This window comes from Nocardioides sp. 1609 (genome assembly GCF_004522105.1).
Lineage (GTDB): Bacteria > Actinomycetota > Actinomycetes > Propionibacteriales > Nocardioidaceae > Nocardioides.
This window is the reverse complement of record NZ_SPUJ01000001.1, coordinates 1,035,027-1,090,524: the sequence shown is the minus strand read 5'-3', so window position 1 is coordinate 1,090,524 and position 55,498 is coordinate 1,035,027. Positions and strand designations below refer to the sequence as shown.

The window sequence follows — 55,498 nt, the reverse complement described above, 5'->3', positions numbered from 1 at the left end:
CAGCGCGTGGCGCAGGGTGAGACGGCCGGCGGAGAAGGTGAACAGCCCGTTGACCACGAAGCTGAACGTCATCCCGGCGCTCGTCGAGACGAAGTTGGCCAGCACGATGCCGAGCCGGTCGTGCAGCAGCAGGAACAGCCCGAGGTCGAGCGCGGTGTTGACGACGCCGACGCCGGCGAACCGGACGAGGGTCGGCGAGAGGGCGGGCTTCAGGAGGCACCGGGCCGGGAGCCGCGGGCGGTCAGGGCCAGGGAGTACAGCGGGCGGTCCTGGGCCTCGGTGTAGACGCGGCCCAGGTAGGTGCCGATGACGCCCATCATGATCAGCTGCAGCCCGCTGAGCAGGAACATGCCGACACCGAGGAACGCCCAGCCGGGCACCGACTCCTCCGGCACGAGGATCCGGACCCCGGCCACGTAGATGGCCAGCAGCACCGAGAACGCCGAGATCGCGAACCCGAGCCGGGAGATCCAGCGCAGCGGCGCCGTCGAGAAGCCGACCAGGCCGCTCGCGGCGAACCGGATCATCTTGCGCAGCGGGTAGCCGGTCTCGCCGGCGTAGCGCGGGTCGCGGTCGAAGAGCAGCGCCTCCTGCCGGAATCCCACGTGCGCCACGATGCCGCGCAGGAAGCGGTCCTGCTCGCGGTAGCGCGAGACCTCGGCGACGACCTTGCGGTCCATCAGCCGGAAGTCGCCGACGTTGCGCGGGATCTCGATGTCGGCCATCCGGTCGAGCACCCAGTAGAAGCCGTACGCCGTCGCCCGCTTGAACGGCGAGTCCTGGCGGCTGCGGCGCTGCGCGAAGACCACGTCGACGCCGCCCTCCCACAGCCCGAGCATCTCGATGCTGACCGCCGGCGGGTCCTGCAGGTCGGTGTCCATGATGATCACCGCGTCGGCGTCCGCGCAGGCGTCGATGCCGGCGGTCACCGCCACCTGGTGGCCGAAGTTCCGCGAGAGGCTCAGGACGGCGACCCGGTCGTCGGCGGCGCGCAGCTCGAGCAGCCGGTCGAGGGAGTCGTCGCGGCTGCCGTCGTCGACGTAGACGAACTCGAAGTCGAGGTCGGCGCGCGCGGTCGTCGCCTCGACGAGCGCGGCGTGGAAGACCGCGACGTTCTCGGACTCGTTGAACACCGGCAGGACGTAGGCGACGCGACGGCGACCGGCGTCGGCACCCGGGGCGGCGGGCTGCTCGTCGGGCTCGGGCAGGGGCATCGTGGTCGGTCCTTCGTCGGAGCTGGCTCGGATCCTCTGTCTACCGGGCCGAACGCCACGAACACTGTGCCTGAACCAGGTGCCCGCCATGAAATCCGCCTCCCGCCACGCCGACCCGTCAGTGATCGGCGACGGGTCGGCGACGGGTCCGCGCCGACCCGGCACCTCGAGGTGGGGGATCGGCGTGGCGGAGGTGGAGAATGGGGCCATGGCCCGCTTCGTCGACATCCACCCGGACAACCCGCAGCCGCGGCTGGTGCAGCAGGTGGTGGACGCGCTGCTCGACGACCAGCTGATCGCCTACCCGACCGACTCGGGGTACGCGCTCGGGTCGCGGATCGGCAACCGCGCCGGGCGCGACCGGATCCTCCGGATCCGGGGCCTCGACGACCGGCACCACTTCACGCTCGTGTGCAAGGACTTCTCGCAGCTCGGTCAGCTGGTGCACGTCGACAACGCGGCGTTCCGGGCGATCCGGTCGGCGACACCGGGTCCGTACACGTTCATCCTGCCCGCGATGCCCGAGGTGCCCAAGCGGCTGCTGCACCCGAAGAAGAAGACCGTGGGGGTGCGGATCCCCGACCACCGCTTCGTGCAGCAGCTGCTGGAGGCGTTGGGGGAGCCGCTGCTGAGCAGCTCCCTGATCCTGCCGGGTGAGACCGAGCCGCGCACCATGGGCTGGGAGATCAAGGAGGACCTCGACCACGAGGTCGACGTCGTCGTGGAGGCCGGTGAGACCCCGGCGGAGTCGACGACCGTGGTCGACTGGTCGAGCGGTGAGCCCGAGGTGATCAGGCGGGGAGCCGGGGACCCGGACCGCTTCGCCTGAGCGGGACCTCGGCGACCTCACGGGCGTCGGGGGCGTCGGCACCGAGCTCGCCACGGGCTGCGGCGACCCGCTGCCGGACGACGAGGACGACGAGCGCCAGCCCGTAGCCGAGGGCCAGTGCCACGGCGTGGTGCGACAACCCGGAGATGACGGCCTGGACGACGCCGTCGTCGGCGCGGGCGATCGCCTCGGAGCGCGACATCGCGAGCAGCAGGAACGTCGACAGCATCAGCAACGGCGGCAGCACGCCGACGGTGAAGAAGTCCGGCAGCCGGACCGCGAGGGCGAGCCCGACGCACAGGGCGACGAAGCCGATGTCGAAGAGCAGTCCGACCTCGGCGGTGAGCAACAGGTCGACGGCGGCCGCGGTGAGGGCGAGCGCGACCCCGAGCGCGGCCATCTCGCGGCCGGGCTCGTGACCTTCCTCCCACACCGTGCGGGACCCGGGCAGGTTCACAGCTCCAAACTACGGCGCGGCGGGTCGTCCTCGGTGTCGGCGCGCCGGGCGGGGCGCACCGCTCTGAGCGGGACGGCGCGGGGCGTGGGCAGCTCATCGGAGGTCACGCCGAGGTCCTCGAAGCGGCGCGCCTGCACCAGGACGCGCGCGTCGAGGGAGCCGACGGCGCTGTTGTAGTGCTCGACGGCGCCGTTGAGGGAGCGCCCCACCCGGTCGAGGTGTGCGCCGAACGTGCCCAGCCGACCGTGCAGCTCGCGCCCGAGCCGGTGGATCTCCCCGGCCTGCGTGGTGAGTGCCTCGTGGGTCCAGCCGTGCGCGACCGTGCGCAGCAGGGCGATCAGCGTGGTCGGCGTGGCGAGCACGACGCCGCGCCCGGCGGCGTGCTCGAGGAGCGAGCCGTCCTCCTCCAGCGCCGCGGACAGGAACGACTCCGCCGGCACGAAGAGCACGACGAACTCCGGGGACTCCGGCAACGATCGCCAGTAGCCCTTCGAGCCGAGCTGGTCGACGTGGGTGCGCAGCTGGCGCGCGTGCCGGGCCAGGTGGTGCGCGCGGACGTCGTCGTCGTCGGACCCGGTGGCGTCGAGGAAGGCATCGAGCGGGACCTTGGAGTCGACGACGACCGACCGGCCACCGGCCAGGTGCACCACGAGGTCGGGACGCCGGGCGCCGTCGTCGAGGCGCACCTGCTCGGAGAAGTCGCACCGGTCGACCATGCCGGCGAGCTCGACGGCGCGACGCAGGTGCAGCTCGCCCCACTGCCCCCGCACCTGCGGCTTGCGCAGCGCCGTGGACAGCGTCTGGGTCTCGCGGCGCAGCGAGTCGGTGGAGGAGCGCATGTCGTTGACCTGCTGGTGCAGCTGGCTCTGCCACGAGATCCGGTTGTGCTCGAGGTCGCGCATCTGGTCGTGCAGCCGCTCGAGACTCTCGCGGACGACGGCCTGCTGGTCGAGCGCCGCGTCGAGCCGGCGCTCCGCAGCGGCGTCGACCGGCGCCGCGGCAGGGTCCGGTCGCGGGCGCAGGAGGCCGGCGGCGTACCCCAGCGCGCCACCAGCCACCAGACCGAGCAGCAGGCCGAGGGCGAGGGTGACGGCGGTCCCGGTGTCCATGGCGCCAGTGTTGCCGCGACCACCGACAGGTCGGCCCCCACGCGTGCAATTGCCGACGCTGGCTCAGTTCTCGCGGTGAGAAGTGAGCCAGCGTCGGCAATTGCGTGGATCGGGCAGCCCCGCAGGCCGACCGGCCGCGGACCGGCCGGCTACTCGGGGCTCCTCCCGACCGGCATCCGCAGCCCCAGCGAGGAGACCGAGGCCAGCGCGGCCTCGGCGGGCGCGGGCGGGGCGAAGTAGGTGCCCTGGGCCAGGGTGATGCCGAGCGCCTGGGCGGCGGCGGCCTCGGCGGCGGTCTCGATCCCCTCGGCGACGGCGACCTGGTCGAGCTCGCCGATCATCCGCCCGACGTTGCCGAGCACCGTGCGTCCGCCGCTCCCCCCGGTGTCGGCGATGAGTGCGCGGTCGATCTTGACCCACTCCCACTCCCAGCTGGTGAGCAGCCCGAGGGCGGAGTACCCGGCGCCGAAGTCGTCGACGGCGAGACCGATGCCGCCGGCGGCCAGCTCGGCCGCCATCGCGCGCTGCGACGGCGTCCAGCGGGTGACGTGCCGCTCGGAGATCTCCAGCACGAGGTGGACGTCGAGGCCGGCCATCCGACCGGGCAGCGAGCGGAGCAGGCGGCTGTCCTCGTGGAGCTGCTCGAACTCGATGTTGACGCCGAGCGTCAGCGGCCGTCCGGCCCGCGCGGCGATCGAGCGCATCGTCTCGATCCCGTGGTCGAGGACGACGGCGGTCAGCTCGTCGAGCATGCGGAGCTGGGCGGCGGCGCCGATCAGCATCATCGGCGAGACCGGCCCGAACTCGAGCTGGCGGGCGCGCACCAGCGCCTCGTAGCCGACGATCTCCTCGGCGACCAGGTCGACGACGGGCTGGTAGGCGACCTCGACCCGCCCCTGGTCGATCATGTCGCGGAGCACGGTGCGGTCGTCGTACCACCGGGGCGGGAGCGTCGCCGGGGTGCGCGCCCGCTTGCGCTGGCGCATCTGCCGCTCGGCGCGGCGCAGCAGCGCGTCGGGGTCGTCGGTGCCCGACAGCGACAGCGCCTCGCCGATGCTCACCTCGACCTGCAGGACGGCGTCGCCGACGAGGATCGGCCCGCGCAACGTCTCGTGGAGGTCGGCGACCAGGCGCTCGAGGTCGGCGGCGTCCTGGAGGTGCCGGACGACGGCGGCGAACTCGTCGCCCCCCATCCGTGCGGCGAAGGACCCGGGCGGCAGGACCTCGCTGCGCAGCCGGGCACCGACCTCCTGCAGCACCACGTCGGCGTCGAGGTGCCCGAGGGTCTCGTTGAGCCCCTTCATGCCGTCGATGTCGAGGAACAGCACGGCCAGCGTCTCGTCGGTGCGCGAGCTCATCGTCTGGTCGAGCAGCTCGCGGAAGTGGCCCTGCTGCCACAGCCCGGTGAGCTCGTCGGTCAGCGCCTGCCGGCGCAGCCGGGCGTCGCGGCGGGCGGCGTTCCGCGACGCGGTCGCCATCGTGACCAGCGCGTGGAGCAGCCGACGGTCGAGCTCGGAGAACGGGACGCCGTCGGGCGGCCGTCGGGCGACGAGGAAGTGCTGCTCGCCGAGGTCCAGGCTGATGTCGGGGGGCGGCGTGGCGAAGCCCTGGACCCGGACGTCGCCCGGCACCGCCCGTCGCGACCAGCCGAGGAGCCACTCCTCGATCCGCTCCTCCGGCCACGGCATCTCGGTGGCCGCCTCCGCGAGGACGTCGATGAGGACGCGATCGTCCCCGCTCATGCCCGCACCATGGGGAGGAGCGTAGAGATGCCCGGGCGTCTCCGGGGGAGATCGCGGGATTGCTGCCCGACGGGCGAGACGACCCGGGGCACTCCGCGTCTCGCGCCGGCGCAGCCGTCGGCGCGCGGCGCCGGCGGCTGGAAGGATCACCGGGTGAGGAACCACCTGGCCGCACTGCCGTCCGACCGCGTGCACCTGTGGCTGATGCTGCTGCTGACCTTCGGCACGGGTGTCGTCGACGCCGTGGGCTACCTCGGCCTCGACCGGGTGTTCACCGGGAACATGACCGGCAACGTCGTCATCCTCGGCATGGCGCTGGTCGGGGCCGACGACCTCCCGGTGCTCGGTCCGCTGCTCGCGCTGGGTGGGTTCATGGCCGGCGCGGCCCTCGGTGGCCGGGTGCTGAGGCGCGCCGCCGGCGCGTGGACCGGCCTGACGACGGCGCTGTTCGCGACGGTGGCCGTGCTGGTCCTCGCCCTCGCGGTGGTCCTGTTCGCGGTGGGTGACCACCCCGGCCGCTGGGTCGAGATCACGGTGACCACGGTGCTCGGCGCCGCGATGGGCGTGCAGGCCGCGACCGCCCGCTTCATCGCCGTCAAGGACGTCACCACCGTCGTCGTCACCTCGACCATCACCGGCCTGGCCGCCGACTCCACGCTCGGCTCCGGCAAGGGTGGTGGCTCCGGACGCCGCCTGCTCGCCGTCGTGCTCATCCTCGCCGGCGCCGCCGCGGGCGCCGCCCTCCTGCGGTGGCACCTGGGTGCCGGCCTGGTGCTGTCGGGCGTGGTCGTCGCGGTGGCGACCGTCGTGGGCGCGGTGCACGCGCGGGTCGCGACGGGGCCGGCTCAGGCGTAGGCGGTGCTGCGGCGCTTGACCGGTGGTGGGGCGAGCTCGCCGCGCTTGCTGGTCCGCAGCCCCGCCCGCACCAGTCCCTCGACGACGGTCACGGCCGCGGCGACGCCGTCGACGACGGGGACGCCGAGCTCGTCGGCGAGCCAGGAGCACAGGTCGGCCATCCCCGCGCAGCCGAGCACCAGGACGTCGGAGCCGTCGTCGACCAGCGCCGAGTGGCAGGCGGCCAGGATCGTGGCGCGCGCCGCGGGGTCCCTCTCGAGCTCGACGACGGGGATCTCGCAGGCGTGGATGCCGGCGCACAGGGAGGCGACGCCGTAGGCGTGGGCGATGTCCTGCGCGTGCCCGATCGTGCGCGCGAGCGTGGTGACCACGCTGAACGAGCGCCCGAGGTAGCCGGCGCTGCGCATCGCGGCCTCGGCGATGCCGACCACGGGCCCCCGGGCCAGCTCGCGCGCGGCGAGCAGGCCGGGGTCGCCGAAGCAGGCGATCACGTAGCCGTCGTACCCCTCGACCTCACCGGCCGCGATCTCGGCCAGGAGGCCGGGCGTCGCGAGGGCCTCGTCGTAGTGGCTCTCGATCGACTCCGGGCCCGTCACCGGGTTGACCGCGTCGACCGTGACGCCCGGGCCGGCGACGGCCCGGGCGCACTGCTCGACCAGCGTGGTCATCGACGCCGTGGTGTTCGGGTTGACCACCTTGATCCGGATCGGCCGGCCGGGACGGCCCGGTGTCGACGGGGTCCGCATCGGTTCAGCGGGCCCCGGCCTCGGCCTCGACGGACTCCGGTGCGACCAGCCCCTGGGCCCGGGCGAGCAGGAAGTAGAGCCCGAGACCGAGGCCGCAGCCGAGGAACCAGCTGTAGTCCGGGAGCCAGGTGACGACGCCCGCGAGCTTGGGGACCACGACCGAGAGCACGGAGACGACGCCGGCAGCGAGGACGGCCTTGACCGCGGCCGGGTTGTAGCCCTTGGTGTAGTAGTAGGCGCCGTCCTCGTCGAGGGTGTAGAGGTCGTCGACAACGATGACCTGCTTGCGCACCAGGTAGTAGTCGGCGATCAGGATCCCGAACAGCGGCCCGATGAGGGCGCCCAGGATGCCGAGGGTCCAGAAGATGGCGTCCGGGTCGGAGTACCAGTTCCACGGGGTCAGCAGCACCGATCCGACGGCGGCGATCATGCCGCCCATCCGCCACGAGATCCTCTGCGGCGAGACGTTCGAGAAGTCGAACGCCGGGCTGATGAAGTTCGCGACGATGTTGATCCCGATGGTGGCGATCACGAAGGTCAGGCCGCCGAGCAGCACCGCGGTGTAGGTGTCGATCGCCTCGACGGTGTGCACCGGGTCGGTGATCAGCTGGCCGAAGACCGGCACCGTGGCGCTCGCGGTGAGCACGACGAGCAGCGAGAAGACGATGAAGTTGACCGGGAGGCCCCAGAAGTTGCCCTTCTTGACCGCGTCGAACGACCTGCCGTAGCGGGCGAAGTCACCGAAGTTGAGCATCGGGCCGGAGAAGTAGGAGACGACGAGCGCGATCGCGCCGAGCATCGCGGTGACCTGCTCGGTGCCGCTGAGGCGCTGGTCGGAGAGCCGGAACGAGATGTCCCAGTCGGCGCGCACCAGCATGTAGCCGCACAGCACGATCATGGCGACGTAGACGGCGGGTCCGCAGAAGTCGATGAACCTGCGGATCGCCTCCATCCCACGCCAGAACACCAGCGCCTGCGCGACCCAGAGGATCGTGAAGGAGACGTAGCCGAGCAGGCTGAGGCCGAGGAAGCTGTAGTCGCCGGTCGCGTAGTCGGTCAGCCCGGGGAACAGCTTGAGGATCACGATGGTGAGCGAGCCGGCAGCCAGGAACGTCTGCACGCCGTACCAGGCGACGGCGATGAGGCCGCGGATGATGGCCGGGATGTTGGCGCCGAGCACGCCGAACGACGCCCGGCTGACCACGGGGTAGGGGACCGCGGCGACCTGGCTGGGCTTGGCCACCAGGTTGCAGAAGAACTGCACGATGACGATGCCGACGATGAGGGCGACGAAGACCTGCCAGCTCGTCAGGCCGAGCGCGAACAGCGTCCCGGCGGTGACGTAGCCGCCGACGCTGTGCACGTCGGACATCCAGAACGCGAAGATGTTGTAGGTGCTCCACGACTGGTCCTCGAGCGGGTCGAGGTCCTCGTTCGACAGCCGCGGGTCGTAGTCCGGCTTCGTGACGCCGCGTCCCGGCGGGTAGCCGGCGGCCTCGACGACGTCCGGCTCGTGGCCGGGCTCGATGGTGGTCATGGGTTCTCCCTGGGTCGGGTGCGGCGTTCCTCCGAGCCGCGCCGCGGTAGCCAGGACGCTAGGAAGACGGTGTTTCGGTGCCGTCGTCCTCGCATGAACCCGACGTCACGGGAGAGATATAGCCGGCGCCGACCGGAACAGGGCCGGGTCGTCGCGCAGCCGGGCGATCTCGGCCTTGAGGTGGGCGTAGTGCGCGTCGGACTCGGCGACGAGGGTCTCGGGGTCGCCGGCCACGAAGGCCCCGAGCATCCGGTCGTGCTCGTGGTGGAAGGCCGCGCGGCCGTGGTCGTCGACGCGCGCCATCGGACGGGCGGGCTCGGTCATGTTCCAGGCGGCGGTGTACATGTGCGTCAGTCGGGCCATCCCGGCCGGCTCGATGAGCGCGAGGTGGAAGAGCCGGGAGGCCCGGTGGTAGGCCCGCTCGTCACCGCTGGCGACGGCGTCAGCCATCGCCTCGTGGGTGCGGCGGACGACGTCGTGGTCGGCCGGGGTCGCCCGGGGTGCGGCCGCGCGCAGCGCGGAGGACTCGAGGGCCTGCCGGACGTCGTACAGCTCGCTGAACTCGGCGAAGGTCAGCTGCGCGACGCTGTAGCCGACCCGGGGCACGTGGTCGACCAGGCCCTCGCCGATGAGCACCTTGAGGGCCTCGCGCACCGGGATCTGGCTGCACCCGAAGAACTGCGCGACCGCGTCGATCGGGATGAGGGTGCCGGGCGGCTCGTCGCCGGCGAGGATCGCGCGCCGCATGTCGTCGACGACGTGCGGCGCCCCGCCGTCGGTGACGCTGTTGACCAGGTGCGCCGTGAACGGCGAGCGGCGCCGCGACCCCTGCACGTCGACCCGGCCCGCTCAGGCCCCGCCGGCGGCGATGACCCGCTGCTGCTCGGAGCCGGCGGCGGCGTTGGCGACGCCGGCGCGGGAGCCGGCGAGCTTGGCGGCGATGTGCTCGCCGACGGTGATGGGAGGGTACGGCGACCCGTCGCCGACGCACGGGGGCATGGTCTCGATCACCGCGTCGACGTTGCCGTCGTGGAAGAACGCCGCGCTGCGCCGGCGCTGGACGGAGCCGTCGACGATCGGCGGCTTGACGCGGTGCAGGGTGGACATCCACCGGTCGTTGGTCCAGCGCGCCATCAGGTCGCCGAGGTTGATGAGCAGCGCCCCGTCGGCCGGCATCACGTCGTGCCAGGCGCCGTCGCGGTCGAGCACCTGCAGGCCGCGCACCCGGTCGGCCCAGAGGACCGTGACGATGCCGTAGTCGGTGTGCTCGCCCATGCCGGTGAGGTCGCCGTCGAGGTCGATCTCGCCCGGCGGCAGGGCGTAGTTGTTCATCCGCAGCACGTCGAGGCTGTGGTCGGTGAAGGCCGCGAAGAAGTCGGCGGGCAGGCCGAGGGCATCGGCGAACATCCGCGTCATCGTGCGCGCCACCCGCGCGGCCTCGTCGAAGTACGCCGTCACCGCGGCCGGGAACGCGGGCGCCTCCGCGGGCCAGACGTTCTCGGCGTAGTCGGGCAGCGGCAGGTCGAGGCCGGGGTGGTCGGAACGGGCGGCGCCGACGTTGAAGGCCTCGAAGAAGTCGTGCATCCGGTTGGACGGCGCCAGCCCGAGGCTGAGGCTGAGCGACTCGGTCTTCGGCGGGGCGTAGCCGCGGTTGACCTCGGGCGGGGTCCGGTAGGTCTTCTTGACCTCCAGCGGCAGGTCGAAGAAGCCGTTCATCGCCTCGGCGAAGGCGTCGGTGACCTCGGCCGGGATGCCGTGCCCGACGATCTGCACGAAGCCGACGGTGCGGGCGGCATCGTCGAACGCCGCGGCGGCGGCCGCGCGCTGATCGGGCGTGCCGTCGCCGACGTACGGCGCGAGGTCGACGGCAGGGACGGTGAAGGTCATGACGGGTCCTCCGAGGTGGGCGAGGGGGTGGCGGGGACCTGCGGGACCAGGGCGTCGACCCGGGCGAGCAGGGCGGTCTTGTCGGAGGCGTCGAGCCAGGTGGCCTCGACGCCGTTGCGGGTGAGCGCCGCGAGCTGGTCGCGCCCGTAGCCGAGCGCGTGGGCGAGCACCCGGTAGTCGTGGGTCGGGTCGGTGCCGAACATCGGCGGGTCGTCGGAGTCGATCGTGACGAGCAGGCCGGCGTCGACCATCTCGCGGATCCGGTGGTGGGACCCGTCGCCGCTGCCGGAGTAGCGGCCGATGTCGGAGCTGACCGGCGTGCAGGTGAAGGGCACCCGCTCCTCGACGCACCGCGCGGTGATCTCGGGGGAGTCGACCACGTGGTAGCCGTGGTCGACGCGGTCGCAGCCCAGGTCGTCGAGCAGCACCTCGACGTGGTGCGGCGGACCGGACTCCGAGTGCGCCGTACGACGCAGCCCGGCGCGACCGGCCAGCCGGAACGCCTCCACGAACAGCCCGGGCGGGCCCTTGACCTCCTCGTAGTCGAGCCCGACGCCGAGCACCTCGTCGTAGCGGTGCTCGACGACCTGCTCGACCAGCTCGACCGCCGCGGCGCCGCTCTGCTCGCGGCAGATCCCGATCACCAGCCCGGACTCGATGCCGGTGTCGGTGCGGGCGTCGGCCATCCCGGCGCGCACGCCCTCGACCACCCGGCGGTACGAGATGCCGGGGTGGCCGGGCGGGCTCAGGTGGATCTCGCGGTAGAGGACGCCGTGCGCCGCGCCGCCGTCGGTCAGCGACTCGTAGGTGACCCGGTGGAAGTCGTCGGGGTCGCGGATCACCGAGCCGACGACGTCGAGCACCCGGAGGAACTCGCCGAGGTCCTCGTAGCTCGCGTGGTCGTAGAGGTCGTCGGCGCCGCGCTCGAGCGGGACGCCGTGCTTGGCGGCGAGGTCGACGACGGTGGCCGCCGCCACGCTGCCGATCAGGTGGCAGTGCAGGCTGATCTTCGGCAACGCGGCGACGAGGGCGTCGATCGCCGGGTCGTGGGGGACCGGGGTCGAGTACGTCGTGCCGGTCGCGTCGGCGCTCATCCGGCGGCCGCCCGCAGCACCCGGTCCCGCTCGCTGCCGGCGGCGGGGACGACGAACGGGGCGGACGGCGTGCTGGGTGGGGTGGTCATGGGAGCTCCTCGGGACGGTGGGTGACCTCGACGACCGTCGGAGGTGTCCGTGTCCCGGCGCCGGCCGGCGCCCTCGTTCCCGTCCGAGCTGGGACGGTGGGTCGACGGTAGCGATCCGGTGTTACGTGGCGGTTTCGAGCTATCGGTCGCGGCGAGGTCACGGGAAGGTCACGGGAGGGTCACGACCGGGCCGGCTTGCCGAACCGGTTCAGGACGGCGGCCTCGACGAGCTGGGCGAGGAGGTAGAGCAGGAGCGAGACCAGGGTGATGACGACCACGAGCGCCCAGACGCGGTTGATCTGGGAGCGGCTGGCGGCCGAGACGACCGCGTAGCCGATGCCGCGACCGGTGGCGAGCCACTCGGCGAGCAGGGCCCCGGTCATGGCGCCCGGGACGGCGATGCGGACCGACGCGAAGAGCGCGGGCAGCGCGGTGGGGAAGGCCACCTTGCGCAGCACCGTCGTGGGCGAGCCGCCGTAGACGGTGACCAGGTCGCGCATCTGCGGGCTCACCGACCGCAGCCCGACGGTGATGTTCACCAGCGCCGGGAAGAGCACGACGATCGCGCTCATGATCGCGACGATCGCGTAGCCGCGGCCGACGACCAGGATCAGGATCGGGGCGAGGGCGATGAGCGGCACGGTCTGGAGGACGAGCGCCACCGGCATGACGGTGCTCTCCATCACCCGGTAGCGCACCACGACCGCGGCCAGCAGGACGGCGGCGGCCATGCCGCTGACGAAGCCGATCGCCGCGTCGCCGAGCGTCTCGAGGAGCAGGGTCCTGATCTCGCTGCGCAGCTCCGCGGAGTCCTCGTCGCCGAAGAGCGTGGTCCAGACGTCGGTGGGCCCCTTGCCGACGTAGTCGGAGACGTCGAAGAGGCGCAGCGCGAGGATCCACAGCAGCGTCACCAGCACGAGCACCAGGGCCATGGTCGCGATCGGACGCAGGATGGCGCGCAGCAGCGCGCCCCGGGAGCCGGGTGCGGCCCCGCCGGCCGCGGGAGCGGTGATCATGGTGGTCACGTCGTCGCTCCCTGGGACCAGGGGGTGACGACCCGGGCGATGCCGCCGAGGACGGCGTAGAAGAAGCCGGCGACGAGCGCGCAGCCGAGGCCGATCGCCCACGCCTGGGCGACGTCGATGTTCTGCTGGGCAATCTTCAGGGTGACCGCGACGCCCTGCTGGGTGCCGCCGACGTACTCGCCGAGGATCGCGCCGAGGAACGCCGCGGGCGCGCCGATCTGGAGCGCGGCCAGGATCTGCGGCACCGCCGAGACGAGCTGGACGCGACGCAGCTGCTGCCAGCGGCCACCGCCGAAGACGGTGACGACGTCGAGGCTGGCGCGGTCGGAGGAGCGCAGGCCGAGCACGGTGCCGACGACGGTGGTGAAGAAGACCGACAGCGCGGCGAGCGCGGTCGCGGTGCCGGACCGCTGCCCCTCCTCGGGGTTGCCGATGACGATGAAGAGCACGGGGGCCAGCGCGACCAGCGGGATGCAGTAGCTGATGACGGCGATCTGCATGATCACCGGTTCCAGCACCGGCAGCAGCAGCACCAGCGAGGCGAGCACGACGGCAGCCACGGTGCCGTAGGCGAAGCCGAGCGCCGCCTCCTGCAGGGTCATGCCGAAGTGGTGGGAGTAGAAGTCCCACCCGGACTCGCCGATGCGCCGTACGACGCCGACGGGGGTCGGGATCCGCAGGTCGGTGACCGTCGCGACCAGCCACCAGAAGAGGGTCAGGCCGACCAGGCCCGCGCCGCTCGCGACCAGCGAGCGGCGCGACTCACTCGTCGGCATCGGGGCCCACCGCGGCGCCGGCGTCGCCGAAGAGCAGCTCGGAGGCCTGGTCGTGCAGCGCGTGGAACTCCGGGGTCCGCATCATGTCGGGGGTGCGCGGGCGGGGCAGGTCGACCTCGATGACCTCCTTGACCCGACCTGGCCGCGGGCTCATCACCGCGACGCGGTCGGACAGGAAGATCGCCTCCGAGATGCCGTGGGTGACCATCAGCGTGGTCGCGGGCTTCTCGGTCCAGATGCGCAGCAGCTCGACGTTCAACCGCTGCCGGGTCATGTCGTCGAGCGCGCCGAACGGCTCGTCGAGCAGCAGCACGGACGGCTTGACCACCAGCGACCGCGCGATCGAGACGCGCTGGCGCATCCCGCCCGAGAGCTGGGCGGGCTTGGCCTTCTCGAACCCCTCGAGGCCCACGAGCCGGATCAGCTCGGTCACGAGCGCCTCGTCGGGCTTCACGCCCGACACCTCGAACGGCAGCCGGATGTTGGAGGCGACGGTGCGCCACGGGAGCAGCGCGGCGTCCTGGAAGGCGATGCCGAGCTCGTGGTCGCGGCGCAGCTCGCGCGGCGTCCTGCCGTCGACGAGCGCCTCGCCCGAGGTCGGCTGCTCGAGGCCGGCCAGGATCCGCAGGATCGTCGACTTGCCGCAGCCCGACGGACCGAGCAGGGACAGGAAGCTGCCCTTGTCGGTGAACAGCGTGGCGTCGTCGAGGGCGGTCACGCTGCGGCGGCCGACCCGGAAGGTCTTGGAGAGGTCCTGGATGCGCAGCCCGGTGCCGGTGGAGCCGAGGGCCCCGCCGGCACCGGCGACGTCGGTGAGCGAGTCGGTCACGATCAGGGCAGCTCGGTGAGCTCGGGGCGCTCCTCGAGCAGCTCGGTGAGCAGGGAGAGGTCGAAGAGGTCCTCGGCGTCGACGTCGATGCCGGCGGCCTCCAGGGTCCCCATGTTCTGGTCGATGAGGTCCTCGGTGATGGTGAACAGGCCGTTGGCCTCGACGTCCGGGGTGACGATCAGGCCGTCCTGCACGTTCGCCTGCTCGACCTCCTTGTCCAGGTCGAGCTCCAGGTCGGCGCCGTACTCCTCGACGGCCAGCTTCGCGCCCGCCTCGGGGTCGGCGACGGCGTCCTGCCAGCCGCGGATCTCGGCGGCGAGGAAGGCCTTCACCGTCTCCGGCTCCTCGGCGATCATCTGGTCGGTGGTGATGACGCTCTCGGCGACGAACGGCAGGCCGTTGTCGGCGAAGGGCAGGTTGGTGACCTCGACGCCCTGGCTCTGCACGGTGATCGACTCGTTGGTGAGGTAGGCCAGGAACCCGTCGACCTCGCCGTCGATGAGCGGCGCCGGGTCGTACTCGACCGGCACCTTGGTGACGTCGCCCGGGTCGATGCCGTTCACCTCGAGCAGGGCGTCGAAGAGGGTCTCGTTGCCGCCGGCCTGGACGCCGATCTTCTTGCCGACCAGGTCCTCGGGCGTCGCGATGTCGCCGCCGTCGGCCAGGGAGAGGATGGTGAACGGGTTCTTCTGGAACTTGGTGCCGACGATCTTGAGCGGCGCGTCCTCCTCCGCGATCACCTGGGCCGTGGCCACGGCGTTCGACAGGCCGAAGTCGGCGTCACCGGTCGCGACCAGCGTCTCGATCGGGCCCGGACCCGGGTCCATCGTGACCTTCCCGAAGCCCTCCTCGGTGTAGTAGCCCTTGCTGTCCGCCATGAACTCGCCCGAGAACTCGGCGTTCTTGATCCACGACAGCTGGACGGTCAGGTCGCCGAGGCCGTCGCCGTCGCCGGAGCCGGACGCGTCGTCGCCGTCGTCGGACCCGCACGCGGTCACGACGAGGACGCAGGCCGCCAGGACGGCGGGGAACCGGAGGGCCCGGGTCCGGCGGGGGCGCTGGAACGGCTTCATGGTGTGTCTCCTCAGAGGTCTGTGCTCGACGACCGGCCCCGGCGCCTGGTCCGACCGTGGGTCTCACGGGTACGTGCACGGACGTTAGGAACGGCGGATTTCGGGCTGCCGCGCGCGCGGTTTCCGCCTGGTTACAACTCGCGTTTCAGCACGGACGGGTCTGTCCCCCCCGGCGCGGACAACGGCGGACCCGCGTCAGGCCCGCGGTCGGTCGGGCTCGTGGAACGAACGCGTCACTCTCCCCGGTGGCAAGGTCAGCGGGTGTCGGTCTCGTCCTGACGTCCGTCGTCGAAGGTGAGCGTCAGCGTGGAGCGCATGGCCCCGGAGCCTCCGGCGTCGGTAGCCTCGGTGCGCACCGGGTCCTGGTCGGCCGGCCAGGCCTCGAGGGCCTGGAACGCGAAACCGTCCTGCTCGGCGGTCTCGAACGTGAACGTCACGGCCTGCCCGGGCGTGAGCTGGCGGTAGCCACCGACGAGGACGACGGAGAAGTGCGCCCAGCAGCCGCCGGGTGTGGCGTCGGAGTCGATGACTCCCCATCCGGCCCCGTCGTGCCAGATCCGCACCTGTCCCCGCGACGTCATGCGACCAGTATCGCGGCCCGGGCGGCCCCCCGCCCTCAGTAGTGCGTGCGGGCCACGTTCGTCAGCCAGGCGTCGAACGGCGCGAACGAGCCGTCGGTCGCGGCGGCGTCGACCGGCATCGGCCAGCTCGAGCGCTCCTGGGCGAACAGCTCGTAGAACGCGCGGTCGTCGAAGCCGCCGCGGGCGGCGTCGTCGCGGTCGGCGGCGTAGACCACCCGGTCGACCCGCGACCAGAGCGACGCCGAGACGCACAGCGGGCACGGCTCGCACGAGGCGTAGAGCACGCAGCCGGCCAGCGAGAAGTCGCCGACCTCGGCGCACGCCGCGCGGATCGCGAGCACCTCGGCGTGCGCGGTCGGGTCGAGGTCGCGGGTGACGCGGTTCTGGCCGGTGGACAGCAGGACGCCGTCGCGCACGACGACCGCGCCGAACGGGCCGCCGCCGTCGGCGACGTTGGCCACGGCGAGCTCGACGGCGCGGGCGAGCCACGTCTGGTCGGAGGCGGGGTCGGGTGCGGGCGTGGTCACGGGGACTCCTCGGGGGCGTGGGCGGAGACGCGGGTCGCAGGCGTGGTGCCGGCCGAGCCGGCGAGGCGCCACAGCCGGTCGCGACTGAGCGGGAGCTCGAAGGGCCGGACGCCGAGGGCGTCGCGGACCGCGTTGGCCAGGGCCGGGGCGACCGGGTTGTAGGGCGCCTCGCTCATCGACTTCGCGCCGCGGACGCCGAGGTCGTCGTAGGTGTCGGCGAACAGCACCTCGGTCTCCGGCACGTCGCCCATCTGCGGCACCCGGTAGTCGCGGAGGCTGCGGGTGAGCACCTCGCCGTCGCGCAGCACGACCTCCTCGTAGAGCGCGGAGCCGATCGCCTGCGCGACGCCGCCCTCGACCTGGCCGCGCAGCTGCTCGGGGTTGATCGCGACGCCGGCGTCCGCGGCGTGCACCGATCGGAGCACGCGGAGCTCGCCGGTGCCCGGGTCGACGGCCACCCGGACGCCGTGCACGTTGAAGGCGACCGAGCGCGGCGTCCCGTGGTGCTCGCCGCTCGCGGTGACCGGCGCGACCAGCGGCGGGGTGATGGTGTCGAGCCGCTCGCGCAGCGCCCGGCACGCCGCCGCGACCGCGCGTCCGGCGACGACGGAGCCGGCCGAGCCGTACGCGCCGGTGTCGTGGCCGACGAGTGCGGTGTCGGAGCCGCGGAGCACGACGCGCTCGACCGGCACGCCGAGCTCGGCGGCGACGATCTGGGTGTGCACGGTCGCCGTGCCGTTGCCGAACTCCGCCGTGCCGACGTCGAGCGTCACGGTGCCGTCGACCTCCATGGTCAGGACGACGTCGGCGTGGTGACCGCGCGGCGGGATGGTGGCGATCATCGCGGCCGCCGTGCCCTCCCCGACGAGCCAGCCGTCGGGCGCCGGGTCGCCGGAGCCGTCGGCGAGCGCGCTCCCGACCAGGTCGAGGCACTGGTCGAGCCCGTAGCTGCCGTAGAGGAGGTCGGTGTCGGGGGCGCCGTTGACGACGAACTCGTCGCCGGGCACGACGACGTTGCGGCGGCGCAGCTCGACCGGGTCGAGCCCGAGCTCGCGCGCCAGCTCGTCGAGCGCACCCTCGACGGCGAAGCCGACCTGCCCGAGCCCGTAGCCGCGGAACGCGCCGGACGGCGGGTTGTGCGTGTAGACCGACTCGGCGTCGACCCTCTTGTTGGCGCACCGGTAGAGCGCGACCGACTCGTGCACGCCGTGGAGGAGCACGCCGACGGCGTGGTTGCCGTGGGCGCCGGTGTCGCTGAGCACGTCGACGCGCAACGCGGTCAGCCGGCCGTCGGCGTCGGCGCCGGCCTCGACCTGCACCCGCATCGGGTGCCGGCCCGGCACCAGCGTGAACTGCTGCTCGCGAGTGAGCTCCCACTGCACGGGGCGGGCCAGGAGCAGGGTGGCCAGGCAGACGAGGTCCTCGACGAGCAGCTCCTGCTTGCCGCCGAAGCCGCCGCCGACGCGGGTGGTGAAGACCCGCACGCGGTCCGGCGGGATGCCGAAGACGTGGGCCAGCTCGTCGCGCACGAGGAACGGCACCTGGCTGCTCGTGCGGACGACGAGCGCGCCCCGCTCGTCGAGCCACGACCGGGCGCCGTGGGTCTCCAGCTGCGCGTGGTTGACCCGTCCGGTCTGCCACGTGCCGCGCACCGTGGCCGCCGCGGCGGCCAGCCCGGCGGCGACGTCGCCGACCTCGCCGTGGGTCGCGGCGACGACGTTGCGGCCCGGGTCGGCGATGCGCGAGCGGACGGCGTCCTTCTCGCCGTGCACGAGCGGAGCGCCGGCCTCGCGGGCCGCCTGCGGGTCGTGGACGGCGGGCAGCACCTCGTAGTCGACCTGGACCATCGCGGCGGCCCGCTGGGCGATCGCCACGGTGTCGGCGACGACGGCCGCGACCCGCTGCCCGTGGAACCGGACGACGTCGTCGAGCATCCGGGTGTCGTCGGGGTCGTCGAGCCGGCTGTCGTGCCGCCCGGTCGAGTAGAGGACGTCGGGCACGTCGCGGTGGGTGAGCACCAGGTGGACGCCGGGCAGCGCGGAGGCCGCGGTCGTGTCGATGTCGCGGATCCGCGCGTGGGCGTGGGGTGACTGGAGCACCTGCAGGTGCAGGACGCCGTGCTCGGTCGCGTCGAGCGTGAACGGCTCGGTCCCGGTGACCAGGCGCGGGCCTGCGGGTGCCGGCGTGCAGCCGCCGAAGCCGGCCCCGGGCTGCACGTTGGTGCGGCCCGCGAGCGCGTCGCGGATCGCGCGGTAGCCGGTGCAACGGCACAGGTTGCCCTTGAAGGTGCGCTCGATGTCGGCCCCGTCGAGACCGGTGACGACGCCGTCGGCGTCGGCCAGGGCGGCGGCCGTGGTCACGAAGCCGGCGGTGCAGAAGCCGCACTGGAAGCCCTGCGCGGCGACGAAGTTGCGCTGCACGGGGTGCAGCGCGTCGGGCGTCCCGAGCCCGGCCACGGTCGTGACGTCGTGGCCCTGCGCCCGCACCGCCGGGTAGACGCACGAGTGCACCGCGTCGCCGTCGAGGAGCACCGTGCAGGCGCCGCAGTCGCCGGCGTCGCAGCCCTTCTTCACCTCGAACCGGCCGTGCTCGCGCAGCCAGGTGCGCAGGCACTGCCCGGGGGCCGGGGCACCGGTGACCTCCTCGCCGTTGACCCTCATGCCGGGCCCCGGGTGCTCGTGCGGGTGCCGGTGCTGGTGCTCATGCGGCCCGCCCGAGCTCGGCGGCGACCTCGCGGGCGAGCCGGGCCGTGACCGCGGCGCGCCAGTCCGGCGGGCCGTGCGGGTCGTCGTACCAGCAGTCGACGGCGGCCAGCCCGGCGTCGGGGTCGGCGGCGTCGATCACCACCGGGCGCGCCGTCGAGGCGGTGAGGGTGATCCGGTCGCCGGCGCCGATGACGACGGCCGAGGAGCGCCCCAGGGGTGCCAGCGACGTGCGGCGGAAGACCGGCGGCGCCGCCGGGAGGCGGACGTCGACGGCGCGCAGCACCTCGCCGGGCGCCAGCGACGTCTCGCCCGGGCCGCGCACGAACGACGTCACCGGCTCGCGCCGCTCGCCCCCGTCGGGCGTCCAGACGACGACCTCGCCGCCCAGGCTCGCGGTCAGCGACGTCATCGCGCCGGCCGGCAGGGCGAGGCAGAGGTTGCCGCCGACGGTGGCCAGGCCCTGGATCTTGAACGACATCAGCAGCGACTCCGCGCACTGGCGCGCCACGGCGGTCGCGGCGCCCCACGGCGCGGCCAGTGCCTCGGCGACCGTGCACGTCGCGGCGATCCGCAGCCGGCCCGGGACGGTCTCCCACGGCATCCACCCGAGCGGGGTGAGGTCGACCAGGCCGGTGACCCCGGGCTGCGGCTGGGAGAACAGCCAGGTGCCGCCGGCGACGTAGCGCTCGCCGGGCCGCAGGGCCAGGTCGTCGCGGTGGCGTGCCGCACGGAAGGAGGTGACGCCGGGCAGGTCCATCAGGTCTCGCTCACTCGACTTCGAGGAGTCGTTCGTAGGTGCGGCTGATCGCCGAGATCCGGTCGCGGCCGCTGCGCCCGCAGGCCGACAGGACACCGTCGGCGAGCACCCCGACGAGCGCCATCGCGGCGGCGTAGCTGTCGTAGGCGAGGCCGGTCTGCACGGGGCACTCGAGCCACGTGGTGGCCCGCGGCGACAGCGGCGCCGCGGTGGGGTCGGCGAGGAGGACGACGTCGGCGCCGGTGCCGGCGGCCTCGGTGAGGAGCGTCGCGAAACCGCTCGGCCGGCGCCGGAAGCCGACGGCCACGACGACGTCGCCCGCACCGACGTCGGCGAGCTCCTCGCCGAGCACCTGGCCGGGCAGCGGGGCCAGCCGCACGTCGCCGCGCGCGTGCACGAGCTGCTGGCGCAGGTGCAGGGCCACGGGGTGGCTGTTGCGCCACCCGACGACCAGCACCCGGCCGGCGCGGGCGAGCAGCGCGGCGGCGTCCGCGACGCCCGGCTGGGTGGTCGCGCGCAGGATGGCCGCGGACTCGGCCTCGGCGTGCGCGGCGAGGTCGGGGACGTCGTCGCCGCGGCCGGGCTCGCCGGCCGCCCGCAGCGCGCGCAGGTGGGCACGCACCTCGTCGAAGTCGGCGTACCCCAGGCTCCGGAACAGCCGGCTCATCGTCGCCTTGGAGACGCCGGCGAGCACGGCGAGCTCGGCGGCCCGGTAGGTCGCGAGGTCGTCGAGGTGCTCGAGGAGCGTCATCGCGGCGCGGCTCTCCTGCGGGGAGAGGGTGTGGTGGTGTCGCGCGATCCTGGCCTCGATCCGCTCGACCGGCTCGACGGGCAGCATCCTCAGCCCCGCGCCTCGACCACGGCGGCGACCTGCAGCACGGTCGCCTCGAACGCGTCGAGCCCGGCCTCGACGTCGACCTCGCGGACCGACTCGTCGGCGTGGTGGCTGACGCCGTCGCCGCACCGCACGAAGAGCATCCCGACGTCGGCGACGGCGCCGATCGCCATCGCGTCGTGGCCGGCGCGGCTCCACAACCCCATCGGGGCGGTGTCGCCGGTGGTGGCGATGCCGGCGACGACCGCGTCCTGCAGCCACGGTGCGCAGTGCACGGCCGGGGCGTGGTGGCTCTCGACGACGTCGAGCCGCAGCCCGCGCCGCCGGCACAGCTCGCGGATCCGGGCGAGGAGGTCGACCCACATCGCGTCGCGGTCCTCGTCGGTGGGGGCACGCAGGTCGAGGCTGAGGTCGGCGCGACCCGGGATCACGTTGATGCCGCCGGGGGTGACCGCGATCCGGCCGACGGTGGCGATGCAGCCGCGCTCCTTGGCCATCTCCTCGACCAGGACGATCGCCTCGCTGGCGCCGACGAGGGCGTCGCGCCGGCGCTCGTACGGCGTGCCACCGGCGTGCCGCGCCTCGCCCAGCACCGACAGCCGGAACCGTCGGGCCCCGGCGATCAGCGTGACGTAGCCGAGCGAGGCGTCGGCCTCCTCGAGGTAGGGGCCCTGCTCGATGTGGGCCTCGAGGTAGCCGACCATCGACGCGGGGGAGCGGGCCGCGTCGCCGACGCGGCGCGGGTCGAGCCCGAACTCCTCGAACGCCTGGCGCAGGGTGGTCGCGTCCTTGTCGCGCAGCTCGAACCAGTCGTCGTCCCACGTGCCGGCGACGGCCTGGCTGCCGAGCAGGGCCTTGCCGAAGCGGGTGCCCTCCTCGTCGCTGAACCCGACCACCTCGAGCGCGAACGGCAGCCGCCCCACCCGCGCCCCGAGCCGCTCGGCGACGGCGATCGCCATCACCACGCCGAGCATCCCGTCGAAGCTGCCGGCGTCGGTGACGGTGTCGAGGTGGCTGCCGAGCACCAGCGCCGGCAGGCCGGGCTCGCGGCCCTCGCGGCGGCCCCACTGGTTGCCGGCGGCGTCCTGCCAGGTGCGCAGGCCGGCCTGCTCCATCCAGCGGCCCGCCTGGGCGTTGGCGGAGGCGTGCTCCTTGGAGAGGTGGACCCGTTCGAGTCCGCGCGGCAGCGAGGTGAACCGGTCGAGCGTCGCGCAGCGGGCCAGGACCTCGGCCGCCCTCACGCGGTCGCCCCCGCATAGACCTCACGCGCGGCGCCGACACCGGCGCCGGGGGTGACGGGGGCGCCGTACGCGCGGAGGACCTGCTCGAGGCAGGCCAGGGTGGTGAGGACGGCGTCGGTGCGGGCGTTGTGGCCCATCGTCCCGACCCGCCAGACCTTCCCGTGCAGCGGTCCGAACGACGTCCCGATCTCGATGCCGAAGTCGGTCAGCAGCGCGGCGCGGGCGGTGTCGCCGGGCACGCCGTCGGGGACGTGGACGGCGACGACGTTGTGCATCTTGTGCGCGACGTCGCCGAAGACGGTGAGCCCGCAGGCCCGGAGGCCCTCGAGCATCGCGGCGCCGTGCCGGGCGTGTCGCGCCACGGCCTCGTCGAGGCCCTCCTCGACGAGGAGCCGGGCGCACTCGCGGGCGCCGTAGAGCATGGTCGTGGCCTCGGTGTGGTGGTTGAGCGCGCGCGGGCCCCAGTAGTCCATGATCATGGCGAGATCGAGGTAGTTGGAGGCGATCGGCGTCCCGAGGTCGACGTCACCCGGCTCCCGGATGCCCTCCTCGACGTGCGTGCGGGCGCCGATCACGTCGGCCGCCCGGGGCGAGATCGTGGTCGGTGCCGATCCGGAGGGTCCGCCGAGGCACTTCTGGAGGCCGGCCGTGACGACGTCCAGGCCCCACGCGTCGGTCTCGAACGTGTTGCCGCCGAGGGAGGCGGTGGCGTCGCAGTAGAGGAGCACGTCGTGGCGGCGACAGATCTCGCCGAGGTCGGCCAGCGGCTGGCACATCGTGGTCGACGTGTCGCCCTGGACGACGGCGAGCACCTTCGGGCGGGTCGCGAGCACGGCCTCCTCGACCTGCTCGGGGGTGAACACCTGGCCCCACGGCACCTCGATCGTGTGCACCTCCGCGCCGCAGCGGGTGGCGATCTCGACCAGCAGGTGACCGAACCGGCCGAACACCGGCACCAGGACGACGTCCCCCGGCTCGACCAGGCTGACCAGCGCCGCCTCGATCCCGGCGCGAGAGGTGCCGTCGACCAGCAGGGTCTGCTCGTTCGCGGTGCGGAAGACGTCGCGGTAGAGCGCGCTGGTCTCGGCCATCGCCGCGCGCATCCACGGGTCGTACTGGCCCACGAGCTGCGCCGACATCGCCCGCAGCACCCGCGGGTCGGCGTTGATCGGCCCCGGCCCCATGAGCAGCCGCGGCGGCGGGTCGACCTGGCCGGGAGGGGTGCTCATGCCCGGACGCTAAGAAACGACTGTTTCTCGACTGTTTCGCCTGGGGTGCTCCTGGGTTGCGATTTCCGGGCGCGCGTCTCAGCGCCGCCGGCGGGGGCCGGCCGAGCGCGGGGGAGCCGCCCGCATGTGGTCGCGCACCGGCGTCAGCAGGTCGCCCAGGGTCGCGGCCCCGGCGTCCGACAGGGCCGCGAAGAGCTGCTCGCGCAGGACCTCGACGTGGCCGGGCAGGACCTGCGCGATCCTCGAGCGACCGGCGTCGGTGACGGTCACGGTGACGCTCCGCTCGTCGGCGACCGACGGCGCGCGCACGACGAGGCCCGCCTTCTCGAGCAGGCCGGCCTGGTAGGTCAGGCCGCTGCGGCTGTAGACGACGCCGTCGGCGAGGTCGGTCATCCGCTCGCTCCCGCCCGGCGAGTCGAGGGTCAGGCGCGCCAGCAGCTGGAACTGCACGTAGCTCAGGTCGCCGTCGTCACGCAGCTGCTGCTCGACCGCGTGGCGCAGCAGGCCCGCCACGTCCATCAGGGCGAAGTAGGCGCCGAGCTGGACGGAGTCGAGGGGCGTGGACGGGTCAGGCATGGACCCAGGTTACAACTACTTCATCTTCGAAATGGTTGCTTCGAACTCAAACTAGATGTAGCGTCGGCGATGTGCTTCCACTTCGAAGCACCTTGACCAGAGAGGTACGCCATGAAGGCCATCCGTTTCCACCAGTACGGCGACTCCGACGTCCTGCGCCTCGAGGAGGTCGACCTGCCGGTGCCCGGCACCGGCCAGGTGCGCGTCCGTGTCGCCGGCACGACGTTCAACGGCGTCGACGCCACCATCCGTGCGGGCTCCATGCAGGGACCGATGCCGCTCACGCTGCCCCACACCCCGGGCCTGGACGTCGCGGGGACCGTGGACGCGCTCGGGGACGGCGTCGACGACCTGCAGGTCGGCGACCGGGTCGTGGGCTTCCTGCCCTTCGTCGTCGACGGAGCCTCGGCGGACCACGTCCTGGCGCCGGCCGACGCGCTGGCGGCCGCCCCGACCTCGATCGCGCTCGCCGACGCGGCAGCGCTCCCCCTCGTCGGCCTCACCGCGTGGCAGGCCCTCTTCGAGCACGCCGACCTCAGGACCGGCCAACGGATCCTGGTCAACGGCGCGAGCGGGGCGGTGGGCCTCCACGCCGTCCAGCTCGCGAGGTCCGCCGGCGCCCACGTCATCGCCACGGGCAGCGCCCGGAGCCGGGAGACCCTGCTCGCCCGCGGCGCCCACGAGGTCGTCGACCACACCGCCTCCGAGGTCGGTGCGGCGGTGACCGAGCCGGTCGACGTCCTGCTCAACCTCGCCCCGGTCTCGCCCGAGCAGCTCGCGGCGCTGGCCACCCTGGTCGGCGACGGCGGCGTCGTGGTCAACACCACCGTCTGGATGCCCGCCCCGAGCGACGAGGCGCGCGGCGTGCGCGGCATCGACCTCTACGTCCGCAGCGACGCGGCGCAGCTCGGCGAGCTCGTGGCCCGGGTCGACCGCGGCGACCTCGTCGTCGACGTCGCCGAGCGGGTGGCGCTGGCCGACCTCGCGTCGGTGCACGCACGTGCGGCCGAGGGAACCCTCACGGGCAAGGTCGTCGTCGTCCTCGACGCGCAGGCCTGACAGCGCCGACGACCCTCCGGGCCGTGCTCAGGGGCGCAGGAGCTGACGACCCCAGCCGTGGTCGGGGCGCTCGACGTCGATGGCGTTGCCGCGGACGACGGAGCGCGTGATGCGGCCGCCGTGGCGGAGGCCGTCGTAGGCGGAGATCGGGTTGCGGTGGGCGAGGCGGGTGGCCTCGATGCGGAAGTCGACGCCGGTGTCGTAGACGGCGAGGTCGGCGTCCGCGCCCACCTCGATCCGGCCCTTGCGCGCGAGCCCGACGAGGTCGGCGGTGTTGCGCGACATCCAGCGGCTGACGTCGCTGAGCGGGATCCCGCGCCGTCGCGCCTCCTGGGCGACGGCGCTGAAGCCGACCTGGAGGCCGGACACGCCGCCCCACGCCTGCTGGAGGTCGCCGCCGCCGCGCTGCTTCTCCTCCGCGGTCGCGGGGGAGTGGTCGCTGACGATCGTGTCGATGATCCCGGCGCGCAGCGCCTGCCAGAGCTCCTCGCGGTTGGCGGCGTCGCGGATCGGCGGGCAGCACTTGAACTGCGGGGCGGCGTCCGGGATGGTCTCGGCCGCGAAGCACAGGTAGTGCGGGCAGGTCTCGACGGTCACGGGCAGGCCCTCGGCCCGGGCGTCGGCGATGATGCCCAGCGCACGGGCGCTGGAGAGGTGCAGCACGTGCACGCGCGCGCCGGTCTCCCGCGCCCCGTCGAGCACCTGCTGGATCGCCGCCACCTCCGCCCGGTCCGGGCGGGAGACCACGAAGTCGGCGTAGGCCCGGCTCGGGGGGCTCGGCGCCGACTCCAGCACGGCGGCGTCCTCGGCGTGCACGATCATCAGGCCGTCGAACGAGGCGATCTCGCGCAAGGCCGCCGTGAACTGCGTCGGGTCCAGCGGCGGGAACTCGTCGACGCCCGACGGCGCGAGGAAGCACTTGAAGCCGAAGACCCCGGCCTCCCAGAGCGGCGCGAGGTCGGGCACGTTGCCCGGCACCGCACCGCCCCAGAAGCCGACGTCGACCATCAGCTCACCCTCGGCCGCGGCCTGCTTGGCACGCAGTCCCGCGATCGTGGTCGTGGGCGGGACCGAGTTGAGCGGCATGTCGACGAGGGTGGTCGCGCCCCCGAGCGCGGCCGCCTCAGTGGCGGACACGAAGCCCTCCCACTCGGTGCGACCGGGCTCGTTGACGTGCACGTGGGTGTCCACGACGCCCGGGACGACGTACGCCGAGTCGGGCACCCGCACGACGACGCCCTCCGCGTCCTGGTCGAGGGGCTCGATCGAGGCGATCCGTCCGTGGTGCACGACGAGGGTCGCCGGCCGGAACTCCCCGTCGACGAGGACCTGGCGGCCCTGGACGGCGTCGATGCGCATCAGCAGAAACCGGGGACGCTCGCCCAGGCGGCGGGCACCCCGGGGTCGCCCTCGCGCTGGATGGTCGCCTGGATCAGCCCGTAGGGCCGGTCGGCGGCGAAGAAGACCTCGTTCGGGTTCTCCATGCCGAAGGGGGTCAGGTCGACCAGGAAGTGGTGCTTGTTCGGGCACGACATCCGCACCTCGGCCACCTCGGGGTGGGTCTCGAGGATCGCCTTGCCGACCTCGAAGATCGTCTGCTGCAGGGCGAGGGAGTGCACGGTCGCGAACGTCGAGAGCAGGGTGTCCCTGATGGCGGTGTACAGGCCGTTGTAGTCGGTGTCCGGCGTCGGGTCGGAGTAGCGCCACCACGCGGTGACGCTGGTCGCGAGGATCCGGTCGTCGGTCTCCTGCAGGGTCGTGAAGCGGTCGCGCGGGAACCCGTGGAACTCCGAGCCGGTCGACTTCAGGACGACGCAGTCCTTCAGTCCCGACACGACGTGCGTCGCGCCGTCGGCCAGCTGCACCACCGTCGTCCGTGTCTCCTGGCCCTGGCGGACGAAGGCGTGGTCGTGCGGCTGGCCGTCGGCGAGGATCCGCTGCCACGTGTACTGCTCGGCCTCCCAGCGACCGCCGTCCACCCACGCGAAACCGTCGACGAAGTGCCGGCCGAGGGTCAGCAGGAACGCCTCCGGCGAGCCGACGCCGTGCTCCTTCGCGAAGGCGTAGACGGTGTTCTTCTGGGTGTCGGTCGCGACCACCTGGGAGTTGTCGCCGTCGGTGTGGCAGGCCCCGAAGTCGCCACGCAGCTGCGAGGTGACGTTGAGGTCCTCGATCTCGTGCACGGCGGTGTCGCGCGTGATGCGGACCAGGCGGCACTCGGCCTTGCCGTACTGGTTGGCGCCCAGGACGATCCGGGCGGGCTCGGCGTCGCTCATGTCAGCTGCCTCGGTAGGTCGTGTAGGAGTAGGGGCTGAGCAGCAGCGCCACGTGGTGGTGTGCTCGTCCGGCCTCGACCTCGAAGGCCACGGTGACCTCGGGGAAGAACGTGTCGCGGTGCGCCGCGGCGAACCACGGGCCGGTCGCGAAGCGGAGCTCGTGGACGCCGCCCGCGAGGTCGACGTCGAAGCCCACCCGCCCGTCGTCGTCGGTCACGGCCTCGGCCAGCCGGTCCCCGGTCGGGTCGCCGACGCGGTGCAGGGTGACGCCGAGGTCGGCGGCGGGGTCGCCGAGGGCGGCGTCCAGGACGTGGGTCGAGAGGGTGCTCATGCGTCATCCTGGCTGGAGAGCAGGCCGCGCAGGCGGAGGACGGCGATCTCGGCGAGCTGGCCACGGGTGACGTCGAGCTCGCTGGCCGGGTCGTTGGCCAGCCGCGTCTCGAGCAGGTCGAGCAGCTCCTCGGCCGAGCGGCCCGCCGCGCGCACCAGGTAGATCCGCCCGAACGTCTCCTCGTAGCGGCGGTTGCCGTCGGCGAGCCGGGTCCGCACGTCGGCGTCGTCGGGGACGCCGGCCTGCTCGGCCCGGCTCATCCCGGCGCTAGTGCCGGAGCCCTGGTGGCGCTCGCCGATGCGCGGGTGGTCGGCCAGCGCGGCCTCGACCTCGGCGTCGGTCCACGTCGTCGCCTGCGCCCGGGCCACGGCGACCGCGGCGTCCGCGTCGGCGTAGGGACGGCCGGCGACGACGGCGTCGACCCAGGAGTCGATGTCGACGCAGGGCCGGACGGCGGCCGCCGCCGCGACGTCGTCCCACCGGTTGAGCTCCTCGATGCGCACCCGCCACCCCTCTCGTCGGGGCGAATCTAGGAGCGCCGTGTGAAGGACTGCGAAACCAGCGTTTCGGGCAGGTAACGCTTCTCGTGATCTGGGTGATCTGCGTGATCTGCGCGGTCTGGGTGGTCGGTGGTGGCCGTCGATAGTCCCGGGGGTTCGGGCCCCTCCGGCCGCCGAGTCGGGGCCCAAACCCCCGGGACTATCGCAGCGCCGGTGGTGGTCCCCGGGGGAGAGCTCGGACTCAGCCGGTCAGCCGCGCGGCGAGGTCGAGCAGGTCGCGGTCGCGGCCCGGCGCGGCGACCAGGCAGACACCGCAGGGCAGCCCGTCAGCGGTGCTGAGCGGGAGGCTGACCGCGGGCAGGCCGCCGACGCCGGCCAGGCAGGTCAGGGCGAGGGTGGCGTCGCGGACGGCGCCCGCGCCGTCGCCGGGGTACGGCGCCACGGACGGCGCGCTCGGCAGCACCAGGACGCGCTCGCCGACCAGGTCGTGGAGCTGCGCCCGGGCGGCGGCGACCGTCGCCCGGGCGTCGTCGGCCCGGTCGGCGCTGACCGTGGCGGCGTTCGCGAACCGCCCGCGGACGTCGGCACCGAGCACGTCGAGCCGGCCCTCGAGCCAGGCCCCGTGGGCGAGCCAGGCCTCCCGGGCCTGGAGCGCCTGGAACGCCGCCCGCCAGGAGGTGAGCGCGCCCAGGTCCCACTGCTCCTCGGTGACGGGCAGGGCGGCCGTCCACGCGTGGATCGCCGTGCCGACGTCCGGGTCGGCGAGGTCGAGCAGGGCCGGGACGACGACCAGGTCGGCGGCGCGCGGTCTCCCGGCCGCGGGGGCCGGCAGCAGCACGTCGCCGACCCGGCGCAGCAGGTCGGCGTCGCGGGTCAGCCACCCGACCGTGTCGAACGACGGGGCGAGCGGGACGAGCCCGGTGCGGTCGACGGCGTCGTGCGTGGTGCGGATGCCGAAGAGACCCTGGTAGGCGGCCGGCACCCGGATGGAGCCGCCGGTGTCGGTGCCGAGCCCGATCGTGGCGTGGCCGAGGCCGACCGCGCTGGCCGACCCGGACGACGAGCCGCCCGGGACCCGGCGCGGGGCACGCGGGTTGGGCGGCGTCCCGGTGTGGGCGTTGGTGCCGGCCAGCGAGTAGGCGAGCTCGTCGGTGCGGGCGATCCCGGCGACGGCGGCGCCGGCACCGAGCAGGGCGGCGACGGCGGCCGCGTGGCTCGGTTCGACGGAGGCCTCCGCGAGCCAGGTCGGGTTGCCGGCGCCGACCCGCTGTCCGGCGACGGCGTACAGGTCCTTCACGGCGACCGTCTCGCCGTCGAGCACGCCGCGGCCGGTGGCCGGGACGAGGGGGGCACCCACCACGCGCCAGACCCGCGTGTCGAGTGCCGGCGCGGGCACGGCGACGTGGGCGGCGGTGACCACCCACGCCCCGGCGCGTCGCTCCCAGAGCTGGGTCTGCTGGCTCCGGCCGCCCCGCACCGGCTCGGTGACGGCGACGACGAGGGCGTGGTCCTCGTCGACCGTCCGCACGTGCACCTCGACGAGGGTCCGCGACGGCGCGCCACCCCGCCCGCCGCGGAACGCGCTGATCCGGTCGTGGCCGACCAGCAGACCGTCGGCGTCGCCGCGCAGCGTGTCGGCGCCGGGGGCGAAGAGCCGGTCGAGCGCGTCCAGGTCGTTGGTCATCAGCGCGCGCTCGTACTCCTCGAACGCCGCCAGCAGGCCGTCGGGTGCTGCGCTGTCGGGGGTGCTCATGCCACGAAGTCCGACGTGCGGATCGTCGCGTGCACGCCCTTGACGACGTCGACCACCTGCGAGATCCGGAAGTCGGTGGCCGCCGAGAGGTAGGCGTAGGCCAGCGCCGGCTCCATCCCGAACCGGGCCTGCAGCAGGGCGATCGCGGCGCGCACGCAGTCCTGCACGGCGACGTCGAGGTCCTCGTCCATCCCGGTCGGCACCAGGTGCTCGGTGGTCTCGGCGAGCGGTCCGACGAGGTCGCCGAAGCGGCGGACGGCGTCCTCGCGGGCGACGACGTCGAACCGGACCGTCGCGCGCAGGCTGGCCTCCATCGCGGTGAGCGAGACCTCGCCGTCGCCCTGGGCGAAGTGCGGGTCGCCGACGTAGGCGAGCGCGCCCGCGACCTGCACCGGGACGTAGAGCGTGGCGCCGACGGTCAGGAGGTTGATGTCGAGGTTGCCGCCGTGCCGCCCCGGCGGCACCGAGTGCGGCCGGCGCTCGCCGGCCACCGCGACCCCCATGATCCCGAGGAACGGCGCCAGCGGGAACCGGACGCCGGGCGGCCCGCCGTCGACGAGGGGCAGCAGGCCGTGGGTGCCGTCGTCCGAGACCGCGGCGAAGACGCTGTGGACCCCGCCCTCGAGCGGGTACTCACCGGGCAGGGCGCCACGCCCGTGCCGGTTGGAGATGACGCCGTAGGGCACCCGCGGCAGCGTCTCGACGACGGTCATCGCGAGCAGGTCGCCCACCTCGGCGCCGCGCACCTCGATCGGGCGGTTGACCACGTGCGGCCCGTCGACCCCGAACGTCCGCTCGTAGCCGCTCGCCGCCAGCGCGACGGCGTCGTCGAGCACGGCGACGTCGTACGGGGCGAAGAAGCGGCGCGGGTCGCGGCCCTGGTCCTCGAGGATCCCCTCGTGGCTGACGGTGTCGATGGTGACCTCGGTGCCCGCCTCGATGCTCAGCGCGGGTGCGTCGGCCGCGCACGGCAGCCGGCCCCAGAGCACGTCGTCCGCGCTCGCCGGGAGGTACCTCGTGGACCGGATCGGGCCGGTGCCGGGCTGCAACGGGGTCACGGGGCGAGGGTAGGGACCCTCTGTTTCACCCGTGTTCCGGGCGAGCCGGCGCGTCGGTCAGTCGGCCAGGTCGACGACGACCGGGGCGTGGTCGCTGGCGCCGGTGCCGGCCCGCTCGTCGCGGTCGACGAACGCGCCGGTCACGGCGGAGGCGAACGCCGGCGAGCCGAGCACGAAGTCGATGCGCATGCCGCGGTTGCGCTCGAAGCGCTGCCGGTAGTAGTCCCAGTACGTGTAGGCGCCGGGTCCGGGGGTGTGCGGTCGCACCACGTCGGCGTACCCGTCGTCGAGGAAGGCCTGGAACGCCGCCCGCTCGGGCGCCGTGACGTGGGTGTCCTTGGCGAACGCGGCGATGTCGTAGACGTCCTCGTCGAGCGGGGCGATGTTCCAGTCGCCGACCAGCGCCGTCGGGCCGTCGAGCCACGGCTGGGCGGCGGCGCGGAGCCGGGCCAGCCAGTCGAGCTTGTAGACGTAGTGCGGGTCGTCGACCTTGCGCCCGTTGGGCACGTACAGCGACCACACCCGGACGCCGCCGCAGGTGGCGCCGATCGCGCGGGCCTCGGCCGCGACGGGGTCGCCCCAGCCGGGCATGCCGGGGAAGCCGACCTCGACGTCGTCGAGACCGACGCGGCTGACCACCGCGACGCCGTTCCACTGGTTGACGCCGGCGGAGGCGACCTCGTAGCCCATCGACTGCAGGCCCATCAGCGGCAGCTGGTCGTCGCGGGCCTTCGTCTCCTGCAGCGCCAGGACGTCGACGTCGTGGCGCTCGAGGAACGCCTCGACCCGGCCGATGCGCGAGCGCAGGGAGTTGACGTTCCAGGTGGCCAGGCGCACGCCCCCAGCCTAGGTGTAGGGCGTCAGCAGGTCGGCGAGCGGCGTGACCGGGGCGCCGATCTGCTTCATCCGGGTGCTGTAGCCGCGGTAGGCCCGCCGGGCCTCGCCGTGCCGGCGCGCCTGGTGCAGGGTCGTGATGAGGTGGTGGTGCGACGGCTCGTCGTACGGGTCGTCGGCGATCAGGCCGACCAGCCACGGGATGGCGCGCTGCTGCTCGCCACGTCCGAGCAGCGCCAGGGCGAGCTCGCGCTTGACCTCCAGGGCGCTCGACAGCAGCTCGTCGCGGACGTCGACGGTCCAGTCGCTGTAGGGGTCGTCCTCGAGGTAGTGGCCGGTGTACATCGCGGCCGCCCGCTCGAGCTCCTCGACGACGGCGAGGTCGGTGCGCTCGCCGGAGCGGAGCGCGCGGAGGGCGCCGGCGGCGGTCTGGGTGAACACCACCGCGTCGATCTCGACGTGCTCGGTGTCGAGGCGGACCGCCTCGCGGTCGGCGCGCAGGTAGTGGTCGGAGGGGTGCTTCTTCTCGGGGTCGAGCACCCCGCGCAGCGTCGACAGGACCACGGAGAGGCGGTTGCCGCTGCCGGGGGAGTCGGGCCACAGGTGCTCCGACAGCGCCTCGCGGGTGATCGGCCGACCGCGACGTCCGGCGAGGATCTTGAGGGCGTCGCGGGACTTGCGCGACTGCCAGGCCGAGGCCGGCACCGGCTCGCCGTCGCACAGCACGGCGAACGCGCCGAGCGTGCGGATCGCGACCCGGGCGCGGTCGGCGCCCCCGAGGGCCTGGAGCGGACCGGCGATCCGGGTGGCGTCGTCGCGGACGCCGAGTGCGCGCAGCCGCCGCCGGGCGGCCTGCTCCTCGACGTGGTCGTTGGTCGCCCGGGCCCGCAGCGCGTGGTTGGTCGCCAGGCCGATGGAGTTGGCGGTGCTGCGCCACAGCGTGCCGGCCTCGTCGAGGAGGTCGACGGCGCGCGGCCCGGACATCAGCAGCGACTGCAGCTCGAGGGACTCGGCCAGGCCGCGGGAGTCGTGGCGTCGTCCGGCCTCGCGGACGGCGAGGCGGGAGAACTCCCCGGCGGCGGCCTTGTCGCCGGTCGCGAGGCAGACCCACCCGGCGGCGAGCAGCGGCTCGACCTGGCCGACGGCGGCCGGCTGGTCGAGCGCCCGCTTCACCAGGCCCTGCGCCTCGTCGACGTCGTCGACGACGAGGACGCGCGCCAGCCCGGAGGTCGCCGGCACGATGATCTGGGCGTTGTTGGTGCGCTCGGCGATCGCCAGGGCCTCGCGGTAGGCCAGCGCGGCCTGCGTGGCGTTGCCGCAGAGCCGGTTGGCGTCGCCGATGCCGACGACGGCCAGGCCGAGCAGCGGCGACTCCGACGTCCGGGTGATCGTGCGGGCCAGGTGCAGCTCGGCCAGGCACTCCTCGAGCCGCCCGAGGCCGAGCAGCGAGTCGGAGCGGGTGATGAGGCTGAGCGCGCGGACCGGGCCGGGGGCGGCCACCGACTCGGCGAGGGCGATCGCCCGGTCGAGGTGGGTCAGCGCCTCGGTGTAGCGGCCCTCGGCGTTGCAGCGCGAGCCGAGGTTGTTGTGGATGCGTGCCTGGGTGAGGACGTCGCCCGCGCGCTCGGCGGCCGTGAGGCCCTTCTCGTAGGCCACGAGGTTGGCGTCGAGGTCGCCCTCGAGCACGTAGACGAGCGCCTGGCTGATCCACGCGGCGGCGATCGCGGAGTCGTCGTCGGTGGCGAGCGCCTCCGCCAGCGCCCGGTCGGAGAGCTGCCGGCTCGCGACGGCGTCACCGGTGGCCCACAGCGTGGAGGCGTTGCTGGCGTGCAGGAACGCGACGTCGACCGGGTCGACCGGGTCGACCGGGTCGGCGCGGGCGTAGACGACGAGCGCCTCGGCGAACCGGCCGGCCTGGTGCAGCGCGTAGCCGTAGCGCCAGGCGAGCGCGGTGGGCAGGACGCCGCCGTCGGGCGCGACGACGGCGACGGCGCGCTCGAGCAGCGGGACGCCGGCGAGGAGCAGCGTGTCGTGCGACGGGCTGCCCACAGCGGCCAGGATCGCCGCGCGGTCCTGGGCGCCGATCGCGCGCTCGAGAGCGTCTGCCGTCATGTCCCCGTCCCTGGGACCCCTCGTGCGTGCAGGTCCGCAGCCCTCAGGATAGGCGCTGGCGCCCGGATCGCCGTCGAGTTGTCCGTGCCGATCCTGCGATGCGCGACGACGCCCGTAGACTCGCCGCCCGTGGCACTCACCATCGGGATCGTCGGCCTTCCCAACGCCGGCAAGTCGACCCTCTTCAACGCGCTCACCAAGAACGACGTCCTCGCGGCGAACTACCCGTTCGCGACCATCGAGCCGAACGTCGGCGTCGTCGGCGTCCCCGACGAGCGGCTGCCGAAGCTCGCCGAGGTCTTCGGCAGCGCCAAGATCCTCCCGGCGACCGTCGAGTTCGTCGACATCGCGGGCATCGTCAAGGGCGCCTCGGAGGGCGAGGGCCTGGGCAACAAGTTCCTCGCCCACATCCGCGAGTCGGCCGCGATCTGCCAGGTGACCCGGGTCTTCCGTGACGAGGACGTCACCCACGTCGACGGCGAGGTGAACCCCTCCAGCGACATCTCGACCATCCAGACCGAGCTGATCCTCGCCGACCTGCAGACGGTCGAGAAGGCGATCCCGCGGCTGGAGAAGGAGGCGCGCGGCCGCAAGGAGCTCGCCGCCAACCTCGCCGCCGCGAAGGAGGCGCTGGCCGCGCTCGAGGCGGGCACCCCGATCATCGACACCTCGATCGAGCGCGAGCTGATCCGCGAGCTGTCCCTGCTGACCGCCAAGCCGTTCATCTTCGTCTTCAACTGCGACGCCGACGAGCTCGGCGACGAGGCCCTCAAGGACCAGATGCGCGCCCTCGTCGCCCCCGCCGAGGCGATCTTCCTCGACGCCAAGTTCGAGGCCGAGCTCGTCGATCTAGGCGACGACGACGAGGCCCGCGAGATGCTCGCCGAGATGGGCATCACCGAGCCCGGCCTCGACGGGCTGGCCCGCGTCGGTTTCGACACGCTCGGCCTGCAGACCTACCTCACCGCCGGCCCCAAGGAGTCGCGCGCCTGGACGGTCAGGAAGGGCGCCACCGCCCCCGAGGCCGCCGGCGTCATCCACACCGACTTCCAGCGCGGCTTCATCAAGGCCGAGATCGTCTCCTTCGACGACCTGATGGAGCTCGGCTCCATGCAGAAGGCCAAGGAGGCCGGCAAGGTCCGCATGGAGGGCAAGGACTACGTGATGGCCGACGGCGACGTGGTGGAGTTCCGCTTCAACGTCTGACGGCGCACCGACCTCGGTGATCCGGGGTACCGCGGCTGTAGCGTGACACGGGTGACCGCTCCCGGTTCGACGGCCGTGCCCGCCGAGGACAGCTGTGCTGTCTGCGGGGGAGAACTGGCTGACCGGGCCTGCCCGAACACGGCGTGTGGGCTGCCTGATCGGGCCTTCTCGCGCCTCTACACGGTCTCGGAGGACGCCGACGCCACCTGGGACGTCGTCTACCGCTTCAAGTACGGAGACGAGAGGCACCTGGCCGACGACCTGGCCAGGATGCTGGTGAGCTTCCTGCGCGAGCACCACGCCGAGCTGGAGCGTTTCGACGTCCGCACCACGACGGCCCTCTACATCGGTCCCGAGGCCCGCCGCCTGTGGGACTACCTGCGGGTGGTCGTGGACGCAGCGGAGCAGATCGACCCGGACCGGTCGTTCGAGGTCGGCGTCATCACCAAGGTGCGACCGACGGGGCGGTTCCTAGGCATCGGGGTCGAGGAGCGCCGCGAGATCGCCGAGGGCGAGCTGCGCGCGGCGCTCCGGGTGCCCGAACCGGGTCGGGTGGAGGGCCGACGGGTCCTGGTCCTCGATGACGCCTACTCCGAGGGCTTCACCATGCGCGAGATGGCGCGGGCGTTGCGCGAGGCCGGCGCCGTGGAGGTCGCCGGCCTGGTGTTCGCTCGCCGCAAGGGCACGTGAGGGGGAGGCGATGGTCACCGAGCTGTACCTGATCCGCCACGGCGAGGCGGTCTCCAACGTGGAGCCCGTGATCGCCGGCGTCCGCAGCGACCAGGGACTGACCGAGCGCGGACGACGCCAGTCCGCGCTCCTCGAGAAGCGGTTGCGGGCCGAGCCCCTACGAGCCGACGTGCTGTACGTGAGCTCCCTGCGCCGCGCGCTCGAGACGGGCGAGTACGTCGCACGCGCCCTGGGGCTGCCGGCGCAGGTGAGCGACGACCTGCACGAGCTCCGCCCGGGTGACGCCGACGGGCTCACCGTCGACGAGTGGAGGGCGCGGGCCGAGCACGAGGTCCCACCGGACGACCCCTTCCAGCCGTTCTCGCCCGGCGGGGAGAGCTGGGCGACGTTCCTCCTCCGCGCCGAGACGACCTTGCTCGGACTCGTCGACGCACACCAGGGTCAGACGGTCGTCGCTGTCTGCCACGGCGGCGTCCTGGAGGCGTCCTTCAACCTCGCCTTCGGACGGGGGCCCTCGGCCCGCGACGTGGCCTTCGACCCGCTCAACACGAGCCTCACGCAGTGGCGGCACCGTCGCGGCCCGCGCGGCGAGTCGAGCTGGACCCTGGTGAGGTTCAACGACGCCGGACACCTCGCCGGACACCTCGCCGGCCAGCTCGCGGACGAGTCACCGCGCCCGGCCGTCCCCACCCGCGTCGACGACCGTCGGACCCCCACCGATCAGTGACCGGGGCGGGGCAGGCAGGCACCGACAGCGGCGGGGAGCCTCTTGGTCAACGGGGTGCGGCGCGGGTGTGGGCGGAGCGCTCTGGCCCCGGCTCCACGCTCGTTGGCTATCGGCGGCGAGCGCGGGAGGGCCGACAGGTGGGGGCGAACCGGCCGTTGCTAAGCACGCCTGCCGATGCCGATGCCGATGCCGACGCCGACGCCGACGCCGACGAGGTGAGGGAGTCGGCGCGCTCGCTGGCGACCCACCGGCACGTCCGAGCGACGCTCGTCCCGGTGCGCGGTCCGGGGCACGCCGCGGCGGACGGCCTCAGTCGGCTTCCGGGACTCGCGCCAGGTTCAGGTCGGCCCGTCGGCGCAGGAGCGCCCGCTCGCTCTCGTTCCTGGTGCGCCTGGCCGCCTCGGTGAACTGCTCGGCGGCCTCCCCGTGCAACCCGGCGTGCTCGAGCAGGTCGCCGCGCACGCTGGGGACGAGCGGGGAGTCGCCGAGCCCGTCGGCGCCCAGCTCCTCGAGCACGGCCAGCCCCGCGTCCGGCCCGAACGCCCGCCCGTGCGCGACCGCCCGGTTCACCTCGACGACCGGTCCCGGTGCGGCGCGGGCCAGGACGTCGTACAGCGCTGCGATGCGGCGCCAGCTCGTGTCCTCGGCACGCTCCGCGCGGGCGTGCTGCGCGGCGATCGAGGCCTGCAGGAAGTACCTCCCCACGGGCTTGCCGCCCGCGGCGAGCTGCTCGGCCCGCCGCAGGGCGGCCAGGCCGCGTCGGATCAGCAGCTGGTCCCAGCGGGTCCGGTCCTGCGCCTCCAGCAGGACCGCTGCGCCGGACTCGTCGAGGCGAGCGGCCGTCCTCGAGCCCTGCAGCTCCAGCAGTGCCTGCAGTCCGAGCACCTCGGGCTCGTCAGGAGCGAGTGCTGCCAGCATGCGCGCGAGCCGCATCGCCTCGTCCGCGAGGTCGGGGCGCATCCAGTCCGTGCCGGCAGTGGCGCTGTAGCCCTCGTTGAAGATCAGGGAGATCACGGCCATGACGTCGTCCAGGCGCCTGGTCCGCTCCGCCCCCGTGGGCAGCTCGAGCTCGGCCCGGGCCTCGGACAGGGTCCTCTTGGCCCGCGAGATGCGCTGGCCCACGGCGGCCTCGGTGGCCAGGAACCCGCGGGCGATCTCGGTGGTGGTGAGCCCTCCCACCAGACGCAGCGTCAGGGCTGCGCGGGACTCGGCGGTCAGGGACGGGTGGCAGGTCAGGAAGATGAGCCGCAGGACGTCGTCCTCGATGTGGTCGACCTGTGCGTCGAGGTCCGCCATCCCCGTCTCCTCTCCCGCGCCGGCACGTCCGAGCTCCGCGACCTTGCGCCGGAGGACGTCGGCGCGCCGGACGTGGTCGATGCCGCGCCGCTTCGCGATGGTCATCAACCAGGCGCCCGGGTTCTCCGGCACCCCGGCCGTGGGCCACTGCTCGAGCGCAGCGACGAGTGCGTCCTGGGCCAGGTCCTCGGCGAGCTGGACGTCGCGGGTCATCCGGGCGAGGGCACCGACGAGGCGGGCCGACTCGGCCCGCCACGCGGCGACGACGGCCTCGGTCGGGTCGTCCGTCCTGGTCTCGGCCGGCACCGTGCCAGCGTAGTGACCGCCCGCTCGGCACGCGGTGTCGATCAGTCGCCGGGCTCGTCGGGGCCCGTCGAGATCTGGCGCAGGGTCGAGATCACGGTGACCTCGGGCCAGTGCTTCGCGTGCAGCTCCGCGAAGACCCGCTGGTCGGCCACGGCCTCCTCGAGGGTGTCGTACTGCATGATCGCCCAGCCGCCGACGACCTCCTTGGCCTCGGCGTAGGGGCCGTCGACCCGGCTGACCTCGCCCTGGCGGACCACGAAGTTGACGGCGTCCTCCGTGCCGTACAGGCCACCGCCGTCGAGGAAAGCACCCTTGGCGGCCTGCTCGCCGATGTAGACGTCCATCGCGTCGAACAGCGACTGCGGCGGCGTGCCCACGCCCTCTTCCATCCTGACGAATCCCATGAAACGCGGCATGCTGATCACTCCTACTTGATGGCCGGGACGTGCTTCTCCCACGTACGTCGAACGGCTGCCGGGTTCTTCGACATCGACCCCCGAGGTTTCTTCCTCGCCCCGCGCGGTCCTCCCCGCGTGGCACACCGGCACGAGTCAATCGCATCTCGGACGTCGTCGTCCTCGTGTCCGGCGCGGGGCGCGGGAGGGGTGAGCCTCGGTGAGCCCCTGCGGGACCTGGCGCTCGACGACCCGGGACCCGGACGAGGTCCGCCCTGGCGCCGCGAGCCGGATCCGGTCTACCGTCCTCGCAGGCCCGGTGCCGTCCGGGGAGAGGCAGGACCCGATGACTCGGCTCGGCAAGACCCTGGTGGCGACCTGTGCCATCGCCCTCCTGGCGGTGGGCCTCCCGTTGCTCACGTCCGGGGCCGCGCACGCCGTGACCGACCGATGGGCGTCGTGGTCGCCGATCACCGGCACCTCCAACGACTACGCGACCGTGGTGCGGCAACGCGCCGCGGGCTTCCCCGCCGCAGTCGTGGCGACCGACTCCCGCGCCAACGTCCAGCTGCCCTCCGGGGCCTCGACGTTCCTGGGCGTGGGCACCCCGCCGGGCCAGAAGTACGGCAGCAGCGTCGGCTCGCCGTATCTCGCGCTGCGCCCCAAGGCCGACAACGCCACCGCCCCCTCGACCACCACCTACACCTTCGACAGGCCCACGCCCGAGACCGGCTGGGCCTTCGTCCTCGGCGACGTCGACGCCGACCAGGTGCGTGTCACCGCGCTGGACGCCGCCGGTGACCCGGTGCCGGCCGCGGAGGTCGACTCGTGGTTCAAGGGTGGGTTCAACTCCGTCGGCGACGCCGACCAGCCCACCTGGAACGGCGGCACCTCGACGCTCGTCGGCAACCCGACCGCCGCCGACACCGACGGGGCGACCGGCTGGTTCGAGCCTGACGTGCGGCTGCGCAGCCTCACCCTGGTCTTCACGCGCCGCGCCGGCTTCCCGATCTACCAGACCTGGTTCGTGAGTCGCGCGCGCCCGATCGGCGGCGCCGTCAACGTGGCGTCCGGGACCTGTGCGGTCGAGGAGACCGTGCTCACCCTGGTCTCGCCGTGGGGCGACACCCTGGCGACCGTGCGTCCGGACGCCGCCGGCGACTACGACCTCGGGGAGTTCGCCACGCAGAGCGGCTACACCGTGCGGGTGACCGCGCCGCCCGGGTGCGCCGTGGTCGGGAGCGCCGCTGCGGGCGTCGACAACCGCGGCGACGACGGGGACGCCGCCGCCCGCGCCGCCTTCACCGTGCGCGAGGTCATCCCGCAACCCATCAGCGGGACCGTCACGGACGACGAGGGGACACCCCTGCCGGGCGTGAGTGTCACGCTCGCTCGACCCGACAGCTCCACCGTGACGCAGACGACCGGTCCGGACGGCAGCTACCTCTTCGACGACAACCCCGTCGCCGACGGTTACTCGGTCGCCGTCACCGTGCCCGACGGGTACGCGCCAGGCCCGGACGGCACCGTCATCGGCGGCCTGGACGTCGACGCGACTCCGATCACGGGCCAGGACTTCACCGTCCGGGCGCTCCCGGACGTCTCGGGCCGGGTCACCGGCGGTGGCGGAGGGCTCGGAGGCGTCCCGGTGCGGCTCACGCCGACAGGTGGGGGGCCCGTGGTGAGCACCGTGACCGACGGCGACGGCGGCTACACGTTCCCGCGCGTCGACGCCGACACCTACACGATCAGCATCGACCCGCCCGAGGGGTACACCGGCACCACGAGTCGGGACACCGTGGTCGGCGCGGTCGACGTCACCGGCCAGGACTTCGCCCTGGCCCGTCCCGGCGCCGCGTCGGGAGAGGTGAGCGACGAGGACGGTCCGGTCGCGGACGTCACGGTGACCCTCGACGGACCGGGCGCTCCCGTCGCCGTCGACACCGACGCCGCCGGCGGCTACTTCCTCGACGACCTGGACGCCGGCGCCTACACCGCCACGGTGACCGCCCCTGACGGCTACGACGTGCTGGGAGCCGGGACCCTGCCCTTCACGATCACCGCGGCCGGGGAGATCCGCGGGGGCCTGGACTTCAGCCTGCAGGCGGCGGCGGTCGAGCCCACGCCCACGCCCACCCCGTCGCCCACGACCACCGCCTCGCCCACCGCGTCGCCCACGACGTCCCCGTGACCGACCCCACGGCGACGCCGTCGACCTCCCCCTCGGACGGGGGCGATGAGTCCGGCGCCGGTGGCGGTCTCCCGGACACGGGAGGTCCTCCGGTGCTCCTGCTGGCCCTGGCCGGTGCCCTGCTCGTCAGTGGTGCCGTGCTGCTGGTGCTGTCCGGGCGGACCCGGAGGCTGCACTGACCGTGAGACCCGCCGTCGCACGAGACCGACGGTGTGCGGGACGGGTCAGGTGGGCGGGTCGGCGACCCCGGCCGGTCGCCGGTCCCACCACCGAGCAGCGAGGGACAGGGCGACGAAGAGCGTGGTGACCCCCGCCAGCGCGACGGCGACGTGGGGCCACCCCTCGGCGTCGGGGTCGAGGAAGGGGTAGGGGTACCAGCCGTCGACCTGCCCGAACGCGAGGGTCCAGACCGTCCAGCCCAGGGGCAGCGCCAGGGCCACCCACACGGTCGCCGACGACACCCGGGGGCGCGGTCCGAAGCAGACCCACCCGAGGATCGCGAGGGCAGGGACCCCCATGTGCAGCACCTTGTCCGCGACGTAGTCCCAGCCCTCGAGGTCGAGCAGCGGCCGCAGCAGGACGAAGTGGACCAGCGCGGTGACCGTGATGGCGACGACGCCCGCCAGCCGCAGCACCCGCCACGCACGACCGTCGCGCTGCGGGTTCCTGACCAGGGTGAGGGCCGCGAAGGCGACGAGGGCATTGCTCTCGACCGTGAAGTAGGCGGCGAACCGGTACAGCCGCATGCCGAGCCCGGGCGGCTCCACCTCGGCCAGGACGGGGTTGCCGATCACCACCAGGACGAGCTGCAGCGTCAGTCCGCCGACCGCCAGCGCGGCGGTGGCGGCGTGCCACGTCCGCGCCGCGTTCATCGCGCCACCCTAGGTTCCGGGAGCAGGTGGAACAGCACGCCGCTCCGTTCGCACCGGGACGCGCGGAAGCCCTCACCGTGCGACCGAGGCCCGCCTGCGGATCAGGAGCCGGTGGAGCTGCCTCCCGCACCGGCACGGGAGGCGGACCACGTCCAGTAGCGGTCGGTCGGTGCGACCGGGACGTCGACCACGCGGAGCAGCCGGCCCACGTCCGGCCGCCAGGCCAGGACGCCGTCGTCGGTGCCGACGAGCAGGGTCCGTGGGTCGAGCCAGGACCACTCGCGGACGGTGTAGCCGCGGTTGTCGAACCGCAGCACGTGCTCGACCTCCAGGGTCTCGGTGTCGACGACGACGACCTCGACGCGCCGGAGGTCGAGGGGCCTCGGCTGGTGGCCGACCGCGAACCGTCCGTCGGTGGGGGAGACCGGCCAGACCCGGGTCACCCCGCGACCCAGCCCCGGGATCGACAGCCGACCCCGTGGGACCAGGTCGCCGTCGACGTGCTCGACGAGCTCGGCGGTGCCGACCTCGACGCGGCGCAACGACAGCACGGTGCCGTCGGGCTCGGTCCCGACCTGCCACAGCCGGTAGGGGAGGTCGGTGACCTCGAACCCGGGCACCGTGACGCGCTGGCTGTCGCCGGCATGGCCGTTGACGACGTCGTACCCGCTGCTGTCGGCGAGCCAGCGGACCTCGGAGACCCAGTCGGTGCCCGTGTCGACGACGCGGTGCGTGCCGGAGCGGAGGTCCAGCAGCACGACGCCGGCGCGCGACCGCCCGGCCCACCACCGGCCGTCCGGCGACAGGCTGCCCGCGCCGTAGGTGTCCTGCCCGGGGTGCGCCGCCCCCGGGAGCCCGAGGTCGCCCAGGTCGAGCCGCCGCCAGCGGCGGTCGGCGCCGAGGAGGAGCACGGTCTCGCCCGACCAGCCCGGGGCGTCGTCGAAGCCCTCGGGCGGGTGGTAGGCGAACAGCGCCCGGCCCGGCGGGTCGGCGGACAGCGAGGGGAGCGCGGCGGGGTCGCGGGGCACGGTGCGCGGGAGTCGGGTGCGCAGCCGCGGGAGGTCGGCGAGGTCGCGCGGCAGCCGTCGGACGTCGGCGGGCCGGTCGCCCGGGTCCGCCGCCGCCGCGGCGGTGGCCGTGGGTGCCACCGACCCGCGGCCCGCCTCCGGCTCGGCCCCGCCGACGCTGCACGCGCCGAGGACGAGCAGCAGCGCGAGCGCCACCCTCCTCACCGCCTGGCCGCCAGGTCCGAGGCGAAGGAGGCGTCGTAGGCCGTGGGCCAGCAGGCCACGCGGGACAGGTCGCCGGTCCCGACGTCCCAGGCGACGAGGTACTCCTTGGCGGCGTCCCTCGGGAGCACGGTGAACAGCACCGTGTCGTCGTCGAGCCAGGACGTCGGGACGAGGTTGCCGCCGTCGGCGTAGTAGCCGGCGCGGTCCTCGACGGGCAGGAGCGCCCGCGTGGCGAGGGTGACCCGGTCGAGGGCGATCAGCCCGTCGACGTCGTGCGCCGCCGGCTCGCCGCCGTAGATGGCGCCGTCGGCGCGGGCCGCGGCCATCGAGGAGTCCGAGAGGGCGTAGCGCTGGATGCTCTCGAGCGGGCCCGGGAAGACCTCCGTCGTGCCGCCGTCGCCGTCCTCGCGGACGAGCGCGGGGCCGTCGATGCTCGGTCCGTCGGCGGGGAGCTGGTAGGTCAACCGGCCGTCGGGGTCCGCGGCCCAGGAGACGTACTCGGCCAGGTGCGGCAGGAGCCGGGTACCGCCGGTGGCGAGGTCGACCCGGACGCCGGGGCCGTAGCCCTGGAGCACCACGACGTCGCTGCCGGGGAGCCAGCCCACGGAGCCCTCGCGGGCGTGGCCGGGCACGTCGACACGCTGCCAGGCGCCGCCGTCGAGGTCGCGCCAGAAGAACCCGGTCGACCCGACCGCGGCGACCCGGCGTCCGTCGGGGGAGAGCCGCACCGAGCGGGAGGTGCCGAGCCCGTCGGGCAGGGTGAGGCTCGTCTGAGCGCCGTCGGCCCCGATGAGCAGGGTGGCGTCGTCGCCGTCGAGCAGCGCGACCGCGGTCGTCACCTCGCCGCCGTCGGCGACCGGGAGCACCCGCGGGACGCCGAGGTCGAGCACCGGCAGGTCCTCGACCCCCCGGGGGTCCCAACGGTCCTGGATGCGGTCGAGGGGGATGTCAGGAGCGACGAGGGGCTCGGCCGGTGTCGGGGCGGTGCTCGTGGTGGCGGGCGCGGGCGTCGTCGGCGCGTCGGCCGCCGGACCGCCCGCCCCCTGGACGGCGACCACGACCCCGGCCACGGCGACGGCCGAGGCGAGGCCGGCCGCGACGCCGCGGCGTCGGACCCGCCTCCGGTGGGCGACGGCGCGCGCCCGGACGGCCATCCCGACCGGCTGGACGGCGTCCGTGGCGCGGTCGAGGAGGTCGTGCAGGTCGTCGGGGTCGAGACTCATCGTGGTCCTCCGATCAGGTCGAGCAGCTCGGGTGCGCCGTCGCGGAGCCGGGCGAGCGCGACGCGGTTCTGGCTCTTGACGGTGCCGACGGCGATGCCGAGGATCTCGGCGGTCTCGCGCTCGGTGAGGTCGTCGAAGTACCGGAGCACCACGACGGCCCGCTGTCGCGGGGTGAGCCGGGCGAGCGCGCGGCGGACGACGAGGCCGGCCTCGGCGTCGGTCGCGACGGCCGGGACGCCCTGCCCGGCCGGCGTGCCCGGATCGACGACGACCTCGTGCCGTCGGCGGCGCCACCAGGAGATGTTGTCGCGCGCGACGATCGTGCGGGCGTACGCCGTCGGCTGCTCGTCGCGCAGCCGCGGCCACCGCATCGCGACCTTCACCATCGCCTCCTGCACCAGGTCCTGGGCGCGGTGGAGGTCGCCGGTGAGCAGCACGGCCGAGCGCAGCAGCTGGCGCTCGGCGCCTGCCGCCCACGCGGTGAAACCGTCGCTGTCGTCGTCCCTCATCACACCTCCGTCCCAGGGACAACGCTCACACGGATGGGTTCGGAGGGGGCGGGTTTGCGTCGGAGGCGTCACGGGGGTGGCCGCCGCGTCGTGCCGACGGCGTGCGGCGCGGCGTCGACCTCCCAGCAGCCCTCGTCGAGGGTCCGGGCATCGGTGACGCGGAGGAGCTCACCGGTGGCGGGCGCCACGCGACGAAGGAGGGTGTCGAGCGATGAGGAGGGTCTCGGGGTCGAGCCAGTGGTCGACGTGGAAGAGCTCGTCGACGGCGATCTTGTCGGTGGTGGCGACGAGGCTCCCGAGGCTGTGCGGCCCGATCGGGGTCCGGCCACGGTGGGGCCGAGATCGCCCCCACCGTCGGGGGCGGGTCGCGCGTTGGAGCGGTGTGACCACCCCCGGACGCCTCGCGGCACTCGCCCTGCTGACCACCGTGCTGGTGGCAGGTTGCGCCGGCCCGGACGCGGACGTGACGCCGGCGGCGCGGCCGGCGGAGCCCTCGACGACGGCGAGGCCGCTCGTCGATCCCACGCCGCGACGGCCCGCGTACGTCCGCCCCGACTCGCCACTCGTCCAGCGACTGTGGCGCCCGCTCGCCGAGCTGCGTCGGATGGACACGGCCCTCCCCCCGAGGCTGGACTTCGACGTCGTGCAGACCGCAACACCGCTGTCCGACGCGCCGATCCCTCGCGCGGTGCTGGCGGTCGGACGAGAACCCGAGGCCTACGGCTGGGGCGAGGTCGTCGTGATGAGCCCGGCGGGCAGGTGGCGCCGCGTCGAGCGCGACGGCCTCGGCATGCGCGACCCCGACCTCGAGGAGCAGCAGTTCGAGCTGAGCCCCGACGGCCGGACCCTGGCCCTGGGCGACGAACGGGGGGTCGTGTTCGTCGACCTCGCGACCGCAGGCTCGGTGCGCGTCCCGGTACCCACCCGGGACCCGGTGCTGCACTGGTGGACACCCGACTCGGCGGGCGTGGTCGTGACACCCCGCGGTGCCAACCCGGTCACGTGGGTGGTGGGGCCCGACCGGGGCGCGGCGCCGCTGCGTGCGGCCCACCCCTGGTTCTCCTCCGTCGGACCTGACGGCGCGGTCGTCGAGCTGGCGCCCCACACCGCCGAGCCCGGCCGAGCGGGACGGACGTCCTTCGCCGAGCTGCGCCGCTGGGAGGCGGGGCGCCTGGTGAGCGCCGTCCCGATGCCGGTCGCCGTGCCGCAGGACGCCCGCCCCGGCGAGCACTGGTCATCGCTCCTGCCGGTCGTCCAACATCGCGCACCCCGCGCCGGCCCACGGGCGCAGGGGGTCATCGCCCTCGATCCGCGGTCCGGGGAACCGATCGGCGTCCTCGAGCTCGCCGAGCCGCACATCCGGTGGGTCTCCTCACCGGGGGCGGTCGGCGACAGCTGGATCCTGCTCGCCGTGCCGTCGGGTCCCGGTGGCGGCCTGGCCGCGTGGGACCCGGAGACCGCCCGCCTACGCGCCGTGATGGAGATCGAGGACCGGGGGGCCGTCCTCAGCATCGCGCCGGGCCTGGTCGCCCGGGGACCGTGACCGACGACGGAGTCGGTGGCCTAGCCGGCGAGGGGCGACCGGGGGCTGGAGACCGCGACCCCGTCGACGACGCCGGTGCCGTACATGCGGACGTAGTCGATCCGCATCGTGGCCGGGAACCGGGTCGAGGGACCCGGCCGGCCCGGCCAGTCGCCGCCGACCGCCACGTTGAGCAGCACGTGCATGTCCTGCTCGAAGACCCAGCGCTGCGGCGACGGGAGATCCTGGGGCGTCAGGGTGAAGTAGGGCTCGTCGTCGACCAGCCAGGTGATCCGGTGGCGCTCCTTAACGACGGAGTACACGTGGAACGACCTGCTGGCCCGGGCGCCCAGGTCCGCGGTGCCGCCGAGGCCGTCCTCGTTGGAGTAGCCCGGCCCGTGGGCGGTGCCGTAGGCGGTGCGCGGCTCACCGCCGACGACCTCGACGATGTCGATCTCGCCCTGCCGGGGCCAGACCCGGCCGTTGTTGCCCAGCATCCAGATGGCGGGGAGCAGGCCCTTGCCGGTGGGGATCGTGGCACGGACGTCGATGCGTCCGTGCGTCAGCGACGCGGTCCCCTCGGTCGTGAGCCGGGCCGAGGTGTAGTCGCACCGTCCGCGCGGCCAGCAGGGCAGGTGGGAGCGACGGTCTGCGCGCCGGGCCCGGATCACCAGCGCGCCCGACCCGTTCAGTGCGGAGTTCGCCGGACGAGCGGTGTAGTACTGCAGCTCGTTGTTCCACCAGCCCTCCTGGCGGCGGTTGCCGACCTCGCTGGTCCAGACGCTCGCGTCCGGCCGGGCGCCGGCGCGCCCGGTGAACTCGTCGGACCAGAAGGGCACGGCCGGGGTGCCGACGCCGTCCCGGACCTCCGGGGCCGCGGGCGAGGTGGCGGTGGCCCGGACCGAGCCCGGGGTGAGGGCGGCGACGGCGACGGCGGCGAGCACCGCGGCGGCCCGACGACGGGCAGGACGTCGTGCTGGGCTGCGGCCGCGCATCACCGGTTCTCCCGTCCGACCGGTGATCGTCACCGACACGTCGCGCAGGCTAGCAACGTGACGGGGACGCCGGCCACGGTGCCGGCGGCGTGACCAGGGCGCCTGCCGGCCCGGAGGCCGTGGCCGGTCACACCTCGACCGGGAACGAGTGGTGTTCGTGCGCGACGACCCAGCGGCCCCGCTCGCGACGCAGTCCGAGGGTGAGTCGCAGGCGGCGGGCCGGGTTCGTGTCGAGCTCGTCCGTGGTGCCGCAACGCAGCAGGGCGTGCGCCCACGCCACGTCCGGACCTGCCGTCACCTCCAACGACGTGATGTCGAAGCACGCGCCCGAGGCCTGCCACCGGAAGAAGTCGGGCCAGGTGTCGCGGTAGGCGTCGATGCCACGGACGCCCTCGTGCGGTGGCGGGACGTCGTACATCACGATGTCGTCGGCGTGGTCGGCCAGCACCCCGGCTAGGTCGCCGTGGTGGACAGCGCGTGCCCAGCCCTCGACCAGGGTGCGGATCTGCGTCTCGTCGTCGGTCATGTCGTGCTGCTCCCTCCTCGCGGTGGTCGTCACCGGGTACCGACTCCGCCGACGGGGCGACGTCATCGGTGGGGTGCGGCTGCCGCGCCGGCCCGTGCCCGACCGGGACGGCGCCCGGCCGCCGTCCACCCGGCGTCGGGTTACCCGTCCGGCTGCGGGGCGAACCACACCCGTGTAATCTCCGTGGTGGTCGGCCGGTCCGTCGACCCACCAGCAACCAGGTCGGAGGTCGTGACGTGCGAGAGCTCTTCCTGCTCCTCGACGACGCCGACCCGGCGGGTTGGCAGGAGCGTGCGCTGTGCGCGCAGACCGACCCCGAGGCGTTCTTCCCCGAGAAGGGCGGATCGACGCGGGAGGCCAAGAAGGTCTGCCAGACGTGCGAGGTGCGCACCGAGTGCCTCGAGGCCGCCCTCGAGAACGACGAGCGGTTCGGGATCTGGGGCGGCTACTCCGAGCGTGAGCGCCGCAGGATCAAGAAGGAAGCCGGCTGACCTCGTCGGTCGAGGAGTGGGAGGTCGTCGCGACCTCCCGGGCGGCCAGCTGCTCGAGCAGGATGTCGCCGTGGCCGGCGTGCCGGGCGAGCTCCGCGATCATGTGCCCGTAGATCCACCGCAGGCTGACCGGACCCTGGTGCCACTCGACCGTCGTGTCGAGGTCGTGGCCGACCGCCACCGCCCGCGAGTGCTCGCAGGCCGCGACGTACGCCGCCCGCACCGACCCCACGGTGTCGTCTGCCTCCAGCGTGAAGCTCTCCTCGACGGTGTCGGGAAGCCCGACCTCGGCGCGCGTGCGGCCCGCGAGGCGCGCGTGGAACCACACCAGCTCGACGAACGTGGCGTGCTTGACCAGCCCCAGGACGGTGGTGAGGGAGGGGACGAGCCGCGCACGGGCGCCGTCCTCGTCGACGTCGGCCAGCAGGCCGGCGATCTCGGTGCGCTGGAGGTCCAGCCGTTCCTCGAGCGTGGCCCGCTCGCCGGCGACGAAGGTGTTCACGCAGGCCAGGCTAGGGCGCCTCAGGGGATCGGCTGGAACCCGCCGTCGACCGAGTCGTCGGCGGCCGAGGCGAGCACGTCCCGCACGACGTCGCGGTCGTCGCCACCGGCAGCGACGACAGGACCGTTCCCCGACGCACGGCTCAGGGGGTCGCCGCGACCGTGCGCGCCACCTCGACCTGGCGCACCAGGAAGACGCCCTCGTCGAGCTTCTTGCGGCGCATCCACGTGGTGACCTCGAGGTTGCACTTGCTCGCGTTGCACGAGCCGCAGGCCGGGACGACGTTCGCGAGCGTGTAGCGGCCGCCGCGAGAGATCGGCAGCAGGCAGTCCTTCTGGAGCGCCCGGTCGGTCGCGCCGCAGTACCCGCACCCGCCCCAGGCCGCCTGGAGCGCGGCCCACTGGGTGTCGGTGAGGTCGTGCTCCACCTTCGACATCCGCCGCTGGCGGCGCCGGGCACGGGTCGCGGATCGGCTGCGGGACGGCACGGCGCGAGAGTACGGCGCGGGCCGGTCCGGCGGGGCACGACGCGCCCGCCGCCGGGTGGGCCGGTGTCGGTGCCGGTCGGTAACGTCCGGCACCGTGCCTCCCCGTCGCCGCGTCACCACCGAGCCCCCGCGGATCGCCGCCGTCGTCCACACCGACCTGACCGACGCCTCGGCCGACGAGCTCGTCGCGGGCGCCGACCTCGACGGTCTCGCCTTCGACGACGTGCAGGTGCCGAGCCTCGTGCTCTCCTCGGCCGTCGTCCGGGAGTGCCGCTTCCGGGGCGTCGTGGCGCGCGAGGCCGACGGGAGGTCGGCGCGCCTGCACGACACCACGTTCGAGCGGCTCGACGTCCCCGTGGTGCGCGTGCCGCGCAGCCAGTGGCGCGACGTGCGTGTCGAGGGCTCGCGGCTCGGTTCGGTCGAGGCCTACGAGACGTCGTGGCGCTCGGTGCACCTCGTCGGCTGCAAGCTCGGCTACCTCAACCTTCGCGGGGCCGAGCTCCTCGACGTCGCCCTCACCGACTGCGTCGTCGAGGAGCTCGACCTCGGCCAGGCCGACGTGCGCCGCGTCCGGCTCGACGGCACCCGGGTCGCCACCCTCGACCTGCAGGGCGCGACGCTGCAGCACCTCGACCTCCGCGGTGCCGACCTGGGGGAGGTCCGCGGGCTCGAGGGCCTGCGCGGGGCGACCGTCAACCCCACGCAGCTGAGCCTGCTCGCGCCGCTGCTCGCCCGGGCGTGGGGCATCAAGGTCGAGGACTGAGCCCGGGGCGATCCGCGCAGCACACCGGGCTCAGTGGGCGAGCTTGAGCCCGACGATGCAGGCCCACCAGCCCGACCAGGAGCAGCACGCGCAGCACCGACACCGGCTCGTCGCCGGTCGCCATGCTGACCGCCACCGTCAAGGTGGCGCCGATGCCGACCCAGACGGCGTAGGCCGTACCGATCGGGAGCGTGCGCATGGCCACGGCGAGCCCGGCCATGCTCGCGGCGAGCGCGACGCCGAAGACGACGGTGGGCCCGACCCGGGTGAAGCCCTCGCTCCGGCCGAGGGCGAGCGCCCACACGGCCTCCAAGACTCCGGAGACCACCAGCACGATCCACGCCATGACCGACCACTCCTCGTGGCCGTCTTGTCGCGTGCCGGGTACGGCTCCCTCGTCCGGCGGCCGCTCGTGGGCCGACGTCGACGAGGTTACCCCGTCGGCCGCACGGTGAGGAGCTGGGCGAGCGTGCCGACCGGACCGTGCACGTCGTGCAGCACGCTGCTCGTGACGCCGAGGCCCCCGGGGCCGAAGGTGACGGAGGTGTCGAGGCCGACCCACTCGCCGCGCGGCGACCTCGTCAGGTGGGCGGTGAGGTCGACGTTGGGGAAGGCGACCCGGGCCGGATCGGCCCGGACGGTCAACCCGTTGGCGATGTCGAGGAGCCGCGCCGCCGAGGCGAGGTCGCTGACCGGCTCGTCGGCCAGCAGCGGGACGTCGCTGCGCACCCAGGACGTCGCCCGGCCCGGCGCGGTCTCGAGGCGCCGGACCTCGACCGACCCGATGAAGCCGCCCGGCCACACCGTGGAGGCGTCCCAGGCGGGATGCGCGTCGGGCGGCGCGATCGTGGCGAGCGACGTCGCCGCGACGTCGCGGGTGTCGCCGGGCTGCAGCGACCAGGCCCGCAGCCGGACGACGACGCGCCCGCCGTGGGTCAGGGTCGCCTCGACGAGCTCGATCGTCCGACCGGCCCGGACGACGTCGACCGCGACCTCCACCTCGGCCACCGCGACGGTGCCGAGGATGTCGTAGGCCAGCCGCCCGAGCACCAGCCCGTCGTCGCGGCGCCGGTCGCGGTCGACCTCGACGGCGTGCGCCAGCAGCCCGAGCGCCGGCGCGACGTGCTGGGCGCGCGGGTCCCAGGCCCCACCCACGTGCTGGGTGGCGAGGAACGTCGCGGGACCGGTCCGACGGAAGTAGGCCACGGCCCCAGCCTCACCCACCGGCGACTCCCGGGTCCGGGGTGGCTCAGCGCCGCATCGACTCGACCTCGCGCGCCCGGTCGGTGGCGTCGAGGTAGGCGATGTCGGAGCCGGGTCCGCCGACCAGGACGTCGGCGCCCGCGTCGCCCCACAGGGTGTCGTTCCCGAGGAGCCCGCCGAGGCGGTCGTCACCGTCGCCACCGTGGATGCGGTCGCCGTCGTCGCCGCCGACGAGCCGGTCGTTGCCGGCGTCGCCGTAGATCTCGTTGGCGCCGGTGCCGACCCGGATCCAGTCCTCACCCGCGCCGCCCCAGGCGCGGTCGGCCATGAAGGCGGTGTTGATGAAGTCGTTGCCCGCGCCGCCGCGCACGGTGTCGCGGCCGTCGTCGGTCAGGGCCCACAGGCGGAAGCGGGAGGAGAGCGCGCTGGCGTCGATGGTGTCGTTGCCGAGCTTCGGCCACGTCTCGATGAACATGCCGCCCGCGAACGCCGACGGGATCGGGCACTGCGCGGCGGCGGAGCGCCCGATCTCCAGCCGGGTGCACGTGCGGGGCAGCTTGGCCCACGAGCGGGCCGCGGTGTCGACGAAGCGCAGCCCGCCGTCGACCTCGGTGATCGTGAGCCGGTTGTCGGCCATCCCCGCCTGGTAGCGGTAGCCCCACGTCGACAGGCTCAGGTGCACCTCGGTCGCCTTGAGCTTGGGCAGCGGGAACTGACCGACCAGCTCGGTCACCGGGAACGTCGCCGGGTTCGCGATCGCGAGGTCGGACCAGTGCGTCACGGCTCGCTGGGTCGGCGCCGTCGCCTGGCCGGAGGGCGCCGTGAGCACGAGGGACGACGCAGCGGCCGCGACGACCGCGGTGACGACGCCGGCGAGGCGGCGGGTGGGGCGGGAGGTGCGGGTGCGGAGGGGCACGGGAAGCTCCTGGGGATGCGGCCGGGGGGCGCTCGGGGGACGGTGGGCCGGGGGCGGCCCCATGGCCCGCAACCGGTCTCAGATCGGTTCTCGGCGCCTCGGGGGAGCGACTTGAGAGCGCCGGAGGAGACGCTGCACCAACCCGAGTTGCCGGACCGATTATCTCCACCACCCGCCGGGCGTCCACCCCGGCGCCAACCCCCGGGCACTGGTGTAACTTGAGAGACTCGGTCCTGATCGAGGGCCGCGACCTGTCCCGGAGTGCGTCGAGAGGATCCGCCGGTGCGCGCACGAGACCGCACGACCCGCCTGCTGGCCGTGTCGTTCGTGCTGCTCCTCACCGCCCTGGCGGTGGTCGCAGGGACGCCGGCCCACGCCGACGGCGAGGCCGACCGGCCGGTGGTCCGGGTCGGCACCGAGGGCACCTACCCGCCGTTCTCCTACAAGCCGACGGGGTCGGGCGACCTGACCGGCTACGACATCGACGTCATCGAGGCGGTCGCCGAGGAGGCCGGCTGGGACCTCCGGTTCGAGGAGGGCACCTTCGACGCGCTCTTCCCGGCCCTCGACTCCGAGCGCATCGACGTGATCGCCAACCAGGTGACCATCAACCCCGAGCGCGAGGCGCGCTACCTCTTCTCGGTCCCCTACACCTACTCGCGCGGCGTCATCGTCACCGCCGCGGGCACCGACGACATCACCTCGCTCGACGACCTCGACGGCAAGGTCGCCGCGCAGTCCGAGACCAGCAACTGGGCCCAGGTGGCGCGCGACGCCGGTGCCGAGGTGCAGTCGGTCGAGGGGTTCGCCCAGGCCGCCGAGCTGCTCGTGCAGGGCCGCGTCGACGTGATCGTCAACGACAACATCGCCGTCCTGGACTACCTCGCCTCCACGGGGTCTGACGACGTCAAGATCGTCGGCGAGACCGACGACGAGGTCAGCCGCCAGGCCTTCGTCTTCCGCCAGTCCGACCCCGACCTCCAGCGCGAGGCCGACGAGGCGCTGGCCGCGCTCGCCGCGGACGGGACGCTCGCCGAGATCTCCGAGGGCTACTTCACCACCGACGTCTCCGTCGAGGAGCAGGACGGCGAGGTCTCGGTCGAGGGCTCGAACAGCGGTCGGACCAAGGCGGAGGTCATCGGCGACGCGGTCGGCCCGATGCTGCTCGAGCTGGTGCGCACCAACATCCCGCTCACCATCATCAGCTTCGCGATCGGCCTGGTGATCGCGCTCGCCGTGGCGCTGGCCCGGATCTCGTCGCTGCTCGTCCTCAGCGTGCCGGCGCGGATCTACATCTCGATCATCCGCGGGACGCCGCTGCTGGTGCAGCTCTTCATCGTCTTCTACGGACTGCCCCAGGTCGGCGTCAAGCTCCCCGGGTTCGTCGCGGCCTGCCTCGCGCTGAGCCTCAACGTCGGCGGGTACGCGGCCGAGATCATCCGCGGCTCGATCCTCTCGGTCCCGCGGGGCCAGTTCGAGGCCGCGACCACCATCGGCATGGGCTACGCCCAGCTGATGCGCCGCATCGTGCTGCCCCAGGCCTCCCGGATCGCCGTCCCGCCGCTGTCGAACACCCTGCTGTCGCTGGTCAAGGACACCTCGCTGGTCTCCGTCGTGCTGGTCACCGACATGTTCCGCGTCGCCCAGAACGCCGCGTCCGTGAGCAACGAGTTCCTGTTGCTGTACGTGGTCGCGGCGCTCTACTTCTGGGTGGTCTGCTTCCTCATGTCGCTGGGTCAGGAACGCCTCGAGAAGAAGCTGGGGAGGTACGTCGTATGAACGCCGACGACCAGGATGACCGATGCCTCGTCGAGGTCCAGGGCCTGCGCAAGTCCTTCGGCGACCGCGAGGTGCTGCGCGACGTCGGGTTCACCGCCGGCGCCGGCACCAGCACCGTGCTGCTCGGTCCGTCGGGATCGGGCAAGACGACGGTGCTGCGGTCGCTCAACGTCCTCGAGACCCCGGACGCCGGCCTGGTCCGGATCAGCGACGCCGCGGTCGACTTCGACCTGCTGCCCGCCGACCGGGCCGCACGGCGCCGCGAGATCCGCGAGCTGCGCGCCCGCAGCGGGATGGTGTTCCAGTCCCACCACCTGTTCCCGCACAAGACCGTGCTCGGCAACATCATCGAGGGCCCGGTGCAGGTGCAGGGCCGCTCGCGCGACGAGGCCGTGGACGCCGCCCGGGCGCTGCTCGAGCAGGTGGGGCTCGCCGGGCGTGAGGACACCTACCCCGCGCAGCTCTCCGGCGGTCAGCAGCAGCGCGTCGGGATCGCCCGGGCGCTGGCCCTGCAGCCGGAGGTCGTGCTGCTCGACGAGCCGACGTCGGCGCTCGACCCCGAGCTCGTCGGCGAGGTGCTCGCCGTCATCCGCGACCTGGCCGAGCAGGGCTGGACGATGGTCATCGTGACCCACGAGGTGCGCTTCGCCCGCGACGTCGCCGACCAGGTGCTCTTCCTCGACGAGGGCGTGGTCGCCGAGAGCGGCGGCGCCGAGGTGCTCACCGACCCGCAGCACGAGCGGACCCGCCAGTTCCTGGGGCGGGTGCTCGAGGCGGGCTGACCCGTCGGCCCGGGGCCGTCGGGGTAGTCCCGGACGATCGGCCCCTGTCTCGAGCAGGAAGTGGGGCCGATCGTCCGGGACTACCCCCAAGGCGTCAGCGCGGCACCCCGGCCGCGAGCGCGAGCGCGGCGGCCAGCGCGTCGGGCTGGATCGGCTTGTCGACGACGGTCACCAGGCCCGCGGCCCGGGCCCGCTCCCGGACGGCGTCGTCGACGCCGGTCGCGATGCCGATCGTCGGGGTGCCGCCCAGGTCGAGGTCGCCCAGCCGGCCGAGGTCGGCGACCACGACGTCGACGTCGGCGGGGTCGCCGCCAGTGACCACGTCGTGGTCGAGGTGGGCGAGGATCCCCTCGGCGACGAGCCGGTTGACCTCGCCGTCCTCGAGGAGCAGGACCCGGCGGTGCGGCGGCGCGACCCGCATCGGCAGGGTGAACCAGAACCGGCTGCCGCGCCCCGGCGTGCTCTCGGCCCGCAGGTCACCGCCCATCGCCTCGACCAGGCGCAGGCTGATGCTCAGGCCGAGGCCGGTGCCGCCGAACTCCCGGGTCGTCGAGGCGTCGGCCTGCGCGAACGGCTCGAAGATCCGCTGCAGGTCGCCCGCGGCGACGCCGATGCCGGTGTCGGTGACCTCGAAGCAGACCTCGACCCGGTCCTCGCGTCGCCCGGTGATCTCGGCACGGATCCGGACCTCGCCGCTGGGCGTGAACTTCACCGCGTTCGCGGCGAGGTTGAGCAGCACCTGGCGCAGCCGCGACGGGTCGCCGACCAGCCGCGGGACGTCGCACTCGACCAGCAGGCGGAGGTCGTCGGCGCGCACCGGGTCGATCGCGAGGTCGGCGACCTCGTCGAGGAGGCGGCGTGCGTCGAAGCCGACCTCCTCGACGACGACCCGGCCGGCCTCGATCTTCGAGAAGTCGAGGAGGTCGTTGATGATCGTCATCAGGGCCCGGCCGGCGCCGGCGACGCCGTCGGCGTACCGGCGCTGACGCTCGTCCAGGTCTCCGGCGAGCAGGAGGTCGGTCAGCCCGAGGACGCCGTTCATCGGCGTCCGGATCTCGTGGCTCATGGTGGCGAGGAACTCCGACTTCGCGCGGGACGCCGCCAGGGCCTGGTCGCGCGCGACCTCGAGGTCGGCCCGGGCCTGGGCCTCGGAGCGGAGCAGCCGGGCGGTGCGCACCACCGCCAGCACGACCAGGGCGATCGTCGCGAGGAACAGCGCCGTCGGGGAGGCGCCGACGTCGTCGCGGGG

At 73.8% G+C, this 55,498-nt stretch carries 57 protein-coding genes and 1 riboswitch (2 of these 58 only partly in view); of the genes, 13 read left to right on the top strand and 44 right to left on the bottom strand.

The window, feature by feature from the left end; genetic code table 11:
- Both E4623_RS04950 and E4623_RS04945 read right to left on the bottom strand, forming a co-directional pair.
- Nucleotides 1–213: the 5' portion of a GtrA family protein gene (locus E4623_RS04950; protein WP_134765457.1), read on the bottom strand. It extends 186 nt beyond the left edge of the window; the window shows 213 of its 399 coding nt (coding positions 1–213); its start codon is at nt 211–213; its stop codon lies off the left edge, out of view.
- Nucleotides 210–1,214 (bottom strand): glycosyltransferase family 2 protein, encoded by a 1,005-nt coding sequence (locus E4623_RS04945; protein WP_134765340.1) that lies wholly within the window; start codon nt 1,212–1,214, stop codon nt 210–212. The genes E4623_RS04950 and E4623_RS04945 overlap by 4 nt, the downstream gene beginning before the upstream one ends.
- Nucleotides 1,215–1,422: 208 nt before the next feature.
- Between E4623_RS04945 and E4623_RS04940 the strand changes: the two genes are divergently transcribed.
- Entirely contained in the window at nt 1,423–2,043 is a 621-nt protein-coding gene (locus E4623_RS04940) for an L-threonylcarbamoyladenylate synthase (RefSeq protein WP_134765339.1), read from the top strand.
- On the opposite strand, the gene E4623_RS04935 is transcribed toward E4623_RS04940, so the two are convergent.
- The 3 genes from E4623_RS04935 to E4623_RS04925 all read right to left on the bottom strand — a co-directional run bounded on the left by E4623_RS04935 (nt 2,006) and on the right by E4623_RS04925 (nt 5,351).
- Nucleotides 2,006–2,500 (bottom strand): DUF6542 domain-containing protein, encoded by a 495-nt coding sequence (locus tag E4623_RS04935; RefSeq protein WP_209020489.1) that lies wholly within the window; start codon nt 2,498–2,500, stop codon nt 2,006–2,008. The genes E4623_RS04940 and E4623_RS04935 overlap by 38 nt on opposite strands.
- Nucleotides 2,497–3,609 carry a DNA recombination protein RmuC gene (locus E4623_RS04930; protein WP_134765338.1) on the bottom strand — a complete coding sequence of 371 codons (1,113 nt, stop codon included), beginning with the start codon at nt 3,607–3,609 and terminating at the stop codon, nt 2,497–2,499. Before E4623_RS04930 ends, E4623_RS04935 begins: the two co-directional genes overlap by 4 nt.
- A 149-nt stretch (nt 3,610–3,758) precedes the next feature.
- The gene (locus E4623_RS04925) at nt 3,759–5,351 is read right to left on the bottom strand and encodes an EAL domain-containing protein (protein ID WP_134765337.1); all 1,593 of its coding nucleotides are present in this window, start codon (nt 5,349–5,351) and stop codon (nt 3,759–3,761) included.
- Between the two features lie 153 nt (nt 5,352–5,504).
- On the opposite strand from E4623_RS04925, the gene E4623_RS04920 reads away from it, so the two are divergent.
- On the top strand, nt 5,505–6,206 hold the full coding sequence (locus E4623_RS04920) for a YoaK family protein (protein WP_245154869.1): 702 nt from the start codon (nt 5,505–5,507) through the stop codon (nt 6,204–6,206).
- Here the strand turns inward: E4623_RS04920 and E4623_RS04915 are convergent.
- The 17 genes from E4623_RS04915 to E4623_RS04835 form a co-directional block, all read right to left on the bottom strand.
- Entirely contained in the window at nt 6,197–6,952 is a 756-nt protein-coding gene (locus tag E4623_RS04915; protein WP_209020488.1) for an aspartate/glutamate racemase family protein, read from the bottom strand. The genes E4623_RS04920 and E4623_RS04915 overlap by 10 nt on opposite strands.
- Before the next feature lie 4 nt (nt 6,953–6,956).
- Nucleotides 6,957–8,489, bottom strand: coding sequence for an NCS1 family nucleobase:cation symporter-1 (locus E4623_RS04910; protein WP_134765336.1), 1,533 nt, complete (start codon nt 8,487–8,489; stop codon nt 6,957–6,959).
- A gap of 105 nt (nt 8,490–8,594) precedes the next feature.
- Complete coding sequence (locus E4623_RS04905; RefSeq protein WP_134765335.1) at nt 8,595–9,323, bottom strand: GntR family transcriptional regulator; 729 nt, start codon at nt 9,321–9,323, stop codon at nt 8,595–8,597.
- A gap of 15 nt (nt 9,324–9,338) precedes the next feature.
- Complete coding sequence (locus E4623_RS04900; RefSeq protein ID WP_134765334.1) at nt 9,339–10,376, bottom strand: 2-oxoglutarate and iron-dependent oxygenase domain-containing protein; 1,038 nt, start codon at nt 10,374–10,376, stop codon at nt 9,339–9,341.
- Nucleotides 10,373–11,470, bottom strand: a complete 1,098-nt coding sequence (add, locus tag E4623_RS04895; protein WP_134765333.1) for an adenosine deaminase — start codon at nt 11,468–11,470, stop codon at nt 10,373–10,375. Before add ends, E4623_RS04900 begins: the two co-directional genes overlap by 4 nt.
- A 268-nt stretch (nt 11,471–11,738) precedes the next feature.
- Nucleotides 11,739–12,575, bottom strand: a complete 837-nt coding sequence (locus E4623_RS04890; RefSeq protein WP_134765454.1) for an ABC transporter permease subunit — start codon at nt 12,573–12,575, stop codon at nt 11,739–11,741.
- A gap of 5 nt (nt 12,576–12,580) precedes the next feature.
- Complete coding sequence (locus E4623_RS04885; protein ID WP_134765332.1) at nt 12,581–13,360, bottom strand: ABC transporter permease subunit; 780 nt, start codon at nt 13,358–13,360, stop codon at nt 12,581–12,583.
- The gene (locus E4623_RS04880; RefSeq protein ID WP_134765331.1) at nt 13,347–14,189 is read right to left on the bottom strand and encodes an ABC transporter ATP-binding protein; all 843 of its coding nucleotides are present in this window, start codon (nt 14,187–14,189) and stop codon (nt 13,347–13,349) included. The genes E4623_RS04885 and E4623_RS04880 overlap by 14 nt, the downstream gene beginning before the upstream one ends.
- Nucleotides 14,190–14,191: 2 nt before the next feature.
- A complete protein-coding gene (locus tag E4623_RS04875; RefSeq protein WP_134765330.1) occupies nt 14,192–15,262 on the bottom strand; it encodes an ABC transporter substrate-binding protein in 1,071 nt (356 codons plus the stop codon).
- A gap of 254 nt (nt 15,263–15,516) precedes the next feature.
- Nucleotides 15,517–15,843, bottom strand: a complete 327-nt coding sequence (locus tag E4623_RS04870) for a cold shock domain-containing protein (protein ID WP_134765329.1) — start codon at nt 15,841–15,843, stop codon at nt 15,517–15,519.
- A 35-nt stretch (nt 15,844–15,878) separates the two neighbouring features.
- Nucleotides 15,879–16,370 carry a nucleoside deaminase gene (locus E4623_RS04865; protein WP_134765328.1) on the bottom strand — a complete coding sequence of 164 codons (492 nt, stop codon included), beginning with the start codon at nt 16,368–16,370 and terminating at the stop codon, nt 15,879–15,881.
- Entirely contained in the window at nt 16,367–19,030 is a 2,664-nt protein-coding gene (locus E4623_RS04860) for a molybdopterin cofactor-binding domain-containing protein (RefSeq protein ID WP_134765327.1), read from the bottom strand. Before E4623_RS04860 ends, E4623_RS04865 begins: the two co-directional genes overlap by 4 nt.
- 40 nt (nt 19,031–19,070) lie before the next feature.
- On the bottom strand, nt 19,071–19,832 hold the full coding sequence (locus tag E4623_RS04855; protein ID WP_134765326.1) for an FAD binding domain-containing protein: 762 nt from the start codon (nt 19,830–19,832) through the stop codon (nt 19,071–19,073).
- A gap of 10 nt (nt 19,833–19,842) precedes the next feature.
- On the bottom strand, nt 19,843–20,670 hold the full coding sequence (locus E4623_RS04850) for an SIS domain-containing protein (RefSeq protein ID WP_134765325.1): 828 nt from the start codon (nt 20,668–20,670) through the stop codon (nt 19,843–19,845).
- 2 nt (nt 20,671–20,672) lie between these two features.
- Nucleotides 20,673–21,908: an allantoate amidohydrolase gene (locus E4623_RS04845; RefSeq protein WP_134765324.1), complete on the bottom strand. Its 1,236-nt coding sequence runs from the start codon at nt 21,906–21,908 to the stop codon at nt 20,673–20,675.
- On the bottom strand, nt 21,905–23,137 hold the full coding sequence (locus E4623_RS04840) for an alanine--glyoxylate aminotransferase family protein (protein WP_245154868.1): 1,233 nt from the start codon (nt 23,135–23,137) through the stop codon (nt 21,905–21,907). The genes E4623_RS04845 and E4623_RS04840 overlap by 4 nt, the downstream gene beginning before the upstream one ends.
- Nucleotides 23,138–23,215: 78 nt before the next feature.
- Entirely contained in the window at nt 23,216–23,713 is a 498-nt protein-coding gene (locus E4623_RS04835) for a MarR family transcriptional regulator (RefSeq protein ID WP_134765323.1), read from the bottom strand.
- Nucleotides 23,714–23,824: 111 nt separating this feature from the next.
- On the opposite strand from E4623_RS04835, the gene E4623_RS04830 reads away from it, so the two are divergent.
- Nucleotides 23,825–24,772 (top strand): NADP-dependent oxidoreductase, encoded by a 948-nt coding sequence (locus E4623_RS04830; RefSeq protein WP_134765322.1) that lies wholly within the window; start codon nt 23,825–23,827, stop codon nt 24,770–24,772.
- 27 nt (nt 24,773–24,799) lie between these two features.
- On the opposite strand, the gene allB is transcribed toward E4623_RS04830, so the two are convergent.
- The 8 genes from allB to E4623_RS04790 form a co-directional block, all read right to left on the bottom strand.
- Nucleotides 24,800–26,131, bottom strand: coding sequence for an allantoinase AllB (allB, locus tag E4623_RS04825; RefSeq protein WP_134765321.1), 1,332 nt, complete (start codon nt 26,129–26,131; stop codon nt 24,800–24,802).
- The gene (pucL, locus tag E4623_RS04820; RefSeq protein ID WP_134765320.1) at nt 26,131–27,048 is read right to left on the bottom strand and encodes a factor-independent urate hydroxylase; all 918 of its coding nucleotides are present in this window, start codon (nt 27,046–27,048) and stop codon (nt 26,131–26,133) included. The genes allB and pucL overlap by 1 nt, the downstream gene beginning before the upstream one ends.
- Before the next feature lies 1 nt (nt 27,049).
- The gene (uraH, locus tag E4623_RS04815) at nt 27,050–27,379 is read right to left on the bottom strand and encodes a hydroxyisourate hydrolase (protein ID WP_134765319.1); all 330 of its coding nucleotides are present in this window, start codon (nt 27,377–27,379) and stop codon (nt 27,050–27,052) included.
- Nucleotides 27,376–27,882 carry a 2-oxo-4-hydroxy-4-carboxy-5-ureidoimidazoline decarboxylase gene (gene uraD / locus E4623_RS04810; RefSeq protein ID WP_134765318.1) on the bottom strand — a complete coding sequence of 169 codons (507 nt, stop codon included), beginning with the start codon at nt 27,880–27,882 and terminating at the stop codon, nt 27,376–27,378. The genes uraH and uraD overlap by 4 nt, the downstream gene beginning before the upstream one ends.
- Before the next feature lie 238 nt (nt 27,883–28,120).
- Nucleotides 28,121–29,632 carry an AtzH-like domain-containing protein gene (locus E4623_RS04805; protein ID WP_134765317.1) on the bottom strand — a complete coding sequence of 504 codons (1,512 nt, stop codon included), beginning with the start codon at nt 29,630–29,632 and terminating at the stop codon, nt 28,121–28,123.
- Nucleotides 29,629–30,690 (bottom strand): acetamidase/formamidase family protein, encoded by a 1,062-nt coding sequence (locus tag E4623_RS04800; protein ID WP_134765316.1) that lies wholly within the window; start codon nt 30,688–30,690, stop codon nt 29,629–29,631. The genes E4623_RS04805 and E4623_RS04800 overlap by 4 nt, the downstream gene beginning before the upstream one ends.
- A 57-nt stretch (nt 30,691–30,747) precedes the next feature.
- Nucleotides 30,748–31,527 (bottom strand): exodeoxyribonuclease III, encoded by a 780-nt coding sequence (locus tag E4623_RS04795; RefSeq protein ID WP_134765315.1) that lies wholly within the window; start codon nt 31,525–31,527, stop codon nt 30,748–30,750.
- Nucleotides 31,528–31,536: 9 nt separating this feature from the next.
- The gene (locus E4623_RS04790) at nt 31,537–33,636 is read right to left on the bottom strand and encodes a BTAD domain-containing putative transcriptional regulator (protein ID WP_134765314.1); all 2,100 of its coding nucleotides are present in this window, start codon (nt 33,634–33,636) and stop codon (nt 31,537–31,539) included.
- Between the two features lie 129 nt (nt 33,637–33,765).
- On the opposite strand from E4623_RS04790, the gene ychF reads away from it, so the two are divergent.
- Genes ychF through E4623_RS04775 form a run of 3 tightly spaced genes read left to right on the top strand, consistent with a single transcriptional unit; the run spans nt 33,766 to nt 36,259 of the window.
- On the top strand, nt 33,766–34,842 hold the full coding sequence (gene ychF / locus E4623_RS04785; RefSeq protein WP_134765313.1) for a redox-regulated ATPase YchF: 1,077 nt from the start codon (nt 33,766–33,768) through the stop codon (nt 34,840–34,842).
- A gap of 51 nt (nt 34,843–34,893) precedes the next feature.
- The gene (locus E4623_RS04780) at nt 34,894–35,532 is read left to right on the top strand and encodes a phosphoribosyltransferase family protein (RefSeq protein ID WP_134765312.1); all 639 of its coding nucleotides are present in this window, start codon (nt 34,894–34,896) and stop codon (nt 35,530–35,532) included.
- Between the two features lie 10 nt (nt 35,533–35,542).
- On the top strand, nt 35,543–36,259 hold the full coding sequence (locus E4623_RS04775) for a histidine phosphatase family protein (protein WP_167736482.1): 717 nt from the start codon (nt 35,543–35,545) through the stop codon (nt 36,257–36,259).
- Nucleotides 36,260–36,568: 309 nt separating this feature from the next.
- Here the strand turns inward: E4623_RS04775 and E4623_RS04770 are convergent, their stop codons facing one another.
- Together E4623_RS04770 and E4623_RS04765 are read right to left on the bottom strand one after the other, a co-directional pair.
- Nucleotides 36,569–37,861, bottom strand: coding sequence for a sigma-70 family RNA polymerase sigma factor (locus E4623_RS04770; protein ID WP_134765310.1), 1,293 nt, complete (start codon nt 37,859–37,861; stop codon nt 36,569–36,571).
- Between the two features lie 41 nt (nt 37,862–37,902).
- On the bottom strand, nt 37,903–38,250 hold the full coding sequence (locus E4623_RS04765; protein WP_245154867.1) for a YciI family protein: 348 nt from the start codon (nt 38,248–38,250) through the stop codon (nt 37,903–37,905).
- 352 nt (nt 38,251–38,602) lie between these two features.
- Between E4623_RS04765 and E4623_RS04760 the strand changes: the two genes are divergently transcribed.
- A complete protein-coding gene (locus tag E4623_RS04760) occupies nt 38,603–40,447 on the top strand; it encodes a carboxypeptidase regulatory-like domain-containing protein (RefSeq protein ID WP_134765308.1) in 1,845 nt (614 codons plus the stop codon).
- Entirely contained in the window at nt 40,444–40,626 is a 183-nt protein-coding gene (locus E4623_RS04755; RefSeq protein WP_134765307.1) for a hypothetical protein, read from the top strand. The genes E4623_RS04760 and E4623_RS04755 overlap by 4 nt, the downstream gene beginning before the upstream one ends.
- 45 nt (nt 40,627–40,671) lie before the next feature.
- On the opposite strand, the gene E4623_RS04750 is transcribed toward E4623_RS04755, so the two are convergent.
- The 4 genes from E4623_RS04750 to E4623_RS04735 form a co-directional block, all read right to left on the bottom strand.
- Nucleotides 40,672–41,319 (bottom strand): Pr6Pr family membrane protein, encoded by a 648-nt coding sequence (locus E4623_RS04750; protein ID WP_134765306.1) that lies wholly within the window; start codon nt 41,317–41,319, stop codon nt 40,672–40,674.
- A gap of 101 nt (nt 41,320–41,420) precedes the next feature.
- Nucleotides 41,421–42,542 carry a hypothetical protein gene (locus tag E4623_RS04745; RefSeq protein WP_134765305.1) on the bottom strand — a complete coding sequence of 374 codons (1,122 nt, stop codon included), beginning with the start codon at nt 42,540–42,542 and terminating at the stop codon, nt 41,421–41,423.
- A 5-nt stretch (nt 42,543–42,547) separates the two neighbouring features.
- Nucleotides 42,548–43,774 (bottom strand): hypothetical protein, encoded by a 1,227-nt coding sequence (locus tag E4623_RS04740; protein WP_134765304.1) that lies wholly within the window; start codon nt 43,772–43,774, stop codon nt 42,548–42,550.
- On the bottom strand, nt 43,771–44,283 hold the full coding sequence (locus E4623_RS04735; RefSeq protein WP_134765303.1) for a SigE family RNA polymerase sigma factor: 513 nt from the start codon (nt 44,281–44,283) through the stop codon (nt 43,771–43,773). The genes E4623_RS04740 and E4623_RS04735 overlap by 4 nt, the downstream gene beginning before the upstream one ends.
- A 382-nt stretch (nt 44,284–44,665) precedes the next feature.
- Here E4623_RS04735 and E4623_RS04730 point away from each other — a divergent pair, with 382 nt between their 5' ends.
- Nucleotides 44,666–45,826, top strand: a complete 1,161-nt coding sequence (locus E4623_RS04730) for a hypothetical protein (protein ID WP_134765302.1) — start codon at nt 44,666–44,668, stop codon at nt 45,824–45,826.
- Between the two features lie 20 nt (nt 45,827–45,846).
- Here the strand turns inward: E4623_RS04730 and E4623_RS04725 are convergent, their stop codons facing one another.
- On the bottom strand, nt 45,847–46,839 hold the full coding sequence (locus E4623_RS04725; RefSeq protein ID WP_209020486.1) for a glycoside hydrolase family 16 protein: 993 nt from the start codon (nt 46,837–46,839) through the stop codon (nt 45,847–45,849).
- Nucleotides 46,840–46,927: 88 nt separating this feature from the next.
- Nucleotides 46,928–47,326 (bottom strand): SgcJ/EcaC family oxidoreductase, encoded by a 399-nt coding sequence (locus tag E4623_RS04720; protein ID WP_134765301.1) that lies wholly within the window; start codon nt 47,324–47,326, stop codon nt 46,928–46,930.
- A 236-nt stretch (nt 47,327–47,562) separates the two neighbouring features.
- Between E4623_RS04720 and E4623_RS04715 the strand changes: the two genes are divergently transcribed.
- On the top strand, nt 47,563–47,817 hold the full coding sequence (locus E4623_RS04715) for a WhiB family transcriptional regulator (protein ID WP_134765300.1): 255 nt from the start codon (nt 47,563–47,565) through the stop codon (nt 47,815–47,817).
- Here the strand turns inward: E4623_RS04715 and E4623_RS04710 are convergent.
- Nucleotides 47,798–48,319 carry a DinB family protein gene (locus E4623_RS04710; protein WP_134765299.1) on the bottom strand — a complete coding sequence of 174 codons (522 nt, stop codon included), beginning with the start codon at nt 48,317–48,319 and terminating at the stop codon, nt 47,798–47,800. The genes E4623_RS04715 and E4623_RS04710 overlap by 20 nt on opposite strands.
- A gap of 142 nt (nt 48,320–48,461) precedes the next feature.
- A complete protein-coding gene (locus tag E4623_RS04705) occupies nt 48,462–48,806 on the bottom strand; it encodes an HNH endonuclease signature motif containing protein (RefSeq protein WP_245154865.1) in 345 nt (114 codons plus the stop codon).
- Between the two features lie 94 nt (nt 48,807–48,900).
- On the opposite strand from E4623_RS04705, the gene E4623_RS04700 reads away from it, so the two are divergent.
- The gene (locus E4623_RS04700) at nt 48,901–49,569 is read left to right on the top strand and encodes a pentapeptide repeat-containing protein (RefSeq protein WP_134765298.1); all 669 of its coding nucleotides are present in this window, start codon (nt 48,901–48,903) and stop codon (nt 49,567–49,569) included.
- Here E4623_RS04700 and E4623_RS04695 read toward each other — a convergent pair.
- From E4623_RS04695 to E4623_RS04685, 3 genes are all read right to left on the bottom strand, one after another.
- Nucleotides 49,553–49,915, bottom strand: coding sequence for a multidrug efflux SMR transporter (locus tag E4623_RS04695; RefSeq protein ID WP_209020485.1), 363 nt, complete (start codon nt 49,913–49,915; stop codon nt 49,553–49,555). The genes E4623_RS04700 and E4623_RS04695 overlap by 17 nt on opposite strands.
- Nucleotides 49,916–49,929: 14 nt before the next feature.
- Nucleotides 49,930–49,994: riboswitch (guanidine-III (ykkC-III) riboswitch) on the bottom strand.
- Between the two features lie 7 nt (nt 49,995–50,001).
- Nucleotides 50,002–50,775 (bottom strand): acyl-CoA thioesterase domain-containing protein, encoded by a 774-nt coding sequence (locus E4623_RS04690; RefSeq protein ID WP_134765297.1) that lies wholly within the window; start codon nt 50,773–50,775, stop codon nt 50,002–50,004.
- A 43-nt stretch (nt 50,776–50,818) separates the two neighbouring features.
- Nucleotides 50,819–51,688 carry a calcium-binding protein gene (locus E4623_RS04685; protein ID WP_167736481.1) on the bottom strand — a complete coding sequence of 290 codons (870 nt, stop codon included), beginning with the start codon at nt 51,686–51,688 and terminating at the stop codon, nt 50,819–50,821.
- 282 nt (nt 51,689–51,970) lie between these two features.
- Between E4623_RS04685 and E4623_RS04680 the strand changes: the two genes are divergently transcribed.
- Complete coding sequence (locus E4623_RS04680) at nt 51,971–53,467, top strand: ABC transporter substrate-binding protein/permease (protein ID WP_209020484.1); 1,497 nt, start codon at nt 51,971–51,973, stop codon at nt 53,465–53,467.
- A complete protein-coding gene (locus tag E4623_RS04675) occupies nt 53,464–54,249 on the top strand; it encodes an amino acid ABC transporter ATP-binding protein (protein WP_134765295.1) in 786 nt (261 codons plus the stop codon). Before E4623_RS04680 ends, E4623_RS04675 begins: the two co-directional genes overlap by 4 nt.
- A 94-nt stretch (nt 54,250–54,343) precedes the next feature.
- On the opposite strand, the gene E4623_RS04670 is transcribed toward E4623_RS04675, so the two are convergent.
- Nucleotides 54,344–55,498, bottom strand: partial view of an ATP-binding protein gene (locus E4623_RS04670; RefSeq protein WP_134765294.1) — the 3' portion only. The gene runs 822 nt beyond the window's last position; the window shows 1,155 of its 1,977 coding nt (coding positions 823–1,977); its start codon lies beyond the right edge, outside the window; the stop codon is at nt 54,344–54,346.

Bases quoted from the DNA above. Each gene is read 5' to 3' on its own strand.
- E4623_RS04945 (WP_134765340.1), bottom strand. From the start codon at position 1,214: ATGCCCCTGCCCGAGCCCGACGAGCAGCCCGCCGCCCCGGGTGCCGAC.
- E4623_RS04940 (WP_134765339.1), top strand. From the start codon at position 1,423: ATGGCCCGCTTCGTCGACATCCACCCGGACAACCCGCAGCCGCGGCTG.
- E4623_RS04930 (WP_134765338.1), bottom strand. From the start codon at position 3,609: ATGGACACCGGGACCGCCGTCACCCTCGCCCTCGGCCTGCTGCTCGGT.
- E4623_RS04925 (WP_134765337.1), bottom strand. From the start codon at position 5,351: ATGAGCGGGGACGATCGCGTCCTCATCGACGTCCTCGCGGAGGCGGCC.
- E4623_RS04915 (WP_209020488.1), bottom strand. From the start codon at position 6,952: ATGCGGACCCCGTCGACACCGGGCCGTCCCGGCCGGCCGATCCGGATC.
- E4623_RS04910 (WP_134765336.1), bottom strand. From the start codon at position 8,489: ATGACCACCATCGAGCCCGGCCACGAGCCGGACGTCGTCGAGGCCGCC.
- E4623_RS04900 (WP_134765334.1), bottom strand. From the start codon at position 10,376: ATGACCTTCACCGTCCCTGCCGTCGACCTCGCGCCGTACGTCGGCGAC.
- add (WP_134765333.1), bottom strand. From the start codon at position 11,470: ATGAGCGCCGACGCGACCGGCACGACGTACTCGACCCCGGTCCCCCAC.
- E4623_RS04890 (WP_134765454.1), bottom strand. From the start codon at position 12,575: ATGATCACCGCTCCCGCGGCCGGCGGGGCCGCACCCGGCTCCCGGGGC.
- E4623_RS04885 (WP_134765332.1), bottom strand. From the start codon at position 13,360: ATGCCGACGAGTGAGTCGCGCCGCTCGCTGGTCGCGAGCGGCGCGGGC.
- E4623_RS04875 (WP_134765330.1), bottom strand. From the start codon at position 15,262: ATGAAGCCGTTCCAGCGCCCCCGCCGGACCCGGGCCCTCCGGTTCCCC.
- E4623_RS04870 (WP_134765329.1), bottom strand. From the start codon at position 15,843: ATGACGTCGCGGGGACAGGTGCGGATCTGGCACGACGGGGCCGGATGG.
- E4623_RS04860 (WP_134765327.1), bottom strand. From the start codon at position 19,030: ATGAGGGTCAACGGCGAGGAGGTCACCGGTGCCCCGGCCCCCGGGCAG.
- E4623_RS04855 (WP_134765326.1), bottom strand. From the start codon at position 19,832: ATGGACCTGCCCGGCGTCACCTCCTTCCGTGCGGCACGCCACCGCGAC.
- E4623_RS04850 (WP_134765325.1), bottom strand. From the start codon at position 20,670: ATGCTGCCCGTCGAGCCGGTCGAGCGGATCGAGGCCAGGATCGCGCGA.
- E4623_RS04840 (WP_245154868.1), bottom strand. From the start codon at position 23,137: ATGAGCACCCCTCCCGGCCAGGTCGACCCGCCGCCGCGGCTGCTCATG.
- E4623_RS04835 (WP_134765323.1), bottom strand. From the start codon at position 23,713: ATGCCTGACCCGTCCACGCCCCTCGACTCCGTCCAGCTCGGCGCCTAC.
- E4623_RS04830 (WP_134765322.1), top strand. From the start codon at position 23,825: ATGAAGGCCATCCGTTTCCACCAGTACGGCGACTCCGACGTCCTGCGC.
- allB (WP_134765321.1), bottom strand. From the start codon at position 26,131: ATGCGCATCGACGCCGTCCAGGGCCGCCAGGTCCTCGTCGACGGGGAG.
- pucL (WP_134765320.1), bottom strand. From the start codon at position 27,048: ATGAGCGACGCCGAGCCCGCCCGGATCGTCCTGGGCGCCAACCAGTAC.
- uraH (WP_134765319.1), bottom strand. From the start codon at position 27,379: ATGAGCACCCTCTCGACCCACGTCCTGGACGCCGCCCTCGGCGACCCC.
- E4623_RS04805 (WP_134765317.1), bottom strand. From the start codon at position 29,632: ATGAGCACCCCCGACAGCGCAGCACCCGACGGCCTGCTGGCGGCGTTC.
- E4623_RS04790 (WP_134765314.1), bottom strand. From the start codon at position 33,636: ATGACGGCAGACGCTCTCGAGCGCGCGATCGGCGCCCAGGACCGCGCG.
- E4623_RS04775 (WP_167736482.1), top strand. From the start codon at position 35,543: ATGGTCACCGAGCTGTACCTGATCCGCCACGGCGAGGCGGTCTCCAAC.
- E4623_RS04765 (WP_245154867.1), bottom strand. From the start codon at position 38,250: ATGGAAGAGGGCGTGGGCACGCCGCCGCAGTCGCTGTTCGACGCGATG.
- E4623_RS04760 (WP_134765308.1), top strand. From the start codon at position 38,603: ATGACTCGGCTCGGCAAGACCCTGGTGGCGACCTGTGCCATCGCCCTC.
- E4623_RS04750 (WP_134765306.1), bottom strand. From the start codon at position 41,319: ATGAACGCGGCGCGGACGTGGCACGCCGCCACCGCCGCGCTGGCGGTC.
- E4623_RS04740 (WP_134765304.1), bottom strand. From the start codon at position 43,774: ATGAGTCTCGACCCCGACGACCTGCACGACCTCCTCGACCGCGCCACG.
- E4623_RS04735 (WP_134765303.1), bottom strand. From the start codon at position 44,283: ATGAGGGACGACGACAGCGACGGTTTCACCGCGTGGGCGGCAGGCGCC.
- E4623_RS04720 (WP_134765301.1), bottom strand. From the start codon at position 47,326: ATGACCGACGACGAGACGCAGATCCGCACCCTGGTCGAGGGCTGGGCA.
- E4623_RS04695 (WP_209020485.1), bottom strand. From the start codon at position 49,915: ATGGCGTGGATCGTGCTGGTGGTCTCCGGAGTCTTGGAGGCCGTGTGG.
- E4623_RS04675 (WP_134765295.1), top strand. From the start codon at position 53,464: ATGAACGCCGACGACCAGGATGACCGATGCCTCGTCGAGGTCCAGGGC.